38 protein-coding genes and 1 tRNA gene are annotated in these 45302 nt (G+C 35.0%); 11 read left to right on the forward strand and 28 right to left on the reverse strand.

What is annotated here, in order from left to right; genetic code table 11:
• Nucleotides 1-478 (forward strand): DUF4835 family protein (locus J0M08_10445; GenBank protein MBN8703476.1); only part of this gene is annotated, 478 nt, incomplete at its 5' end.
• A 1-nt stretch (nucleotide 479) separates the two neighbouring features.
• Here J0M08_10445 and J0M08_10450 read toward each other — a convergent pair.
• The 4 genes from J0M08_10450 to gyrA all read right to left on the reverse strand — a co-directional run bounded on the left by J0M08_10450 (nucleotide 480) and on the right by gyrA (nucleotide 8538).
• On the reverse strand, nucleotides 480-1748 hold the full coding sequence (locus J0M08_10450; protein ID MBN8703477.1) for a tetratricopeptide repeat protein: 1269 nt from the start codon (nucleotides 1746-1748) through the stop codon (nucleotides 480-482).
• Between the two features lie 44 nt (nucleotides 1749-1792).
• Nucleotides 1793-2956 (reverse strand): tetratricopeptide repeat protein, encoded by a 1164-nt coding sequence (locus J0M08_10455; GenBank protein MBN8703478.1) that lies wholly within the window; start codon nucleotides 2954-2956, stop codon nucleotides 1793-1795.
• A gap of 91 nt (nucleotides 2957-3047) precedes the next feature.
• Nucleotides 3048-5903, reverse strand: a complete 2856-nt coding sequence (locus tag J0M08_10460) for an insulinase family protein (GenBank protein ID MBN8703479.1) — start codon at nucleotides 5901-5903, stop codon at nucleotides 3048-3050.
• A gap of 94 nt (nucleotides 5904-5997) precedes the next feature.
• The gene (gyrA, locus tag J0M08_10465; protein MBN8703480.1) at nucleotides 5998-8538 is read right to left on the reverse strand and encodes a DNA gyrase subunit A; all 2541 of its coding nucleotides are present in this window, start codon (nucleotides 8536-8538) and stop codon (nucleotides 5998-6000) included.
• A gap of 226 nt (nucleotides 8539-8764) precedes the next feature.
• Between gyrA and J0M08_10470 the strand changes: the two genes are divergently transcribed.
• Nucleotides 8765-11299, forward strand: a complete 2535-nt coding sequence (locus J0M08_10470; protein MBN8703481.1) for an ATP-dependent Clp protease ATP-binding subunit — start codon at nucleotides 8765-8767, stop codon at nucleotides 11297-11299.
• 102 nt (nucleotides 11300-11401) lie between these two features.
• Here the strand turns inward: J0M08_10470 and J0M08_10475 are convergent.
• From J0M08_10475 to J0M08_10515, 9 genes are all read right to left on the reverse strand, one after another.
• Nucleotides 11402-11475, reverse strand: a tRNA-Pro gene (locus J0M08_10475).
• A gap of 52 nt (nucleotides 11476-11527) precedes the next feature.
• On the reverse strand, nucleotides 11528-12229 hold the full coding sequence (locus J0M08_10480; GenBank protein MBN8703482.1) for a queuosine precursor transporter: 702 nt from the start codon (nucleotides 12227-12229) through the stop codon (nucleotides 11528-11530).
• On the reverse strand, nucleotides 12222-13502 hold the full coding sequence (gene bioA, locus J0M08_10485) for an adenosylmethionine--8-amino-7-oxononanoate transaminase (protein ID MBN8703483.1): 1281 nt from the start codon (nucleotides 13500-13502) through the stop codon (nucleotides 12222-12224). Before bioA ends, J0M08_10480 begins: the two co-directional genes overlap by 8 nt.
• An 11-nt stretch (nucleotides 13503-13513) precedes the next feature.
• Nucleotides 13514-14134, reverse strand: coding sequence for a dethiobiotin synthase (gene bioD / locus J0M08_10490; GenBank protein MBN8703484.1), 621 nt, complete (start codon nucleotides 14132-14134; stop codon nucleotides 13514-13516).
• 1 nt (nucleotide 14135) lies between these two features.
• Nucleotides 14136-15278, reverse strand: a complete 1143-nt coding sequence (locus J0M08_10495; protein ID MBN8703485.1) for a pyridoxal phosphate-dependent aminotransferase family protein — start codon at nucleotides 15276-15278, stop codon at nucleotides 14136-14138.
• Between the two features lie 17 nt (nucleotides 15279-15295).
• Nucleotides 15296-16012, reverse strand: a complete 717-nt coding sequence (locus J0M08_10500; GenBank protein ID MBN8703486.1) for a hypothetical protein — start codon at nucleotides 16010-16012, stop codon at nucleotides 15296-15298.
• A 10-nt stretch (nucleotides 16013-16022) separates the two neighbouring features.
• Nucleotides 16023-17009 carry a biotin synthase BioB gene (gene bioB, locus J0M08_10505; GenBank protein ID MBN8703487.1) on the reverse strand — a complete coding sequence of 329 codons (987 nt, stop codon included), beginning with the start codon at nucleotides 17007-17009 and terminating at the stop codon, nucleotides 16023-16025.
• Between the two features lie 66 nt (nucleotides 17010-17075).
• The gene (locus J0M08_10510; protein MBN8703488.1) at nucleotides 17076-17510 is read right to left on the reverse strand and encodes an AAA family ATPase; all 435 of its coding nucleotides are present in this window, start codon (nucleotides 17508-17510) and stop codon (nucleotides 17076-17078) included.
• A gap of 19 nt (nucleotides 17511-17529) precedes the next feature.
• Nucleotides 17530-18339, reverse strand: a complete 810-nt coding sequence (locus J0M08_10515; GenBank protein ID MBN8703489.1) for a response regulator transcription factor — start codon at nucleotides 18337-18339, stop codon at nucleotides 17530-17532.
• A gap of 115 nt (nucleotides 18340-18454) precedes the next feature.
• On the opposite strand from J0M08_10515, the gene J0M08_10520 reads away from it, so the two are divergent.
• The 7 genes from J0M08_10520 (at nucleotide 18455) to J0M08_10550 (ending at nucleotide 23806) form a co-directional block, all read left to right on the forward strand.
• Nucleotides 18455-19330, forward strand: a complete 876-nt coding sequence (locus J0M08_10520) for a hypothetical protein (protein ID MBN8703490.1) — start codon at nucleotides 18455-18457, stop codon at nucleotides 19328-19330.
• A gap of 35 nt (nucleotides 19331-19365) precedes the next feature.
• Nucleotides 19366-19848: a hypothetical protein gene (locus J0M08_10525; protein MBN8703491.1), complete on the forward strand. Its 483-nt coding sequence runs from the start codon at nucleotides 19366-19368 to the stop codon at nucleotides 19846-19848.
• 14 nt (nucleotides 19849-19862) lie between these two features.
• Nucleotides 19863-21806, forward strand: a complete 1944-nt coding sequence (thrS, locus tag J0M08_10530; protein ID MBN8703492.1) for a threonine--tRNA ligase — start codon at nucleotides 19863-19865, stop codon at nucleotides 21804-21806.
• Between the two features lie 123 nt (nucleotides 21807-21929).
• Nucleotides 21930-22421: a translation initiation factor IF-3 gene (infC, locus tag J0M08_10535; protein ID MBN8703493.1), complete on the forward strand. Its 492-nt coding sequence runs from the start codon at nucleotides 21930-21932 to the stop codon at nucleotides 22419-22421.
• A 37-nt stretch (nucleotides 22422-22458) separates the two neighbouring features.
• Nucleotides 22459-22653 (forward strand): 50S ribosomal protein L35, encoded by a 195-nt coding sequence (rpmI, locus tag J0M08_10540; GenBank protein ID MBN8703494.1) that lies wholly within the window; start codon nucleotides 22459-22461, stop codon nucleotides 22651-22653.
• 82 nt (nucleotides 22654-22735) lie between these two features.
• Nucleotides 22736-23080, forward strand: coding sequence for a 50S ribosomal protein L20 (gene rplT / locus J0M08_10545; protein MBN8703495.1), 345 nt, complete (start codon nucleotides 22736-22738; stop codon nucleotides 23078-23080).
• 105 nt (nucleotides 23081-23185) lie between these two features.
• Nucleotides 23186-23806: a hypothetical protein gene (locus J0M08_10550; GenBank protein MBN8703496.1), complete on the forward strand. Its 621-nt coding sequence runs from the start codon at nucleotides 23186-23188 to the stop codon at nucleotides 23804-23806.
• A gap of 186 nt (nucleotides 23807-23992) precedes the next feature.
• Here the strand turns inward: J0M08_10550 and J0M08_10555 are convergent, their stop codons facing one another.
• The 3 genes from J0M08_10555 to J0M08_10565 all read right to left on the reverse strand — a co-directional run bounded on the left by J0M08_10555 (nucleotide 23993) and on the right by J0M08_10565 (nucleotide 26845).
• Nucleotides 23993-24580, reverse strand: coding sequence for a DUF4294 domain-containing protein (locus J0M08_10555; GenBank protein MBN8703497.1), 588 nt, complete (start codon nucleotides 24578-24580; stop codon nucleotides 23993-23995).
• Nucleotides 24581-24644: 64 nt separating this feature from the next.
• Nucleotides 24645-26129, reverse strand: coding sequence for an acetyl-CoA carboxylase biotin carboxylase subunit (accC, locus tag J0M08_10560; GenBank protein ID MBN8703498.1), 1485 nt, complete (start codon nucleotides 26127-26129; stop codon nucleotides 24645-24647).
• Nucleotides 26130-26239: 110 nt separating this feature from the next.
• Entirely contained in the window at nucleotides 26240-26845 is a 606-nt protein-coding gene (locus J0M08_10565; GenBank protein ID MBN8703499.1) for a sigma-70 family RNA polymerase sigma factor, read from the reverse strand.
• Nucleotides 26846-27019: 174 nt separating this feature from the next.
• Between J0M08_10565 and uvrA the strand changes: the two genes are divergently transcribed.
• Nucleotides 27020-29872: an excinuclease ABC subunit UvrA gene (gene uvrA, locus J0M08_10570; GenBank protein MBN8703500.1), complete on the forward strand. Its 2853-nt coding sequence runs from the start codon at nucleotides 27020-27022 to the stop codon at nucleotides 29870-29872.
• A complete protein-coding gene (locus J0M08_10575; GenBank protein ID MBN8703501.1) occupies nucleotides 29859-32045 on the forward strand; it encodes a tetratricopeptide repeat protein in 2187 nt (728 codons plus the stop codon). Before uvrA ends, J0M08_10575 begins: the two co-directional genes overlap by 14 nt.
• Nucleotides 32046-32102: 57 nt before the next feature.
• On the opposite strand, the gene J0M08_10580 is transcribed toward J0M08_10575, so the two are convergent.
• From J0M08_10580 to J0M08_10635, 12 genes are all read right to left on the reverse strand, one after another.
• Nucleotides 32103-33917: a T9SS type A sorting domain-containing protein gene (locus tag J0M08_10580; GenBank protein MBN8703502.1), complete on the reverse strand. Its 1815-nt coding sequence runs from the start codon at nucleotides 33915-33917 to the stop codon at nucleotides 32103-32105.
• A 62-nt stretch (nucleotides 33918-33979) separates the two neighbouring features.
• The gene (locus tag J0M08_10585) at nucleotides 33980-34738 is read right to left on the reverse strand and encodes a hypothetical protein (GenBank protein MBN8703503.1); all 759 of its coding nucleotides are present in this window, start codon (nucleotides 34736-34738) and stop codon (nucleotides 33980-33982) included.
• Nucleotides 34725-36554, reverse strand: a complete 1830-nt coding sequence (locus J0M08_10590) for a protein BatD (protein ID MBN8703504.1) — start codon at nucleotides 36552-36554, stop codon at nucleotides 34725-34727. Before J0M08_10590 ends, J0M08_10585 begins: the two co-directional genes overlap by 14 nt.
• An 82-nt stretch (nucleotides 36555-36636) precedes the next feature.
• On the reverse strand, nucleotides 36637-37317 hold the full coding sequence (locus J0M08_10595) for a tetratricopeptide repeat protein (GenBank protein ID MBN8703505.1): 681 nt from the start codon (nucleotides 37315-37317) through the stop codon (nucleotides 36637-36639).
• A 37-nt stretch (nucleotides 37318-37354) separates the two neighbouring features.
• Nucleotides 37355-38407: a VWA domain-containing protein gene (locus J0M08_10600; GenBank protein MBN8703506.1), complete on the reverse strand. Its 1053-nt coding sequence runs from the start codon at nucleotides 38405-38407 to the stop codon at nucleotides 37355-37357.
• 3 nt (nucleotides 38408-38410) lie between these two features.
• The gene (locus J0M08_10605; protein ID MBN8703507.1) at nucleotides 38411-39400 is read right to left on the reverse strand and encodes a VWA domain-containing protein; all 990 of its coding nucleotides are present in this window, start codon (nucleotides 39398-39400) and stop codon (nucleotides 38411-38413) included.
• 41 nt (nucleotides 39401-39441) lie between these two features.
• A complete protein-coding gene (locus tag J0M08_10610; GenBank protein ID MBN8703508.1) occupies nucleotides 39442-40464 on the reverse strand; it encodes a cell wall anchor protein in 1023 nt (340 codons plus the stop codon).
• A gap of 15 nt (nucleotides 40465-40479) precedes the next feature.
• Entirely contained in the window at nucleotides 40480-41349 is an 870-nt protein-coding gene (locus tag J0M08_10615; GenBank protein MBN8703509.1) for a DUF58 domain-containing protein, read from the reverse strand.
• Nucleotides 41350-41395: 46 nt separating this feature from the next.
• Nucleotides 41396-42382, reverse strand: coding sequence for an AAA family ATPase (locus tag J0M08_10620; protein ID MBN8703510.1), 987 nt, complete (start codon nucleotides 42380-42382; stop codon nucleotides 41396-41398).
• Between the two features lie 151 nt (nucleotides 42383-42533).
• Nucleotides 42534-43013 carry a hypothetical protein gene (locus tag J0M08_10625; protein ID MBN8703511.1) on the reverse strand — a complete coding sequence of 160 codons (480 nt, stop codon included), beginning with the start codon at nucleotides 43011-43013 and terminating at the stop codon, nucleotides 42534-42536.
• A gap of 67 nt (nucleotides 43014-43080) precedes the next feature.
• Nucleotides 43081-45111, reverse strand: a complete 2031-nt coding sequence (locus J0M08_10630; GenBank protein ID MBN8703512.1) for a tetratricopeptide repeat protein — start codon at nucleotides 45109-45111, stop codon at nucleotides 43081-43083.
• Nucleotides 45108-45302, reverse strand: a 195-nt coding sequence (locus J0M08_10635; GenBank protein ID MBN8703513.1) for a hypothetical protein, incomplete at its 5' end; no start/stop codon positions are given. The genes J0M08_10630 and J0M08_10635, both read right to left, overlap by 4 nt.

Consider the following 45302-nt stretch of genomic DNA (forward strand, 5'->3'; position numbering starts at 1 on the left):
TTATTACGCCTATATTATTATAGCAATGGATTACGACTCTTTTTCATTAAGTGGCGGCACACCTTATCTTGTAAAAGCACAAAAGGTAGTAGCCAATGCTCAAAATGCTACAGAAAAAGGTTGGAAAAGCTTTGATGGCAACAAAAACAGATACTGGTTGGTAGAAAATTTATTGGATAAATTATATTACCCAATACGAGAATTTACTTATAAATACCACCGACTGGGCTTGGATGTAATGAGTAACAATCCTCCGCAAGGAAGGTCTGTAATGATGGAAAGTTTAGAAGGATTGAAGGCAATACACAAACTACGTCCGCTTTCTTTTAATATGCAAGTGCTATTCTATGCTAAAGTAGATGAATTGGTAAATGTATTTAAACAAGCCGACCCTGCAGATAGAACAAAGGTATCTGCATTATTAATGGATATAAATCCGGGGAATAGCAATAAGTATCAGAAAATATTACAACCGTAGATTAATTGGTTGTACCCATCAACTTATTTATTCTATCTAATTTATCTTTTTGTGAGGTACGTGTATATAGCTGTTTTAAAGCAAATAGCGTATTGTTGTCTTTCCCGTTAATCTCCAAAGCACTTTCTAAATAAGGAATTGCTTTTGCAAATTCTTCATCTGCCTTTTTATTCTGAACTGCAAATTTTGCGTGATCCATTATGTTATCAGCATTTTTACTAATACTTACCCCTACATTGTTATAAAGAATTCCTAAGTTGTAAAGCGCATCAAAAAATTTAGGATTTAGTTCAATTGCTTTTTTATAATTAGACTCTGCTTTGCTAAATAATTCTTGGTAGTTTGCAGGCTTAGGAGCATCTTCGCCTTTTGCATCCTTGGGGTTTGCTAAATTGTCGTAAATATTGCCCAATACAAGATACAAGTTGGCATCTGTAGGATTATTCTTTATTGCTTTATCTAAATTGTCAGATGCTTCCTTGTTTTTTCCAACTCGTAAAAAATAATTGGTTTCTGTAATTAATAAATTGGGGTCATTCGGATAAGCTTGTCTCCCTTTTGTCATGGCGCTAACAGCAGAAGCTGTATCTTTTAAATTGTAACACGCGGTAATCAAAGCTGAATAGGTATTCGCCTTGCCAAACTTCATATCAATTAATTTCTCATACAAAGATTTAGCCTTCGAAAAATTCCCCAATTTTTCTGAAACAATAGCAGCGTTGTTTGAATTTACGGTATCCACCTTCCCCATGATAGTATTACATTCAAATGCTGTTTCAAACATTTTTAGAGCATCTTCAAGTGCTTTATTATTGTATGCTGTGATGCCTTTGTTTTCGAAATGAATAGCACACTCTTTTTGTTTTTGAGCAACTTCGTCTTTGTACTGTTTTTTCGCATCTAACTCTATGCATTTTTTATACGATTCGTATGCAGTTATTAACTCCAATGAATTTGTGTTTTGATATGCAATAAGTGCTTTTTTTGAATTATCGGGCTCTGCTTTTTGTTTAGCAAGTTCATTTCTATAATTGTTATCAAAAATAGCATGGTATATTTTACCTCTGTACAACCAAGTTTTAGCATCATCTTTGGTTTCCGCATCAAGTATAGCAGGCTCGATGGTTTCTTTTGCTTTTAGCAAGGAAGGCTCTTCTTGAAAATCCTGAAAATCCTTTAAATACTTCCATGCCGAAATAACATTTTTGTTTTGACTATTTAAAGAAGAATATAGAATTAAGAAGCAAGATACAAGACGAAAAGTTTTCATAAAGGAAAGACTTAGCACATTTATAAATTAATGAACTTCACAAATTATTTTTTTTCTTTTTCTTTTAGTTGGTTATACTTTTCAGTATCACCTGTACTCACGTACATTTTTTTTAATGCCTGAATAGTTGATTTGTCGGTTGGGAAAGCCTCCACAGCCTTTTCTAAATAAGGAATTGCCTTTTTAAATTCTGTATCACGTTTTGATTCGTAATCTTTAAATTTAGCTGTTTGATCCGGAGGTAACGCATTGGCTTTGTTGTTCCAATCAACACCCTTTGCGTAATACATAACACCTAAATTATAGTTAGCATCTCCATAATCCGGACGAATTTCTATTGCTTTTTTATAGGCTGCTTCTGCTTTTTCCATTTCTTTCTTTTTATCATAAACAGAACCAACAATAAAATGCAAAATTTCGTTGTCAGGATTTATTTCAATAGCCTTATTTGTTTTTTCTAACAAAGCATCCGTTTTTCGTTGGGCAATATAAATTGCTAACTCTGCATTAATCAAGTTTACATTGTCATCAAACACCATACGCCCCTTCTCTAGATAAGACAAGCCTTTAATAGTATCTCTCTTAAGCAAAAAAAGTTGGCTCATGTCTATGTAGATATTCGGATCTTTATAGCCATTATCAATCAGCTTTTGCAAATTAGCCTCAGCAGTGGCATAGTCTTTAGTTTGAAGTGCGGCCAAGTACAAATTATATGTAATTCCATCTTTTGTAATATTTCGTTGTGCCAATCCATTGTCCTTATCAAACTCAAACGCTTGATTTAGCAAATAAAAATACCGTACAGCCTTATCGTATTCTTTGTTTGCGATTGCTTGCATCCCTTTATTACTAAGGCGTGCAGCACTGGCCATAAAATCTGGAATTACCTCTTTTTCATATACTTTGTCTTTATCTAGCTTTAAGCAAGTTAGAAAAGCTTCGAATGCTTTTTCCTTTGAATCGGGATCTAAATTTTTGTATTTGTCCTTATCATCGTCAATTTTTAAATAGATTTTACCACGATACAACCATGTTTTGGTCATATTCTTTGTTTCTTCATGCACAGAAGCTGCATCTATAGCCGCTTTAGCTCTATCCAGCTCTTTCAAGTTAAGTGCACTATAGGCTGTATTTAAATTATTTTTTTGAGCAAACAACGAAACGGTCATTGCCAAAACTACCAGCGGTATTAATACTATTTTTCTCATATAGATATTTTTAGGACAAAGTATTTTGTATTAAGTACAATGAAAGCGATTTAACATTTCTTGTTCATTGTACCTAATACATTGTACAGTCTTATTCAAACTTCATATTACTAACAGTTACCTTGGTTTTACCCAAATCAACTTTATCCAATTGCTTTTTCACATATTCCTTATCCCCAACAATTACAATGGCCATATTATTTGGCTTAACGAATTTCTTAACCTGTTGTGCCATATCCTCACGTGTCATTTTATTTAAAATTTCCATCTGAGTTTTAGTGTAATCTTTTGGTAGATTATAATTAGCGATGTTTAATAAAAAGCGAGCCTTTTGACCTGAAGTTTCGTATTTAATAGATTGCCCATTGAAATAGGCATTTTTTGTAAATGAAACCTCTTCTTCTGTAGGACCATTGTTTACATAGTTATTCAATTCTTTATTAATTTCCACTAATGCATCTCCAGTATTAAATCTTTTTATACTTGCGTTAATGGCAAACTCACCGATATGTTTTGTCGCACCAAATCCACCATAAATACCATAGGTATAGCCTTTCGCCTCGCGTAAATTCAGATTTAATCTACTGTTCAACATTCCGCCACCAAAAGCAAATGTAGATACTGTATTCTTAAAATAATCTCCAGTTGCATCATAAGGTAATGAGTAATGCCCCATTGCAAAAACGGATTGTTTAGCAAATGGCTTATCCACAATATATACTTGTGATTCTTTCAATACAGGTAAATCCACAGTTGGTTGTACTTTTACTTCTTTAGCCTTCCACTTATTTAAAAACTCTAGCTTCGGAAGTATTTCGGCTTCTGTTATATCACCTACTATTACTAGGTTAGAGACAGAAGGGGAATAATACGAGTTGTAATATTCTTTTACATCAGCAAATTCTAATCCGGAAATACTTTTTGCTGTAGCATGTGAACCATAAATACTGTTGCCATACACAATATTATCAAATGCTTTTTGAGCCATTTGATTAGGATCGTCATTCTGAGATCTCAATGATTGTTTAAATTGCTTTCGAATACGCTTAAACTCTTTTTCATCGAAAACAGTGTTGAACAATCTTTCCTCCAATAATACCAATGATGCATCTAGATTTTTTTTCAAACAAAACAAAGAAACATAGGTTTTCTCTTTGTCAGCAGAAACAGAAACATAACTGCCTAATTTCTCCAATTCTTTTACAAAATCATCCGATTTGTATTTCACGGTAGATCCCTCGCTTATCACCGCGGATGTGAGTGCAGCCAATCCTATTTTTTTTGAATCTTTTAACACCAAATCTCCACCATCAATTTCAATTACTATTTCTACAGTAGGAGTTTCGCTGTATTTTGTTCCAGTCATTTTCAAACCATTAGTCAGTGTTTTTTGATAAAAATCAGGAACAGGAGGTGTTTTAGAAGCTGATGGAGTAGGAACTTTATACCAATCGAACTTTTCTGTTGCGGGTTCATATTTCAAATTAGCATATTCCTTTGAATCATCTACCGTAACATTTAAATAAGGATTTACACTTTTAATAGTATCTTTTTTATCGGTATAGTTAGGATACACATTAATTACGGCCGCCCCAGCACCTTTTATATATTTATTAAATACACGTGTAATATCATCTTTGGTTACATTTTTATATCTATCCAATTCATCCTGTAAATTATAGCCTTTAGAAGCTAAGCGCTCCCAATCAATTAATATTTGAGCTTTATCTTCAATATCCTGAATAGATGCTATAATACCCGTTTCCTTTTTTGCTTTAGATCGTTGTAATGCCTCGTCTGTTATCCCTGTTTTTTCAAACTCCTCAAAAGTCTCCTTCAATAAGGATTCGTTATCATTAAATAGTTTGTCCAAGTTTGGATTTAGTAAATCATCGGGAGCATAGCAATCAACCTCCACTTGAAAAAAACCTGCTAACTCTAAATTTTCAGCAACGACACTTACAGATAAAGCCTTTTCAGATTTAACAAATTTTTTGTACATAATAGAAGCTTCTCCTCCACCCATCATGTCTGCCAACAAATTCAACGCTGGCTCGTCTTTATGATATTGTGGTACAGTAGGTAATGCCCTAATAGTAATAGGCAAATAAACATTATCTCTGTAGCTAGCATATTTATTTGTTGGTAGTATAGGAGAATTGGGTTTCATTTTGGTTACCGGAGGGCATTGTTTAAAATTACCAAAATACTTTTCTGCCCAAGCAACTACCTGCTTGGTATCTACATCTCCGGCAACAGTTAGTATTGCATTATTTGGACCATACCAACGCAAAAAGAAATTGCGAACATCTTCTACTTGTACTCTGTTTAAATCCTCGATGTAACCTATAGGCAACCAACTATAAGGATGCTTGTACGGAAAAAGATTTTGAAATAACATTTCTGCCACTAATCCATAAGGTCTATTATCACCTTGCCCCTTTTCGTTTTTCACTGCATCTCGTTGTATTTCAAATTTTCTAGATGTTAACGAATCTAAAAAATACCCCATTCTATCTGCCTCCAACCACATAGCAGCTTCGACATTGTTACTAGGTAAAACCTCAAAGTAATGCGTTCTATCAAAATTAGTATTGCCGTTCATCTGACCTCCGGCATCCACTATAATTTTTTCATGCTGTTCATCTTTCACATGTTTAGAGCCCTGAAATAACATGTGCTCGAACAAGTGCGCAAAACCCGTTTTACCAATAGTTTCGCGGTTAGATCCAACTTTGTAAGTTACCGCCACATAAGCTTTAGGATCAGAATGATCTTCATTTACAATGATGGTTAATCCGTTGGATAGTTTGTACTTTTCGTACGGAATAATTAAACCATCTGCTTTTGCTTCGGCTTTTTCAATTAAGGTGGTTCCTGTGCCTTGAGCAAAAATATTTCCTGCTACTAAAGCAGTTACAGCAACTAGTTTTAGGGCTTTTTTCATATTATAATTTACTTGTTAATTTTTACTTTGTATCTCTATTATTCGAGGGGGAGGGTAAATGTAACTTCCATTTAGTAAAAGGAAGTTACAAAAACTATTCCAAATTATCTGTTTTAGGGGAATTATCCAAATCAACAGGTGTCTGAGGGGTATCTGTTGAGTCTAAACTTTCCTTTTCCGACTCCTCATCTACATCAATTTTAGCAACCGCAGCAATACTATCTTCCTCTTTTAGGTTAATCAATTTAACACCTTGTGAAACACGCCCAATTACACGTAAATCGGCTACTGCCAAACGAATAATGATACCCGATTTGGTAATAATCATTAAATCGTTTTTATCGGTAACATCTTTTATAGCAACCAATTCGCCTGTTTTCTCTGTAATATTGATGGTTTTAACACCTTTACCACCTCGGTTAGTTATTCTATATTCGTCAAGGTCGGAGCGTTTTCCAAATCCTTTTTCGGCAACAACCAATACATGTTTTGTTGGATCATCTACTGCTATCATTCCAATTACTTCATTGGTATTCCCGCCTTCATCGTCTAAATTAATTCCACGCACACCAGAAGCGTTTCGGCCCATTGGTCTTACGGTAGATTCATTAAAACGAACTACTTTACCTTGTTTAGAAGCCAACATAATTTCATTCTTACCATTTGTTAAAAGTGCTTCTAACAAAATATCTCCATCTCTTACAGTAATGGCATTTATACCATTTTGGCGAGGACGAGAATAAGCTTCTAATGTAGTTTTCTTAATGATTCCGTTTTTAGTACACATAATAATGTAATTATTATTTAGGTACTCTTCGTCAGAAAGATTTTTAACTTTTATGTACGCTTTAACCTTATCATCAGGAGCAAGGTTGATTAAGTTTTGTATTGCTCTACCCTTAGAACCTTTCGTGCCTTCCGGAATTTCAAACGCACGTAACCAATAACATTGCCCTTTCTCGGTAAAAAACATTAAATAATTGTGAGTAGATGCAACAAATAAATGCTCTAAGAAATCTTCGTCTCTAGTAGCACTGCCTTTAGAGCCCATTCCGCCTCTATTTTGGCGTCTATATTCGTTAAGTAAGGTGCGTTTTATGTAGCCCATGTGCGATATCGTAATCACAACTTCTTCATCGGCTATCATATCCTCCATGCTAAACTCCTCGGCATTTAAAACAATTTCTGTTTTACGCTCGTCTCCGTACTTTTCTTTTATCTCAATAAGTTCATCTTTTATAATTTGATAACGTAATGTTTCGTTTGCCAATACTTCTTTATAGTAAGAAATACGTTTCATTATTTCATCAAACTCTTCTTTTATCTTATCTCTTTCAAGCCCTGTTAATACACGCAAACGCATTTCCAAAATTGCTTTGGATTGAATTTCGCTAAGGCCAAAGTTTGTCATTAATCCATTTTGCGCATCCAGTGGAGTTGCCGATTCTCTGATTAATTTAATTACTTCGTCTAAGTGATCAAGCGCAATTAAATAGCCTTGTAATATGTGCGCACGTTTCTCTGCTTCGTTTAATTCGTATTGTGTTCTTCTTACTACAACTTCGTGTCTGTGCTGAACAAAGTAGGATATCATATCCTTTACATTCAGCATCATTGGTCTTCCTGCAACTAGCGCAATATTATTTACACTAAAGGATGTTTGAAGTTCGGTGTATTTAAATAAATTATTTAGTACTACGTTTGCAATAGCATCGCGTTTTAATTCATACACAATTCGCATACCTTCCCTATCCGATTCATCACGGATATCGGAGATACCTTCTATTTTCTTTTCATTTACCAAATCAGCTGTCTTTTTAATCATTTCAGCTTTATTGATTTGATAAGGAATTTCTGTTACAATAATTCGCTCTCTATCGTTGTGTGTTTCAATAACGGCACGCGCACGCATCATTACGCGACCACGACCTGTTTCCAACGCATCTTTCGCACCTTGCATTCCATATATTAGTCCGCCTGTAGGGAAGTCCGGCCCTTTGATATATTGCATTATTCCGGCAATATCAATATCTCTATTATCAATATACGCTATAGTTGCACCAACTACTTCGGTAAGATTGTGTGGAGGCATGTTGGTAGCCATACCCACTGCAATTCCGGACGAACCGTTAATTAATAAGTTGGGAATACGCGTTGGGAAAACAGTAGGCTCTTCTAACGAATCATCGAAATTAGGGCGGAAATCAACAGTATTCTTGTCGATATCGGCAATCATTTCTTCTGCTATTTTTTTAAATCTAGCTTCTGTGTAACGCATTGCTGCTGGACTATCACCATCTACTGATCCAAAATTTCCTTGACCATCAATCAACGGATAACGCAACGACCATTCTTGCGCCATACGCACCATTGCATCATACACAGAGCTATCTCCGTGTGGATGGTATTTACCCAAAACCTCACCGACAATTCTTGCTGATTTTTTATAAGGCCTGTTTGCAAGAACTCCTAAGTCCATCATACCATATAAAACTCTCCTGTGCACAGGTTTCAATCCATCTCGCACATCGGGCAGCGCACGAGATACAATTACCGACATAGAATAGTCTATGTAAGCGGTTTTCATTTGATCTTCAATATTAATTTGAACTATTTTTTCTCCCTCGTGTTGCATAGTATATACGTGTCTTTAGTTGAAGTTAAAATTGTTAGTAAAAAAGCTTCCGAAGATACAAAAAACCTACCTTAAAAGGGCATTTTAAGCCCCCCTTAATTATCAACATTATTAACAATGCTTGTTGATAAAAATATGGCGTAAAGAAGCTCTATTTCTTAGCATCTAGTATATTTATTGTATTGATAAATAACTATATTTAGGAATATTCTAAAAACCATCATATATGGAAGCTAAATTTTCACCAAGAGTTAAAGATGTTATTACATTTAGTCGCGAAGAGGCTTTACGACTTGGTCATGATTATATTGGAACAGAACACTTGCTACTAGGTATTATAAGAGAGGGAGAAGGCATGGCAATTCGCTTAATGAAAGCATTGCAAGTAAACATTCCGGAACTTAGAAAAACGGTAGAACAATCGATTGCTGTTACCACTAAGAAAAACACGAACATGGGTAACATCCCATTAATCAAGCAAGCTGAAAAGGCTTTAAAAATAACCTATTTGGAGGCTAAATTATTTAAGAGTCCTGTAATTGGAACAGAACATTTGTTGTTATCTATTTTAAAGGATGAAGATAATGTAGCAACAAAATCGTTACACAAATATGGTGTTGACTACGAAACTATTAAACAAGAACTAGAAAATATGACAATTGATCCTAAAGCAGAGTTTCCTGCTAATCCGGCTGATGACGATAATGATGATGATGCAGGTTCGTTCAGCGCAGGTGCTAAAAAAACAACCGACTCTAAATCTAAAACCCCGGTATTAGATAATTTTGGACGTGATTTAACAAAAGCGGCCGAAGAAGGCAAATTAGATCCTATTGTAGGAAGAGAAAAGGAGATAGAGCGTGTATCTCAAATTTTAAGCCGTAGAAAGAAAAACAATCCGATATTGATTGGAGAACCGGGTGTTGGAAAATCAGCAATTGCAGAAGGTTTGGCGTTGCGCATAATTCAAAAAAAGGTGTCGCGCGTATTGTTTGGAAAACGAGTAGTTACGCTAGATTTGGCTTCTTTAGTTGCCGGTACAAAATACCGCGGTCAGTTTGAAGAGCGAATGAAAGCCGTAATGAATGAGCTAGAAAAATCTCCTGATGTAATTTTGTTTATTGATGAAATACATACCATAATTGGAGCCGGTGGAGCATCGGGCTCTTTAGATGCGTCAAACATGTTTAAACCAGCGTTGGCGCGCGGAGAAATACAATGTATTGGAGCAACAACATTAGATGAGTACCGTCAATACATAGAAAAAGATGGTGCTTTAGAAAGACGTTTTCAAAAGGTAATGGTAGAGCCTACTACAGTAGATGAAACAATTCAGATTTTAAATAACATTAAGTCTAAATACGAAGATCATCATAGTGTAACTTATTCTGATGAGGCATTAAAAGCATGTGTTACGCTAACAGCTCGTTACATAACCGACAGACATTTGCCCGACAAGGCAATTGATGCTTTGGACGAAGCAGGATCTCGTGTACATATTACCAACATTAATGTTCCGAAGAACGTGTTGGAAATCGAGAAAAAAATTGAAGATATAAAGGAAGAAAAAAACAAGGTTGTTCGCAGTCAAAAATACGAAGAAGCTGCTCGATTAAGAGATACGGAAAGACAATTGCTAGAACAGCTGGAAGCCGCAAAAAAATCTTGGGAAGAAGAAAGCAAAACACACCGAGTACAAGTTACCGAAGATAATGTAGCAGAAGTAGTTGCTATGATGACTGGTGTGCCGGTGCAACGTATTGCACAAACAGAAGGCAATAAGTTAATGAAAATGTACGATGAGCTAAAAGGCAAGGTAATTGGGCAAGATGATGCAATTAAAAAAATTGTAAAAGCAATACAGCGCAATAGAGCGGGATTAAAAGATCCTAATAAACCTATTGGAACATTTGTGTTTCTAGGCCCTACAGGTGTTGGGAAAACACAGCTTGCAAAAATATTATCACGCTATATGTTTGATAACGATGATGCGTTAGTGCGAATTGACATGAGCGAATACATGGAAAAATTCGCTGTTTCTCGTTTAGTAGGTGCTCCTCCAGGATATGTTGGGTACGAAGAAGGTGGACAACTGACAGAAAAAGTGCGTAGAAGACCATACTCAGTTGTGTTGTTAGATGAGATAGAAAAAGCGCATCCGGATGTATTCAATTTATTGTTACAAGTTTTAGATGAGGGTCAATTAACCGATAGTTTGGGAAGAAAGATTGATTTTAAAAACACCGTTGTTATAATGACGTCTAATATTGGCTCTCGACAATTAAAAGATTTTGGACAAGGAGTAGGGTTTGGAACTAGTGCGAAAGTAAGCCAAGCAGACGATCATTCAAAAGGTGTTATAGAAGGTGCATTGCGCAAAGCATTTGCTCCGGAATTCCTAAACAGGATTGATGATGTTATTATGTTTAACTCATTGAGCCAGGAAGATATGACTAAGATTTTGGATGTAGAATTAGTTGGTCTAATAAACAGAATTGCACAAATGGGATTTACAGCTAAAATTAGCGAAGAAGCGAAAAAGTTTATTGTAGAAAAAGGCTATGACTCTCAATTTGGGGCACGTCCACTGAAACGGGCGATTCAAAAGCATTTAGAAGATCCATTGGCAGAAGAAATTATCAAATCTAACTTAACAGAAGGAGATTCTATTGAGGTTGATTTTGATAAAGAAACAAGTGAGTTGAAATTTAAAAATACAAAGCCAAAAACTCCAAAAAAGAATAAGAAGGAAGAGAACTAAATTTATGTTGGTTTACCGCTTATAAATATAGTGGTAAACCAATATTTTGGGCATAAAAAAAGAGAGCAATTAATAAATTGCTCTCTTTTTTTGTCTTTTTTGTCGGGGTGGCCAGATTCGAACTGACGACCTCCACATCCCAAATGTGGCGCGATACCGGGCTACGCTACACCCCGAACTTTTTAAGCGAGGCAAAGATGCAAAATTTTTATCAATAATAAAAAATATTTACTCTTTTACTTTATGATGAAGAACCTCTTCTGCAGTTTCTTTAAGCACAATTTGAGCTTCTTGCCCAAAATACTTATCAATTAGAGCATGACCGGCATAAATAAGTGGGGTTAAACCAATAGCTACTAGTAACTTAAAGGTATATCCTGTTAAAGCCACATTTATAAAAACCTCTGTAGTCATTTTCCCCGGCAACCAAAACGCAATTCCTACTACTAAAAAAGTATCTATAAATTGCGAAACCGCAGTAGAACCTGTTGTTCTGAGCCATATTAACTTCCCTCCTGTCTTGTTACGAAGTGTCCAAAAAATAAATACATCTATCATTTGACCTACTAAAAATGCAACAATACTTCCTACTATAATCCACATAGATTGACCAAAAACAGCTGTAAATTGTTCGTTAGTGACTAATGAAACTGAGGATGCATTGATATTAATTGCAAAGAATAAAACAACAAATGCATAGGCAATTAATCCGGCTGTAATCAAAGAAAGCGTTCTTACACCTTTTTTACCGTAGTATTCATTAATCAAATCTGTTGTTAAAAAAACTACGGGCCATGGTATAATACCAATACTCATTGTAAATGGACCTATTTGTATAAGCTTTGCACCAATTAGTTCTGCAACTACCGCATTTGTAATAAATATACCTGCAAGTATAAGGTAAACTATGTCCTTCTTGGTTTTAAACATCGGTAGTTAAAAAATCAATTATTGTAGAATAAATAAATTTAAGTTCTGCCTCTGTAATACAATACGGAGGTAAAATGTAAATCGTATTCCCCATAGGTCTCAACAGTATGCCTTTTTTTAAAAAATAAAAATATGCCTTATCTCGTATTTCATTAAAATAAGAATCCTTCCCTTTTCCGGCTATTTCGAATGCGGCAATTGTACCAATACTTCTAGGGTTGAGCACATTCGCATAATTCGAAATATCTATGACAAATTGCTGATGATTTTGTTCAATCATTTTAATTTTTTCGAATACATTGTTCTGCTCAAACAAATCAAGACTGGCAAGCGAAGCTGCGCAAGCAATTGGATTGGCAGTAAAAGAGTGCCCGTGAAAAAATGTTTTATATCTATCATTTATTTTAAACTCTTGATACAAAAACTCTTTGCAAGAAGTAACTCCTAAAGCCATCGTACCTCCTGTTATTCCTTTTGACAAACAAATTATATCCACTTCGCTTTTCAAATAGTTTGTTGCAAACATTTTTCCTAATCGACCAAAACCTGTCATCACTTCATCTGCAATGGTAACTATACCGTTCTCCTTACACAGTAAAATCAGTTCATTTAATTCTTCGGCATCATAGATTACCATACCTCCTGCACCCAACACCAATGGCTCAAAAACGAAGGCCGCTATTTCATGTTTATTCTCTGCTATAATTCTATTAAAAGTAAGAAGTATTTCTTTTTTATTTTCTTTAGTTGGAACAGGTATATGTATTACATCAAACAATAATTCCTCAAAAGGCTTAGAAAAGGCCCCGCGAGAACCAAGTGACATTACACCAAATGTGTCTCCATGATAAGAATTACTGAATGCAATTATTTTTTTTCTGGGTTCGTTTTTATTATACCAATATTGTAGGGCCATTTTCAAGGCTACTTCCACCGCGGTAGATCCGTTGTCTGAATAAAAAATTTTTGAGTGTCCACCAGGCAAAATCTTCAACAATCTCTCTGCTAACTCAATCGCAGGAAGATGAGTAAATCCGGCAAATATTACATGCTCTAAATTCAAAAGCTGCTCATGCACTTTTTCTGCGATATATGGATGTGAATGCCCATGAATATTGACCCACCAGGAGCTTATGGCATCAATTATTTTACGCCCTTTATCGTCATACAAATAAACACCCTCTGCCTTTACAATTGGCAAAGCAAGTGGATAAATAAAATGATTTGTATATGGATGCCAAATAACAGCAGCATCTCTTTCTGCTAAATTCATTGATAATATATTTAAATCAGTTCCTTCTCTAGTTGCGCTGCATACTGAGCTACTAACTCTTTCGTAAATTTAGTTTCCTTCTTAATTCGCCCCAAGCACTTGTATTTTGTGTGATTCAGAATGACCTCTTCAGAAAATTTATTTTCAGGACCATTGAATACAATGCCTAACACATTACAATTCCTTTGTTTAAGCAGCTCGTGTGAAAGCAATGTATGATTAATGCTTCCCAAATAAATACTCGACACCAAAATAACATCGGCTTGCAAATACGAAATTAGATCAACTACTAATTCTGTATCATTAATAGGAACCATAAGCCCGCCAGCTCCCTCAACTACAAGAGTATTTGATGTTTTGGGAGTCACGATATCACTAATTTTAATTTCTTTTTTTTCTAATGCAGCCGCTGCATGTGGAGACATGAAAGCCTTTAAAGAAATATACTCGGGATGAATAATGCTGTTACTATTGCTCAACAATCCTCGCACTACATCACTATCTTTGCCCTCTATATCGCCCGACTGTATTGGCTTCCAATAATCTGCATGGAGAGCCTCCGTCACAATGGCCGAAACAATTGTTTTACCAACATCTGTTCCAATTCCTGTTATAAAAATTCGTCTCGACATACTATTTCAATAAATACGATGTAAGTTGATTAGCTAATTTTTCAATTTCATTTGCAGTATTAAAACTGTGCAAACATATTCGTAAACGCTCCTTTCCTAATGCTACGGTTGGGCTCAAAACGGGCTTTATAGCAAATCCGTTCTCTTGCAAAGCTTTTGCAAACTGCTTTACTTGGTTATTTCCGGGAATATGAATAATCTTTATTGGAGTTGTATTTTTAGTGAAATTACTTGTTGGTAATTTATCTAGAAGAGCATTAAATAAATTTATGTTTTCATATAATTTGGAACGCTCTGAATTATGAGCTTTCAAATAATGATACGCTGCTATTATGGTACACAAACTGTGCAATGGCAACGCGGTAGTGTAAATAAAAGACCTTGAAAAATTAATCAAATATTTTTTCAGCAATTCACTTCCCACTACACATGCTCCATGGGCGCCTAAGGCTTTTCCAAAAGTGTGTACCCGAGCAATTACTTTTTTCTCTATACCTAATGCCACCACCAAACCTTCTCCATTCTCTCCAATGATGCCGGTAGCATGCGCTTCATCAACAAGTAAATTAGCACCAACTTGCTCACACAACAAAGCAATTTCCTTCAACGGAGCAACATCTCCATCCATAGAGTAAACAGATTCAACTACAACAAAAACATGTCCTTTTGATCTTTGAAGTTTGTCTTGTAAACTATCCAAATCATTGTGCTTAAAGGCAAACGATTTTGCTAAACTCAAACGAAGTCCATCTCTAATGGATGCATGAACTAACTCATCGTAAATAATTGTGTCGTCTTTCCCGGCAATGCAAGACAGCAACCCCAAATTAGCATCGTAGCCAGAATTGTAGATAAGTGCAGCTTCGGCATGATGATATGCTGCGATTTCAAGCTCCAGCTGCTCGCAAAACTCCGAATTACCCGACAATAAACGAGAACCTCCGGAGCCGTTTATTGTAAGCTCTGTAGATGTATTATAAAACTCAAAGGCTGAATTAGAAATTACTTTATTGCGTGCAAAACCTAAATAGTCATTTGATGTAAAATCTATAATTTCTTTAGATATAGATAACTTTCGCAAAGCATTTTCCGATTGTCTTTTTAAAAGCTTAGCTTGAAATGATTTGTTGGCAGAAAAGTCAATTAAATCCACACCATTACTTATTCTTTTGACACATCAATTCTAATGCCTGAAACAATATTATAGGATACAATATTGTGATTAATAGTACTTGGGGTTTCGTCTTTGTTATTTTTAAAATATTTAAACTCCACACATGGATTAACAAACAAATATACGTGAGGCAGCACCTTATAGTCTGCCAAAAGCCCTAAGTTTAAAAGAAAAGAACGAGCCATTGGTTCTTCTCCAAAAAAGTTAAATCGCTCTATGCCGTTATAATTAAAATAACCTAAACGAGATGTAGCACTAAATGAATACAGCTTATCTGAATCAAATTTAAAGGGGACTTCCAATGTAAAATAGATTTTATCAAATCTAAAACTTTCGTCAAAAATCAAATTAGATTCGGCCGCAGTAGGAGTAGAACTAAGTGCTAATTGGTCGATATAAAATTCTTCAAAACTAATTCCCAATCCCATTCTTACTTTCATTACAGGAAAAGACGCTTCGTAGTTGTAAAATTTCGTTGGATTCTTTGCTGTAAACTGAATTTCACCTGAGCGAATTACATTTCCACTCTTATCATAAATTACGGCATTCGTAAGAGTTGAATACCAACGAGCTGTACCAAAACCATAACTTGCAGCAACAAAATATTTTTTCTGCTTTCTAAAACTTCCTGCACCTTCTTCTTGCGAAAATAATACAGGCAAACAAAACAAGATTGCTAGAGCCGAAAATAGTACTTTTTTCAAATTAAAAATTTTAGAGTTGTTCAACGGAAACCTTTTGCTTTGCATCCTTAAATGCAGCTTTGGGTTTTAATCCAAGTATTGAAAACATTTCCATATCCTCGTTAAAATTAGGATTAGGAGTTGTAAGTAATTTATCTCCGGCAAAAATAGAATTAGCTCCGGCTAAAAAGCACAATGCTTGCCCCTCCAAACTCATTTGGGTGCGCCCTGCAGATAGCCTTACAGCTGTTTTAGGCATAGCAATACGAGTTGTGGCCACCATACGCACCATTTCCCAAATTGGGACCAACGGTTGTTTCTCAAGTGGAGTGCCTTCTACAGGAACCAACGCATTAATAGGAACCGACTCCGGCTGAGGACTTAATGATGTTAGTGTCAAAAGCATGTCAATTCTGTCTTCTACAGACTCTCCCATGCCAATAATACCTCCGGAACATACAGTAACTCCGGCTTTACGCACATTATTGATTGTACCCAATCTGTCTTCGTAAGTACGTGTTGAAATTATATTTGTATAATATTCTTTAGATGTATCTATATTATGATTGTAAGCATATAATCCAGCGTCAGCAAGCTTTTGAGCTTGAGATTCGTTTAACATGCCCAAGGTGCAACAAACCTCCATCTCTAGCGAGTTTACCGCTTTTACCATTTCTAACACATTATCAAAATCTCTGTTATCTCGCACTTCACGCCATGCAGCGCCCATGCACAATCTAGAGGCACCAGCTTCTTTAGCTTTTTTCGCGGCAGAAGAAACCTGCTCCACACTCATCAGCTTATGCACATTAACATCGGTGTGGTATCTAGCTGCTTGAGGGCAATAGCCGCAATCTTCCGGACATCCTCCGGTTTTAACAGAAAGTAACGAACTTACCTGAACTTCATTTGCATCATGATTTGCACGATGTACTGAAGCTGCTTTAAAAACTAAATCAAGTAATGGAAGATTGTAAATATCCAATAACTCTTGTTTCGTATATTTTATAGTCGACATATATTAATGTGGGTGTGTAACAAATATAACATTTTATGGAAATTAGTCAATAGCCCTAAAAAGGCTTTAAACACTAGGAAGTAAACAAACGTGGTATTTAGCAGCCATTTTTTGAAGTTGTTCCTCTCCTATTCCATGAATATTTTTTCCATTGTGCCTATTTTCAACGGTAACAACAAATAACGAATAATTAAATTCCATTGCTAATTTAAAGTATGGCTCCATTTCCCATTCCAATGTAAAAGTATTGTGTACAATGATTTTGGAGTGCTGCAGTTGCATACTTTCCTTCACACGAAGTTCACATTGCTTGTATGCCAAGTAATTTTTATCAAATTCAAAATGATAATTTCCAGTTTCCGAATCGGTAAAAAAATCATCTATTGATGCAATTGGATATTTGCCATTTTCGCTTAACACATTTGCTAATGTCGATTTCCCGCTACCAGGCAAGCCTCTAAGAATAATCAACGCCTTGTCCGACAACTTATCACCCAGCATAAAATAGAAAATATGGAAATTAAATAGTATTCATTCTACTTAAAAAATCAGGTAAAATCCTTCGCGCAACTGGTACTTGAAATTCGTCTGATAAAAATAGAATATTCCCCTCCTTTCGGCTAAACTCCTTCAAATGATGAGCTATATTAACAATAAACGAACGATGTGTTCTAAAAAACAAACGTTTATCCAAAATATCTTCGAAGCGTTTAATACTACCGCAGCTCAAATACTTACGTTTATTGGTTAGATAAATAGTTGTGTAATTTTCATCAGCTTCTAAAAAAATTATTTCCTCATTACGTGCCACCACAAAACCATCACTTGTAGGAATAGCAATACTTCCAGGAGTTCCAGATGTAACTAAACTATCCAACATTTTTTGAATTGAGTTGGTAGGTACTTCCTGCACATCATCTTCATTAGCAGCTACATCGCCCACAGGTTGTGGCTTAGCTACCGATTTAGACTTTACCACTTTGGCTACGGAATTTCGCAATTCTTCAATATCGATAGGCTTTTCCAAATAATCAATTGCATTTGCTTTAAATGCTTTTAATGCAAATTGATTGTGCGCTGTGGTAAAAACAACATCAAAATCACGTTTTGCGAGAGAACTTAAAAACATAAACCCATCCTCTCCGGGCATTTTTATATCTAGAAAAACTAATTCAGGTTTTGTTTCATCCACCAAGGCCTTAGCTTTATCTGCCGACTCCGCAATTCCGACAACCTCAATTTCCGGACAAAATTCTTCAAGCATCATTTTAAGATTGCTTCTTGCATTAAACTCATCATCTACAACAAGGGTTCTAATTTTTGGTGTCATATTCTGGTGTTTCTTTAAACTTAATTTTTTTTTAGGAAATAGTAAAATATATATGTATTACTTTTCATTTATATCTATTTTTTTCTAGATTAGTGGGTATTAACATAAAAAAGCTATGAACATAAAATCTATTTCGATTAGAACTGCATTAGTTGCAAGTGTACTTACAATTTACTCCTGTGGTGGTGGTGAACCTAAAGAATCTCCAGATACTGCTCCAACAACAGACTCTACCGAAGTACAAGCGGAAGTAGAATCAGAAGCACCAACCTATCCATTGCCATCTCCGCTTCAAATTGCATCTATTTTTAAAAAATCAGGATTGAAATATTTTGAAGGATTAACAAACCCGACATCAAATATTTCTAAATACTCATCAAACACAAGCAAATCAATCAACCTAGGTGTATATAGTGCAGATATGGCATATGCTGCATTAAACAAGCAAAATCAAGCCACTATTGATTATTTGAAAGCTTCTCGCCAATTGGCAGATCAAATGGGCATGGGCAGCATTTTCGAAACAAATAATCTATTTAAACGTTTTGAAAAAAATGTTTCTAACGAAGATTCGCTTGCTTCTATTATTGCCGAATTGCAAATGGAAACAGATATGTATTTAGAGGATAACGAACGCGAACATGTTTCGGCTATTGTATTTGCAGGCGCTTGGACAGAAAGCATGTACATAGGCTCAAAAGTATACGAAAAAAATAAAGATGCTAAAATTACTGCACGTATTGTTGAGCAAATGACTATATTAACAAACATTATTCATGTGTTAAAATCATATGAAGCAAAAGACAACACAATCACTTCTATTGTAACTGATTTGTCGTTAATTAAAGATACCTATGCAGGTTTAGAAAGTGTAAAAAAAGCACAAGCTAACGATAGCGAAGACGCACCAGCCATTGTATTAACTGAAGCGGAAGCAATGTTGGTTTCTAAACAAATTATTGAGGTTAGAACCAAATTTATAAACGGGTAATTATAATTTACACTTCAAAATAATATTCATACAAAATGAAAAAAATAATCTCTGCTCTTTTACTTACTACTATTTTAGTATTTGTATTCAACGTACATACAAATGCACAATGTAAGGCAAAACAAATAGCAAAAAGTTGCCGTGGTGCAATGAAACCTTATTATTACGATGGTTTTGCAGAAAGCGAAATTACTATTGGAAAAAAAGCGAAGAAACAAGAAATAGAATTTACTGCATTCGGAAAACAAAAATACAAATTGATTTTTTGCACATCCGGCTTTCCTGAAAATGTAAGTATTAACATTTACGACAAAGGAAAAACCAAACCAAACAGAACCAAAGTGTATAGCAACGAAAGCATTAATAAAGCGGAATGGGTTGTAGCACCTGCAAAAACAACAACATACTATATTGAGTACGATATTCCGGAAGGAACATCTGCTCCAAGAAAAGAATGTGTGATAATGCTTATAGGATTTGATGAAAAATCGGCCGTTGGTTATGGCGATGACGAGTAACAGCTTAAAAATTTATGGAAAGTACAATTAGTGTTACCTTGCCGGATGGCTCTGTAAGGCAATACCCAAAAGGAACGAGTGCCATGCAAATAGCATCGAGCATTAGTGAAGGGTTGGCTCGCAATGTGCTTGCAGCTAAAGTAAATAACGACATTTGGGATGCTAGTCGATCCATAGATACAGATTGCAATCTAAAACTAATTACCTGGGATGATCCAGACGGTAAATCTACCTTATGGCATTCCTCTGCCCACCTTATGGCAGAAGCTTTAGAGGCATTGTATCCCAATGTTAAATTTGGAATTGGACCCGCCATAGAAACCGGATTTTATTACGATGTAGATTTGGGCTCTCAAATTTTATCATCGGATGATTTCAAAAAAATTGAAGATAAAATGCTTCAATTAGCTCAACAAAAAAACAACTATGTTCGCAAAGAAGTTTCTAAAAAAGATGCAATAGCTTACTTTACAGAAAAAGGAGACGAGTATAAATTAGATTTATTAAAGGATTTAGAAGACGGTACCATTACATTTTACCAACAAGGTAATTTTGTTGATTTATGCCGTGGCCCTCACATTCCAAACACCAGCTTTATAAAAGCTGTGAAACTAATGAATTTGGCTGGTGCATACTGGAAAGGCGATGAAAAGAACAAACAACTAACCAGGATATACGGTGTTACTTTTACTAAACAAAAAGAATTAACCGATTATCTTTTATTGCTCGAAGAAGCAAAAAAACGCGACCACAGAAAACTTGGAAAAGAGTTAGAATTATTTACTTTTTCTGAAAAAGTTGGAATGGGTCTTCCGATGTGGCTTCCCAAAGGGGCAATGTTGAGAGAAAAATTAGTGCAGTTTCTTCAAAAAGCACAAGTTAAATCAGGATATCTTCCGGTAATTACACCTCATATTGGGAATAAAAATCTATATATAACATCAGGGCATTACGAAAAATACGGAAAAGACTCCTTTCAACCGATTAATACTCCACACGAAGGGGAGCAATTTTTCTTAAAACCGATGAACTGTCCGCATCATTGCGAAATTTACAAATCATCTCCAAAATCATACAAAGACTTACCGGTACGCTATTCCGAGTTTGGCACTGTTTATAGATACGAAATGGCGGGGGAATTACACGGATTAACCCGCGTAAGAGGCTTTACACAAGATGATGCCCACTTATTTTGCCGTCCGGATCAAGTAAAAGAAGAGTTTTGCAAAGTAATTGATTTAGTGCTTTATGTGTTTAAAGCACTGGATTTTACAGATTATACAGCCCAAATCTCATTGCGCGACCCTGAAAACAAAACTAAATACATTGGTTCAGACGAAAATTGGAAATTGGCAGAGCAAGCCATCATTGAATCTGCTGCCGAAAAAGGACTTAAAACAGTTGTTGAATTAGGAGAAGCTGCATTCTATGGCCCAAAATTGGATTTTATGGTTAAAGATGCGCTCGGAAGAAAATGGCAATTGGGAACAATACAAGTAGATTATAACTTACCTGAATGCTTTGAATTGGAATATACAGGTAGCGACAACCAAAAACACCGCCCTGTAATGATTCACAGAGCTCCATTTGGCTCGTTAGAACGATTTGTGGCAGTTTTGATAGAGCATTGTGCCGGAAATTTTCCGTTATGGCTAACACCGGACCAACTTTCAATACTTCCGATAAGTGATAAATTTAATAATTATGGCGAAAAAGTTTTAAATTATCTAAAAAATTCCGATATTCGCGCCCTATTTGATGATCGTTCTGAAAAAATTGGAAAGAAAATTAGAGAGTCGGAAATAAAGAAAATTCCAATGATGTTGGTTATAGGAGAGAAGGAAGAAACTAACAACGAAGTGGCTGTTAGGCTTCATGGAGGTAAGGATTTAGGAACCATGTCGTTAGAAAATTTTGTTAGTTTTTTCAAACAAGAAGAAAATAAAGTATTAAACTAAATATAGGAGGTTACCATAGCAACACAATTTAATGGTCCAAAACCGGGAGGAGGACCAAGACCATTTCAACCAAGAGGAGGATTTAATCCTTACAGAGGCCCTAAAAAAGAGGCAGCTCATCAAATAAATGAGCTTATTCGAGCAAAAACTGTTCGCGTAGTAGGAGAAGGCATAGAACCTGGAGTTTATCCAATTGAGCAAGCGTTAAAAATTGCTCAAGATGCAGGTTTAGATTTAGTAGAAATTTCAGGAACTGCGGTTCCTCCCGTATGTAAGGTAATTGATTATAAGAAATTTTTATACGAACAAAAAAAGAAGCAAAAAGAGTTAAAAGCTAAAGCTGCAAAGGTTGTTGTAAAAGAGATTCGCTTTGGACCGCATACAGATGAGCACGATTTCAATTTTAAAAAGAATCATGCTATCAAATTTTTACAAGAAGGCTCGAAAGTAAAAGCTTTTGTAATGTTTAGAGGAAGAACGATAATGTTTAAAGAGCAAGGCGAAATTTTATTGTTACGTTTTGCACAAGAGTTGGATGAGTACGGGAAACCAGAAAAACTTCCAGCATTAGAAGGTAAAAGGATGTTTATGCTGATAACACCTAAGAAGAAGTAAAATAAAATAAATTAGAAACAATATAATTTTTATACAAATGCCTAAGATGAAGACCAATTCCAGCGCAAAAAAAAGGTTTAAAGTAACCGGCTCTGGAAAAATTAAAAGAAAGCAAGCATTCAAAAGACATATTTTGACCAAAAAAGATACTAAAAGAAAAAGAAAATTAACGAAAGATGGATTAGTGCATGTATCTGACATGAACAGAGTAATGGACATGCTAGGAATGTAAATTTCAATAAATTAATTATAAACCCGACAATCAGCTCAATAAGTCTTAGAAATAAGCGCTGCTTGTCAAAAAACAAAAAGTTATGCCAAGATCGGTAAACGCGGTTGCATCAAGAGCAAGACGCAAAAAGGTACTAAAACAAACAAAAGGGTATTGGGGTTCACGTAAAAACGTTTGGACAATTGCAAAAAACGTTCGTGAAAAAGGTTTAACATATGCTTATCGCGATAGAAAAACCAAAAAACGTAATTTTAGAGCACTTTGGATTCAACGTATTAATGCTGGTGTAAGAGAATTCGGAATGTCTTATTCTGAGTTTATGGGTAAAATTCACACTAAAAATATTGATATAAACAGAAAGGTTTTAGCTGATTTAGCGCTAAACAATCCGGATGCTTTTAAAGCAATTGTAGAATCTGTAAAATAGAATTTACATCCAATAAAAGAAAAACCCACGCAAATGCGTGGGTTTTTCTTTTATACTAAATCCTACCATACTAAACCGCACACTTATTGCGTTAGCTTACTTACTATGCTACCTAAATCCCCCATACAATTATCAATTATACTGCACACTTGTCTGTTTTTTAGCGTAGTTGCGCAAACAAACACAACAAAAGAGCCTGCCAAACAATCTTCATCAACAGATTGCCCAACTTGGAATACGAAGAAAAAATCGAGCAAAGCAGATTACTTGGAATATTTGAGAAACAATCAAGGCAAAAAAAAGGAAACGGCTAAGCCAACCGATACCAAGATTGTAAAAAACGAAGAAAAAAATAGTAACGAAAAACCCACCACAGAAAACTCTACTTTTTATACTCGAAAACGATATACTAAAAACGAAACAACCAAAGAAACTATCCAGTTTGAAGGCGTTAAACAAGATGTATCAAAACGAGAAGATAAGAAATCGGAAAAATTAGTAGAACCTGTTTTAGAAAAAGAAGAAACTTCCATAAATACTTCTGTACAACCTGCTATTCAAAAAGAAGAAACAATTAGTCCAGAAAATAGTGCAAAGATTGATGCTCCAACTACTCCAGAAAAAAACAAAAAATCAAAAACTGAAAAAAAATTGACCAAATTATTTAGCAGGAAAAACAACAAGGCGCATAAGCCCAATTATAAAAAGTGTCCAAAGTTTTCGTAAGCACATATTGCTGTTGTTTTTTGAGCGAATTCCAACAGTTGGCTTGTTCGGAGCACTTCAAAATAAACTTGTACGAAAGATTGATAGTAGCGACTTCGATGTTGTACTTTATCGCCAATTAAGAAAGCAGGCCATTAGTTTTTCAAAAACTAATACTACCTAATTATACTTTAATTTGAAAAAAAATTATATCTCGCCACTCTCAATTAGATAAATAACATCCTCTATCATTTTGTCTTTCCCTTTGGGGTCGTATTCCGACTTTAAGGAAGAACCAAACAACGATGCAAGGGATTGCCACATAAATGCAGAAAAAGAACCTCGCAAATCTTTTACAAGCTCATACGATGTTTCTCCCGTTTGACGATCAATTAGTTTTATTAAAATTTTCCCTTGCGTTACGGTAAGTTTTTTAAGGTCGGCTGCAAACTGCTGTTTTAGCTCTTCTTCGGCAGTTTTCATGTAACGCTTGCGCTCTATTTCATTTTTCATGGTAGCCAACTTTGCATTGTACTCCTTTAGCTTAGCTTCCGCCATAATTGCATACGGATATACCTTTTTAACATCGCGTTTTAGCTTCCAATAAATTTCTTGTTGTTTTTTATTCTTAAATATTCTATCTCCAACAATTCTAACTTCGTTCAAGCTTATGTATGGCATGGTATCTCCGTCAACAATAACGGCTCTAACAGGAATCCCCTTTAAAGCATTAGTTTCCTGTGCCGATAGAAAACCGACAAAGAATAAACAAACAAAGGACAGAATATATTTCATTAACTACTTAAATGGCAAAATATGTGCCAATCCTAACACATTAAACGCAACAATTTAAAAAAAGTTACCGATTTTGCTTCCATTTCGAAACTTTTTTGGGTGTTGCTGCAACTGCCCCACCTGCGTTAACCAACTGACTGTCAGCATACAAAAACACAGACAATGCGGCTGCCAACTCATTAATTGCAATATTCTTCTTCTTAAAATTTTGCGGGTCGAAATATTTTTTCACAAAATGAGTATCGAAATTTCCGGATATAAATGCCTCATGATTCAATACGAATCGGCAAAAATCGAGTGTTGTTTCTACACCTGTTATTTCATAATCATCAATAGCTCGAATAGTTCTATCAATAGCTTCCTTGCGAGTTCCTGCATGACACACTAATTTTGCAATCATGGGGTCGTAATAAATTGAGATATCCATCCCCTCTTCAAATCCATCATCTACGCGAATCCCCGGCCCTTTAGGAATTCTGTAGGTTGCCAATTTCCCGATATCAGGTAAAAAATTATTAGCCGGATCTTCAGCATATACACGCACTTCAATGGCATGACCATTTATTTTCAAATCTTCTTGGGTAAACGAAAGCTTTTCGCCTCGAGCAACTCTAATTTGCTCCTTTACCAAATCTACTCCGGTTATCATCTCTGTTACCGGGTGCTCTACCTGTAACCGAGTATTCATTTCTAAAAAATAAAAATTTTTATTTTCATCCAGTAAAAACTCTACCGTACCAGCTCCTTCGTAATTACAAGCTTTGGCAACAGCAACAGCACACTCACCCATTTGCCTGCGCAATTCAGGGTTTAATACAGATGAAGGAGCTTCCTCCACCACTTTTTGATGTCTGCGCTGAACAGAACATTCGCGCTCAAACAAATAAACTACATTTCCGTGGCTATCGCCCAATACCTGAATTTCGATATGACGAGGGCCTGCTACATATTTCTCGATAAAAACAGAACCATCTCCAAAAGCAGATGTAGCTTCACTTACAGCCAACTTCATTTGCTCTTCAAACATCTCTACATTATCTACAATGCGCATCCCTTTACCACCACCACCGGCACTTGCTTTAATCAATATTGGAAATCCTATAGACGTTGCAATTTTCTTTGCGGCATTTACATCTGTTATAGCCTCTTCGGTACCAGGAACTAAGGGTATTTTATATTTCTTGGCAGCATTCTTTGCAGAAAGTTTATCGCCCATCATATCCATTGAGTAAGGAGATGGTCCAATAAATACAATGCCTGCATCTTTTACCTTTTGCGCAAACTCGGCATTTTCAGATAAAAAACCATAACCGGGATGAATACCTTCTACGCTCAACTCCTTAGCTACTTTTATAATCTTATCCATATTCAAATAAGATTGAGAAGAAGCCGGAGGACCAATACAAACGGCTTCATCAGCATACCTTACAAAAGGTGCATTTCTATCTGCTTCGGAAAATATTGCAACTGTAGAAATGCCCATTTCTTTGCAAGAGCGCATTACTCGCAATGCAATTTCGCCTCTATTGGCAACTAAAATTTTACGCATAGATTAAAAGTAAATGCAACGTTAAAAAGTACATGTTGCACTTACTAATGTACTAAAACAGGAAATAATTTGCGAATATATTTTTAGGGGATACTATAAATTTTTTCTCCTTACGCCTCTACACAAATATTACTTTCTTCCAACATCTTTTTCAGATTCAACAGTGCATAGCGCATACGCCCCAAAGCTGTATTTATACTTACATTGGTAGTTTCTGCAATTTCCTTGAAGCTCATATCGTAACTATGGCGCATCATGAGCACCTCTCGCTGCTCATCGGGCAACTGACTAATAAGCGTGCGGAGTCCTTTCTGAGTTTGCTTTCTTAGCACTTTATCTTCAATACTTTCATCGTACACTTTTATAGTATTAAAAATATCCACCTCTTCTCCATCTTCATTTACTGCTCCGGAAACAGTTGGCAGCTTTTTATCTTTTCGGTAAAAATCAATTATCAAATTATGTGCGATACGCATACTCCAATTAATAAACTTTCCCTCTTCGTTGTATTGTCCACGCTTTAGGGTGTTTATTATCTTAAAAAAAGTGTCTTGAAAAATATCCTCAGCCAATTCTCTTGAATTAACATGAGTATAGATATAGCTATAAATTTTTTTCTGATGACGAACAATTAAAGACTCGAGTGCTTCTTCACTTCCCGTTAAATATAAATTGATTAATTTCTCGTCAGAAATAAACTGTTTTGCAGTAGACATGTTTCCTCCTTTTTTAATTAGTTGTGTAATTAAGTTAAAAGAGTAACAGTTTATTCTATAGATAGTATTTTTTAGTTGTAAGACGTTGTAACCTACAAATAGTTACAATCAATTTTATCAAACATACACTATTTTTTTAGAAAAGGCAATAATTTGTAACTAATTTTGTGTTCTATGGGAAATAAGCCACTGACAATCAGTAAAAACTTGGAGAAAACCGATGAGAAAAAAAATATTTTCATCAAAGGCGCACGGGTTCATAATTTAAAAAATGTTGATGTTACTATTCCAAGAAATAAGTTTGTTGTAATTACAGGCGTATCGGGTTCCGGGAAATCGTCATTGGCTTTTGATACGTTATATGCAGAAGGGCAACGGAGATATGTAGAAAGTTTATCGGCATATGCTCGTCAATTTTTAGGAAGGATAGAAAAACCTGCGGTAGATTATATTAAAGGAATTTCTCCGGCAATAGCTATTGAACAAAAAGTTACTACACGCAATCCAAGATCGACCGTAGGAACAACAACCGAAATATATGATTACCTAAAATTACTTTTTGCCCGAGTTGGAAAAACATACAGTCCTGTATCGGGAAATATTGTGAAACGGCATACTGTGCAAGATGTAGTTGATGAAATTATTTCGAAACCGGATAACGCTAAAATTCAAATACTATCAAAAATAAGCATTGCAAAGAATAAAAACAGTGCAGAGCAACTACAACTATTGTTGCAACAGGGCTTTTCTAGAATTAAAATTAATGACGAAACCAAACGTTTGGATGAATTAGTGCAGGCAAAAATTTCCGCATCTGATTCCTTATATCTAATTATCGACCGAATAGTGCTAAGTAAAGATGATGACGATTTGATGAATAGAATTGCAGATTCTGTTCAGACAGCATTTTTTGAAGGAGAAGGAGAATGCACTATCGAATATTTAGATGAGAAAAAAAATAAACTAAAAATATTTTCGAACAAATTTGAATTGGATGGCATTACATTCGAAGAGCCGAATGTGCATTTTTTCAGCTTTAACAATCCAATTGGCGCTTGCAAACACTGCGAAGGATTTGGCAGTGTGATAGGCATTGATGAAAATTTAGTAATTCCGAATAAAAATTTATCGGTGTATGAAGATGCCATAGTTTGCTGGAGAGGCGAGCGAATGAGCGAATGGAAAAATGAATTACTTAAAGTAGCTCACAAGTTTGACTTTCCGGTGCATAAGCCCATAATAGAGCTATCAGAAAAAAATAAAAAACTTTTGTGGAGTGGCAATGAGTATTTTGGTGGGCTAAACAAATTCTTTAAACATCTAGAGGAACAAGCCTACAAAATACAGTATAGAGTAATGTTATCGCGCTACCGAGGCAAGACAATTTGCCCGGAATGCCAAGGAACAAGATTGCGAAAAGATGCTTCGTACGTCAAGGTATCAGGCAAATCAATTAGTGAATTAATATTACAACCTGCAGAAGAAAATCTGCTATTTTTTAAACACATTAAACTAAATGAAACTGAGAAGCAGATAGCGAAACGAATTGTAGTAGAAATAACCAATAGACTACAATTTTTAGTAGATGTTGGTCTCGGATATTTAACGTTAAATAGACTATCAAACACCTTATCTGGAGGAGAATCACAACGTATTAATTTAGCTACATCGCTTGGCAGCAGCCTAGTTGGCTCTATGTATATATTAGATGAACCTAGCATTGGGCTGCACTCTCGCGATACAGAAAGACTAATTGGCGTTTTAAAATCGCTAAAGAATATTGGCAATACTGTTATTGTGGTTGAACATGACGAAGAAATAATACGCGCATCGGATGTATTAATTGACATGGGACCATTAGCAGGCACACTTGGTGGAGAAGTTGTTTTTGCGGGAGACCACAACGATATTTTAACTGCGGAAAAAAGCCTAACAGCCGCATACTTAACAGGAAAAGAAAAAATTGATATCCCATCTACACGCAGAAAAGCTTCAAAATACATTGAGATACTTGGAGCAAGGGAAAATAATTTAAAAAATTTAAATGTTAAATTTCCTTTACAATCTTTTGTTGTAGTAACAGGAGTAAGTGGTTCTGGTAAATCATCGCTTATTAAAAAAGTTTTATATCCTGCTGTAAAAAAATTATTTGGTGGCTACAATGATCTATCCGGCACTTTTGATAATATTAAAGGCGACATAAACAGCATATCTACAATTGAATTTATAGATCAAAATCCAATTGGAAAATCATCTCGCTCCAATCCAGTAACATATGTAAAAGCATATGATGAAATACGTGCCTTATTTGCAGAGCAACCTTTGGCTAAAATGCGAGGATATAAGCCATCCCACTTTTCGTTTAATGTGGATGGTGGTAGATGCGAAACCTGTGAAGGCGAAGGAGAAGTAGAAATAGCCATGCAATTTATGGCAGACATTCATTTAACCTGCGAAGACTGTAACGGTAAAAGGTTTAAGCAAGATGTTTTAGAAATAAAATATAAAGAAAAAAACATTGCAGATATATTAGAACTTACAATCGATGAAGCAATAGATTTTTTCTCTACTGCAAATGAGAAAAACAATACAGACAAAAGGATTATATCAAAAATAAAGCCATTGCAAGATGTAGGCTTGGGGTATGTACATTTAGGACAAGCATCAAGCACCCTGAGCGGTGGAGAAGCGCAACGTATTAAGCTTGCCTCCTTCTTAGGAATGGGTCAAAGCACTACATCTCCTACTCTATTTGTTTTTGATGAGCCAACTACCGGATTGCATTTTCATGATATAAAAAAATTATTGTATTCGTTCAATGCCTTGATTGATCAAGGCCATTCCATACTAGTTATTGAACACAATATGGATATTATTAAATGTGCCGACTGGATAATAGACTTAGGTCCGGAAGGTGGCGACAAAGGTGGAAATATTATTTTTGAAGGCACACCGGAAGAGTTGATAAAAAATAAAATATCTTATACAGCCAAGTACTTAAAAGATAAAATGAATGGGATTAATTAATATGACTAAAAAAAACACCCCTATTTATTCCATTTTTAAATACTTGGGGCTTATTTTGTTTCTTCTATCGAACCAGCTTATTTCACAATCTAACGATGACAAAGAATCTGTATTCGAATTGGAGAAAAACACAACCGACACCTTGCAAATTGTAACGCTTACAGAAAAATGCAAGTCGATAATGCGCACAAATTCATATGCTGCACTTCAAATAGCCGATACTATATATCAGCTGTCCAATGCAGTAGGATATGTGTCGGGCATTAATAATGGCTTGTTTTTAAAAACATTTATTTATCACTTACTTGACGATAATAAAAAAGCATTTTCTGAATGGGAACGATTGAATTACTACCAAAGCAAGAATAATGTAAATCTAGCTTCTGTATGCAAGGCAAATATTTTAGGTGGCGATATTTTTTCGGAAATAGGTAATTACATACGTGCAATTGAATGTTTAACCAAGGCAGAAAAAATTGCGTCTGAAATAAATAATGATAATTTAAAATCCTCTGTTTACCTAAGCCTTGGAGGCATTTATCACGAAGTATTAAAAGATTTTGAGAAAGCTACTTTCTACTATAAACAGGCACTTGCATCTTCCTTTAAAACCAACAACAATGTAAATATTGCTGCCAGCTATAATAACATTGGCAACGTTTTAGTTGCTCAAAACAAAGTTGAAGATGCAATTGACTATTTTAAAAAAGGTCTTGCTCTTTATACTAAAGAAGACACTTCAACCATAAAAGCAGCACTACTATCTAATATTTCTGATGCCGATTATAGTTTTTTCAAAAATTACGAATCATCTATTCTATATGCGGAACAAGCACTTGTAATTTACCAAACGTTAAATGACAAAAAAGGCATAATCGATTCGAAAACAAGATTAGCACTATGCGCTATTGCTCAAAACGAAATCGGGAAAGCGGAAAGCTATTTACTGGAAGCCGAGCAATTATCGAATGAAATTGACTTTATGAAATCGCCCGAATTGTACCAAGCTATGCGCAAGTTATATGAAACAAAAGGAGACTTTACCAATGCTTATAAATACCTAAGCATCTATACACAAATTAAAGATTCACTAACCACACTAGATCAAATAAAAAAAATAAAAGACATCGAAAACAAAGCGCTCGAAACAAAAAGCCAAACAGAAATTGAAATACTAAAACGTGAAAGTTTATTAAATGAGCTTACTAAAAACAATGCGGAAACGGAGCGTAATTTTTTACTAATTGCATCTTTCTTATTCTTAATAATAGCTGCAATTGTTTACAATATGTATCATTTAAAGAAAATAAGTAACAACGCGTTAGAAGAGAAAAAAATTACTATTGAGAACCAGAAAAAAATTGTAGAAAATCAAAAAGAAGTAATTGAAATTGCGAAAGAAAAAATAGTTGATAGTATTACATACGCCAAAACCATACAGCAATCTATCTTACCGAGAATAAATTACATAAAAACATATTTGCCCGAAACCGCTATTTTTTTTCAACCAAAAGATCTAGTGAGTGGTGATTTTTACTGGTTTCATCACGAAAAAAACATATCCTTTATAGCCATCGCAGATTGTACTGGACATGGTGTTCCGGGAGCTCTTATGAGTATGATTGGGAACTCACTACTCAATAAAATCATAATTGAAAACAAAATTACGGAGCCAAACTTAATTTTAAGTGGCATGAACAAAAACATTTACGAAATATTGCAACAAGACAAAGGCGCGCAACAATCGCAAGATGGTATGGATATGGCATTGTGTACATACAATCACACTACTAAAGAATTAAATTATTCCGGGGCTAGGTCAAACATAATTTTAGTAAATCAAAAAGGGGTAAACATGCTTAAATCCACTACAAATGCGGTAGGCGGATTATCACTTAGAAATGAATTAGAACCGGAAAGAAATTACGATAAAAAAACTATTCAAATAACAGAACCAACCTTGCTTTTTATGTTTACAGATGGTTATGCAGACCAAATTGGAGGAGTTGAGCAAAAAAAGCTAGGGATTACAAAATTCAAAGACAATGTAAACGGAACTTTGTTTTTGCCAATTGAAAAAGTAGTAGATCAATTAGTTTACAACTTCAATAGCTGGAAATCGACTAACACTCAAATAGACGATGTACTTGTATTTTGTACACGACTTGGATAAAAAATAAAATCATTAGTCTTCAAAAATATTCGGCACGTAAAATCGAATTTAGTTTTACTAAAATCCAACCACGGCCTTAAATGACTTTATCTTTTCCGAATTACTTAGCACCACAAAATACAATCCGCTAGGAACATTGTTTAGAGACAACACAGAAGTTTTAGTTTCTAGAAAATCTTCTTCAGCAATTACTCTGCCAGACAAATCATATAAAGAAACTTTTCCTGAAAAAGACTTCACAAAATCAATGTATAAATTATTATTATCAACTCTGCTTACAAAATCACCAACGGCATCTATTAATTGAACAGAAGATGGGCCACAAGGAACGAGCAATCCTCTATCATAAAATCTACTGCAAAGTGTTACGAAATTTTGACCTCCATTCAAATTGCTATCTGCTTGAATACACAATCTGGCAGCATCACTCATAGTCATGTTAGAAGCGTAACCATACATGGATTCTAATACTATTTCATCTGTTTTGTTTCGTCCAATATCTCCCCATATTTCCATCAATGTGGATGACCAAATTTCCGCATCTGCATACAAATTAGAAATTAAATCTGTCGGATACTTTTTATTTGAAGTAGATTGCCTTCCACTCCAAAAAACATTATGACCATCCCAAGAAAAAACGTTGTCCCAATTAAATGAGTTCAAAAAACGTGAATAAGAAGACGCAAAATAATCTCCAATAGCTTCTTCAAGCGCAATACGCTCAGAGCCCCCTACTGTATTGGGAGCTGCACTGTGAGAAATTGCATGTCCATATTCGTGTATAATTACATCCGCATCTTCAGCATCATCTACACCTCCTTCTCCAAAAAATAATCTATTAGTTGGCCCAGGCAAAAATTTAGAATTGTCAGATCCATTCATAGCATGAGCATCGACTTCAATTGAATAATTTACCAAATTGGTAAAGCCTAAATTTTGAATGTGCTTTTGAAATTCACTAATATGGAAGAGTGTATTCACATCCTCAAATCCATTGTGCTTTCTAGTATAATTAAAAGAAGGATTTGACACTTCAAATGCAGGTGCTACAACTGGATTATCAAACTCAGTAATTTTTGCATACTGATTTCGCAAATAAAAAGTATCGCCCGAGTAATACACATTCAAAGGCATTACAACTCTTTGATTGTTCAGTGCCGCAGTATCGTTATCGTTGTTGTCAACATAAACACCACCGTAAGTTACACCCGCTGTGGTTAGCGGATCCGGCAAAAAAACAGATGCTGAAACCAAAGAATCTTGAGACGTTGTGGACAGCTTATAGTACAAACATAAATCTCTCTTATACAAAATAGTATTATTCTCATCCAAAATAATTTCAAACGAGTTGTTCAAAACATCAATATACTCTATTCGTATAGCAGCAACAAGTTGTGGCTCCTTATAAAAATAGACATTCTCCTGCGTTAGGTATTTAAGAGGAGGTAGTTTACTAATAAAGGTGTTTGTTGTTGCAATGGAAGGAAAATTCTTCTCTAAAGAAGAAAAAACAAATGAGTTATCAAATACCGATTGAACAATATTGTTATTATTGATAGAAACTTTGACTTGCGCTCTATATATTCTAGTGTTGTTCAAATACTGGTCAAATAGAAAATGCTTTGCTGTTTTACTCTGCACCATATTGGACAAACGTAATTCTGTAGAATAATTTCCATTTGAAGGTATTATAGTTGCTAAATATTGTTTAACATCATCTACATGTGATGAAATAATCTTCTTTGAGGGATAAAAAGATTTGCAAGTTTTAGTATCAATGCCATAATCGAATAAAGGACTTTGCTGTTTGGAGTTTTGCGAAAACACCAAAGTAGAGTACACAAAAAACAGAAGTAGATAGTTCTTTACCATATTAGCAGACTACTCCTAAATATAGCCATAAATGGGGAAAAAGTAAACCTTGAAATAGAAGTTTAAAACAAACCTACAGCAGACTGTGGAATCCAACCAACATCACCATTTGCCAACTTTACTTCCACCCATACTCCGTTAAAAGACTGAATTTTTACTTTGGTACCTTCGTGAAGAATAAACAGTTTTGTGCCATTTGAATTCGGAGAACCTTTTGCTGTAACACTTTGCTCCAACACAATTCCATTGTTTGTTTCACTCGATTTAAGATAGCTCGATTTAGCCATAAAAAACACCGGAATCATTGCACAAAGCAGCACGAGCGAAATAAAAAAGCTAATTCGCTTAAGAACAACTTTCTTTGCAATAAAATAAAGCGTAATAAAACAACAAAACAAAAAAAAGAGTGCAAGAAAAAAAACAGAAAATTGTTTTTCGTTCGACAAGCTATTTATACCATCATTTAGCAAATCGTTTATTAACAATTCCGGTACAGCATCAATCTTATCAACTATTTTCTGATTAGCTAACTTCAAATTAAATGCAATATCCTCATCTGTTCTGTTTAGCTTCTTTGCTTTTTCGTAGTTCAAAATCGCTAATCCTATTTTATTGATTTTAAAATACGCATTACCCAAATTAAAATACAGCTCAGATGACTCATAACCAGATGCAATTATTGACTCATATGAAACAATTGACTTTTCAAAATTAGTATTTGCATACTGTGTATTTGCAGAATCAAATAATACAGCTACAGATGCAGCATGCAGCTTAAAGCCTACAAGCAAAAACAAAAATAATATCTTACGCAATTTCATTTTCAATATTTGTAATAATTGTAACGGTATCTTCGTACACTTTTATTAAGTTTTGCTCGACTGCCGATGGAGCATAGCGAGCCATTTCACAGGTATTAAGCATTTGCAATAACGAACTTACCGACTCCTCTTTAACTTTCATTGAGTCCAATGTATTCTTTATAGAATCTTTAGACAAATTAGAAATTGGAATTGAGAATTTGTCACTTAAATATCCGTACAAGGCTTTAAATATTTCATCGCAAAATAAATCTCTCTTATTCTCCTTTACAAATTGATTTGCTACCGACAATCTTTTTTGAGCTATCTTATTTGCTTTACGACTCTTAAGTGCGACAACATTACTATTTGCTTTATCTTGCGACCGTTTTACCAAAATAAGCGCAAGTGCCAAAAATCCAGGGAAGGCAATTCCTGCATAAAACAAACCACTTCCGAAGAAAAATTCATTTTGCTTTCTCAAACTAGCTGAATTTGTTTTGATATACCTGATATCACTCCCCAACTGCTTTACGCTCTCCTTTGTAACACTTGTAATAACAACATTTTTTGTATCATCCTTATTATCTGATGGATCAACCTGTATAGAAAATTCAGGAGCAGGTAGTGTTACGTAGGACTTCTTTTCGGGATCGAAATATGAAAACGATAAAGCATCCAACTTAAAAGTGCCCTGCTCTCGTGCAATTAACAAATAGTCGAATGTTTTAGATCCAGCAACTCCCGAGGAAGAAACGCTTACATTGTCGGTTACTTTCGGATCATACTTCTCAAACTCTTGAGGAAAATTAACGGCCGGAGCATCTATCAATTTAAGATTACCTCTTCCAGAAATTGTATATACAAGATTAATAGCATCATTAACCTTCAACTTCTCTTTACTTAATTGAGTTTTCATAGTATAATTACCAACTGCTCCAGAAAAATCTTTTGGTTTATTCGCTTCCGGCAATGCACTAACGTCAATCTTTACAGGGCGGCTCTTTATCTTATACGAAACATCTTTGTATCCACCACCTCCAAAAAACTGATCGAAAATACTTTGAGGCGCATTACTACTTCTCTCTCTAACAATACAAGTAACTTCAACAGGTTCAATTTCAAGTGTACCGCTTCTTTGCGGAAACAAAAACACTTTTTTCAATTCTGCAACTTGATACATAGCACCATCAATATTTTCGGTAGTCAATTCAATTTGCCCTTTACTTACCACATCTTGAGACCAAAAACCATTGTAGGATGGCAATTCATAATCCTGAAATCCTCTTAAATTAAGGCGCGTATAAATTTTATGTGATACCATAATCTGCTCTCCTACATATACTTTGGTTTTACTTACGGTGGTTTTCGCAAACAAATTATCATTTGCCGTTTGTTGAGAAGATGAATTTGAATTTCGCTGATTACCTCCGCCAGTACCCGCATTACCTGAACCTTTCACAACTTCGATAACCATAGAATTAGATTCTACTTTCTTCCCATCGGCATTCACAGAGGCGGGTGCTATGGTATACTTACCCTCTTTTTTTGCAGCAATAATATAAGAAAACGAAATAGACTGAGACATATTTCCATTTACAAATTGCATACTCTGCGACTGATTAGGACCCGAATAAACATCAAACTCATTTAATGAAGGCGCCTTAAAACTACTAGCAGATGTATTAATTGCAAACGTAATTTGAAACTGCTCTCCAACAGCAACTACGGTCTTACTGGCACTAGCTGTAAATTTCTGTGCATAAATACTTGTACAAAGCACTATGTACAAAGTACAAAGTAACACAATGGTAATGTATCTATTTATCTGTTTCATTTTCCGTATTACACTTTTAGTAATTCGTATTAAGCTTCTTCAATTTCCATAATAAACGGTACATAGTTTCTAGTACGCGTATTTACCAGTCTTTATCAATATTCCTATCTCCCGCTCTCCCTTTTTGTTTTTTTAATTTTTCCTGTGTTTTCTTTTCATCGTTATTCAACGCTTCTAGCAAACGAGCTGCATCCTCTTTCGAAATTTTATTCTTCGCCTGTTGTTGCTGTTCTTCATTTTGTTTTTTCTCTTGCTCCTTTTGTTGATCCTGCTTATTTTGTTGGTCTTGTTTTTCTTGATTCTTGTTTTGGTCGTTATTTTTATTTTGTTGTTGTTGTTCCTTTTTTAGCATTTGTTGCGCATACGCCAAATTATATCTCGCATCTTGGTCTTCAGGATTATTTTTCAGTGCTTTCTTATAGGCATTTATACTTTCTTCGTACTTCTTGGTTTTCAAAAAAGAATTACCCAAATTATGGTAGGCCATTGCAAGGGAATCTTTAGGCATTTTCTTTGTAGTTACAACCTCAAACTGTTCCTGTGCTTCGGCATATTTACCTTGCTTATAATAGGCATCGCCTAAATTAAATAATGCTTTATAGTTGTCATTTTTTTTGGATAGTGCATCTTGGTACTTTTTTTCAGCCTCGTTATACTTTCCTTCATCATAATAACTATTGCCCTTACGCACCAAAGCTTTCTCTGTTTGGGCATTTAACAGACTTCCAATTAAAATAATAAATATGACTAGCAGGTATCTCATTCTTAATTCTTAATTCTTAATTCTTAATTCTTAATTCTTAATTCTTAATTTCTTTATTATTCTCACCAAAAAGATTCAACTTTTTAATCCATAAACTTTTACGTTCGCCAATAAGAAATTCAATTAGTAGTAATAGCAATGCAGGTAAAGCAAAATATTGAAACTTATCGTCATAATCTGTGTACATTTTACTCTCAAATTGCTTCTTATCCAACTCCCTCAATTGATTCAATAAAGAATTTAATCCCACATCGGAGTTAGTGGCTCTAACATAAGAACCATTTCCCGCTGCACTAATTTCTTGCAATGCAACCTCATTTAGTTTTGTGATAACGGTATTTCCATCTTTATCTTTTTTAAATCCAGTTTGAATATTGTTTTTATAAACCGGTATTGGAGTTCCGTTTACAGAGCCGATGCCAATCGTATGCACGATTATATTCTTTTCTACTGCGGTTTTGGCAGAAGCAATTGCATCGTCCTCGTGATTCTCGCCATCGGTCAATATAATCAATGCTCTATTTTTGCCAACATCATCACCAAAAGATTCAATAGCTAAATCAATTGCTGCACCAACAGCAGTACCTTGTGTAGGAACAATATCTGTATCTATATTTTGTAAAAACAATTTCGCAGCAGCGTAATCCGTAGTTATTGGAAGTTGAACAAATGCTTCTCCCGCAAAAACAATCAGACCTATCCTATCCCCCTCCAATTTATCTATCAATTTTTCAATAGCTTGTTTAGACCGAGTTAATCTGTTAGGCTGAATATCTTCCGCCTTCATACTGTTGGAGACATCTAAAGCAATTATAATATCTGCACCTTCTCTCTTTACCTCTTGCAAACGAGAACCAATTTGAGGATTCATCAAGACCAAGACTAACAAAATAAATGCTAACTGAGTTATAATAAACTTAAACAACGGTTTATTTTTTGATTTCAATGGCATTAATCTTTCTACAAGAGAAGGATCTCCCAAAAGTTTAATGAGTCTCTTTTTTTGAAATACGTACACAAGATATAGTACTACAAAAAGAATCAGTAGCAAAAATCCATAAGCAAAATAAGTATGTTCGAATCTAAACATGAGTTATGGCAATATCTTTAATAGTGTGTATTTTAAAAATAGTTCTAGTGCAAAAAACAAAGCTGCTGCAATTGCAAAAATTAAAAAACGTTCTTCCTTATTTGTAAAACTCTTTTCCTCAATTATTGTTTTCTCCATTTTGTCAATCTCGGCATACACCTGTTTTAACTTTTTCTTATCCGTTGCTCTAAAATATTTCCCTCCGGTCATTTGCGCTATTTTAGACAATCCATCGTCATCAATCTTAACATCTACATAATCAAATTGATACTGTCCGTTAGGATAAATTGCCACCGGAGAGAGCGCTTTTCCCATACTTCCTACTCCGATAGTATACACACGAACACCAAACGCTTTTGCAATCTCGGCTGCAGTCATTGGAGCTACCGCTCCCACATTATTTACGCCATCTGTCAATAAAATAACCACTTTACTTTTGGCTTTACTATCCTTTATTCTATTTACGGCATTCGCTAATCCAAGTCCTATTGCAGTGCCATCTGCAATCATTCCTGTTTTAACAGAGAAAAACAAATTCTTAATAACCGCATGATCTGTTGTTAATGGACATTGTGTAAATGATTCTCCACTAAAAATAACAAGACCAATTTTATCGGTCGGTCTATTATCAATAAATTCGATAGCTACTTCCTTAGAAGCTTCTAATCTATTTGGCTTAAAATCTTGCGCAAGCATACTTGCCGAAATATCCATTGCCAAAATTATATCAATACCTTCGGATGTCACATTCTTCCAACTAGAGCGAGACTGAGGACGAGCCAAAACAATAATTAACATCGCAATAGCCAACATTCTAAAAACAACCAACAAAGGCTGCAAATACTGTCGAAGAGAGGGTTTTAAACCATCGAAATTTGCAAGTGATGAAAAATTAAGAGAAGTCGAATTTTTTCTAATTTTAAAATTATACCACACCACCAACACAGGAATTACCAGCAGAAGCCATAAAGCTTCTTTGTTAGCAAATGTTATATCATTTATAAAATTAAACATGAAATGTTTTTCTAGTTTAGTTAATCTTTAGTTTCTATTGCTTCACTCTTTACTTCCTCTTCTCGTTTTGTGCCATTTACAAAATCAACAGCCAACTGCATAGACAATTCATTTTCATTAGGCAAAGGATTCTCTTTAGCAAATTTCACTAAATCGGCTAGCGTCAAAATTTGTTTTAAGCGTTGCTTGCTTTCTTCATCCATAACCATTGAACGCAGTTGAGCAAAAATTTCATCAGATGTTTGCTCCGGAGCATTAATTTTAAATCGTTGCTGCAAATACAACCTCAAAATATCGGATATAGCAGAATGGTATTGCTTGTATTTGCCCTGCTGCCACAATTTTTCATTATTAATTTGCTCTAATGCAGCTAACGCAGTTATATGTGGCGGCACTTTAGGGTCCGACTTAACGACAATGGTTGTCTTACGACTTTTCAAATAACGTTTTATTAAATAAATAACCAACGTTAGTAGTGCTAGTATACCAACCACCCATTTTACATAAGGAATTAACTCTCTAAAATCGAATGGTTCATCCATAGGAGGCTTAATGTCACGTATAGCTTGTGTTGTATCAACTTGCACATTATTCACCTCTAACAGCAGAGCCTCCGTTTCAAAAACCTTTGACGTGTCATTATTCAAGATAAATTTAAACGGGGGTATGGCATAATAGCCCGAATCAAAGGATGTAATAATTAAATTTTGAGATTGTTGCAACCAATAAGGATCGTCCTTATTTGGTATTGTTGTATCTATTTTGGTTTTATTTACAATTTCAATTTGTTTAATAATCGTATCATTCAATGCAGGCCACTGAATTGCAACATTACCTTTATCCGCTCTGTACTGAATAGTTACATGAACAACGGTCTGCTCTCCAATTAAAATACTATTGGTATCAAGTGTTGCCGACACTTTAACATCTTGAGCGGCAAATACGCCCGGCATAGCCAATAAAATAACTAGTAAAATATACCTACCCACAACTCTATAGGAATTGATATAATTAAAAACCATATGTATTTTACTGTTACTCATTCTTACTTATTTTATTTACCCTCTGCGTTTAAATAAATTCATCAATGGTTTTATATACGATTCTGTTGTATTAATTTCCGCACAATCTACTCCCGACTTCGCAAAAATTTCTTTTAGTTTATCTCTATTTCTCTTTGCATTCATCTCATACTGCAATCGAACAGCTCGGCTTGATGTATCAACCCAAATAGACTGTTCGGTCTCATTATCTTGCACTCGTATTAAACCAACATTGGGCAATTGGTGTTCTCTTTTGTCAGACACTTGCAACGCAACCAAATCATGTTTTTTATTTGCAATTTTTAGTGCGTCCGAAAAATTAGACGTATCAATAAAATCGGATATTAAAAACGTAATGCTTTTTTTCTTAATTACATTATTCAAATATTTCAGCGCGAGTTCTATGTTCGTTTTCTTACGTTGAGGTTCGAACTCAATTAAATCTCTTATAATTCTTAGAATATGAGATTTCCCTTTCTTTGGAGGAATAAATTTTTCAATCTTATCGCTAAAAAATATGATTCCTGTTTTATCATTGTTTTGAATAGCCGAAAATGCAATAACAGCGCACAATTCGGTTATCAATTCTTGTTTGAATTGATTTGAAGTTCCAAATAATCCCGAAGCACTAACATCTACCAACAACATAACGGTAAGCTCTCGTTCCTCTTCAAACACTTTTACAAACGGATGATTAAATCGAGCCGTTACATTCCAATCAATTGTTCTAATATCGTCTCCTGCCTGATACTCGCGCACCTCGCTAAAAGCCATCCCCCTACCTTTAAAGGCACTATGATACTCTCCCGAAAAAATTTGATTCGAGATACCTCGAGATTTAATCTCGATTTTACGCACCTTCTTTAAGAGTTCAACAGTTTCCACTATACAATTTTTAATGCCTCTTTATAATTCAACACTCACAAATCATCTACGGCACTTCAACCGCATTCAAAATTTCTGTAATTATATTTTCTGTTGTAATATTTTCTGCTTCTGCTTCGTAGGTCAATCCAATTCTGTGGCGCAACACATCTGTACATACCGCACGAACATCTTCCGGAATTACATAACCTCTGCGTTTTATAAATGCGTATGCTTTGGATGCCAATGCTAAGCTAATACTTGCACGTGGCGATGCTCCAAAATTTATTAATCCTTTAAATTTGCCTAATTTATAATCTTCCGGTGTTCTGGTAGAATACACTATATCTACAATGTAGCGTTCTATTTTTTCGTCCATATATACATCACGCACTACATTTCTAGCTTTCACAATATCTTCAGGTTGCAACACATGATTCAGCTTAGGAAATTCGGCTGCAATATTTTGGCGAATAATTTTTCGCTCATCTTCTTTGGAAGGATAAGAAATCACGACTTTAAGCATAAATCTATCTACTTGCGCTTCCGGCAATGGATAGGTACCTTCTTGCTCTACCGGATTTTGTGTTGCCAATACTAAGAATGGCTCAGGCAATTTAAAAGTTGTATCACCAATAGTTACTTGGCGCTCTTGCATCGCTTCTAGCAAAGCACTTTGAACTTTTGCAGGAGCACGATTAATTTCATCGGCCAAAATAAAATTCGAAAACAAAGGTCCTTTACGTACGGTAAATTCTTCTTTCTTTTGATTATAAATCATTGTACCAACCAAATCGGCAGGTAACAAATCCGGAGTAAACTGAATACGACTAAATGCAGCATTAATAGTAGATGCTAGTGATTTTATAGCCAACGTTTTTGCTAGTCCTGGAACTCCTTCCAACAAAATATGTCCATTTGAAAGCAATCCAATTAGCAATCTTTCCACCATGTATTTCTGACCAACAATAACCTTATCTAATTCAAGATTAAGAAGATCTACAAATGCACTATCACGCTGAATACGCTCGTTTAATTCTTTAATATCTGTCATAACTCGTGTATATTTTTATCTATACAAAAGTATATCAACAAGCAGTTGCTGAGCTCTTTATTACTGTTAAAAATTGTTAATGATTAAGCACTAAAAATGTTAGAATTAACAACAAAAAAGATTACAAAAAAATAAATGGAAAACCGGAGGATTAATAGGTAAAGTTTCCGCTGGCAAAATTACTTGCACCTACCTTTACATTCGAAAATTGGTAGTTGATTTCTCCGTTTGATTTCTTGGTAACTAGTACTTGACCGCTATCTGCAATAGAGTAATAATAAGCCCCGTTTAATTTTACAGAAACTACACATTTAGTAGTATCCGTCTGAAAAGAGCTTTGAACTTTATACGTTCCGGAATTAGGACCTTGAAAATTTGAAGTTGGAATAAAACCAAAAAAACTTAGTGCGCATCTATTAGCCGAATTTGCCATATCCGGTTGCACAAAAACCTGAAAAGTTGTTCCGAAAGACGATTTACCCATGTTAGCGGTAGTAAGATTATTGTAAGTTGTATTATCTATCGAGTAAAACATGGCAGATTGAGGCGTTTCGTCATTAGATGGTGCTGCGTCCTCTTTCTTTTTGCATGCAAATAATACAACAAGTGATATAAAAATTATCTTTTTCATTTTATTCGGTTATTAGATACAAATCAAAAGTAAAAAAGTCCTATACTTTTTACAAAAAAATTACACACTATACACGTACTCCAATAACACATACATCATCAACCTGCTCTAGATTGCCTTTCCACAGAACAAAGGCATCCTGCAATTTCTCCTTTTGCTCAACTACGGGTAAAGACGCAATGGAGACAAGAAGTTCTTTCAATTGCTTATACATAAATTTCTTTCCCTTAGGACCTCCGAATTGATCAGGCATTCCATCTGTTATGGTGTAAACCATATCGCCATCATTTAAATCAACAATGTGTTGGGTAAAGGAGTTTGCATCTCTATCGTGTCTGCCTACAGGCATTTTATCAGGAGCCAATTCTATCAATTTTTTTTCTGTTTCATTCTTCACTATCCAAACAGGATTATTAGCTGCTGCATAACAAAGCTTATGAACACGAAAATCGAAACGTAATAAACTACAATCCATCCCATCTTTTCCGCCTTCAGCACTTCCATCTTTTTTCAGTCGTTCAATAATTTTGGTTCTGGTGTAATTTAATATTTCAGCAGGCTGTGTTAGTTGTTTTTCTTCTACTGCTTTTTCCAAACATGTAATATTAAGAATACTCATAATAGCACCCGGCACTCCATGCCCAGTGCTATCGGCTGTAACAAGAACAAACTCTCCGCTCTGCAATTTCGAAGCCCAATAAAAATCTCCGCTTACCACATCTTTGGGCTGAAAAAAAACAAAATAGTCTTTCAAATTTTCTGAAAGCAATTGGTCTGTAGCTAAAAAGCTTCTTTGAATACGCTCTGCATAATTTATGCTATCGGTAATTTCCTTTTGCTTTTCATCAACAATGTGTTTTTGTTTTTCTACCAATTCTTTTTGTGCGGTAATTATTTTATTCTGTTTTTGGTTTTGTCTAAGACTTCTAAAAATTACCAAAGCCAAAACCAATACAAATACTAATCCCACAGAAACAGAACCAATAATAATGTTCTTCCTTTGTTTTTCTTCTTTAGCAAGCGCATCCTTTCTTTCTTGCTCTTGTTTTAAGTCTTGCTCTTTTTTCTCGAAAAAAAAACTCATTTCTGCACTTATGCTTTTTCGCATATTCTCTTCGTTGAGCAAACTATCTCTATATGCTACAAATTGCTTATGATTTTGATATGCAGCATGCCAACTACCAACAGTGCTATCTAAAACAGATAAACCATAATAACTAGCTTTTATCGCTTCTTTGTATCCAATTTTTTTAGAAAACGCAAGTGCATCTTGCATGTATTTTTTTGCCTCTGCATTTTTAGAAAGGCGCGTGTACACCAATCCAATACTAATATAAGAAAGTGCAACACCTTGCTTATCGCCTATTTTCTCTCTTATTTCCAGTGCTTTAAAATATTGGTCGAGCGCTTTGTTATAATATGCATTCTTTTCTCCGTTACCGGAAGAAGCCATTTCGCCTTTAGCATAATAGATGGTACCAATATTATTTATGTTTATAGAGGCCCAATTTATATTTCCGGTTTCTTCATTTATGCGCAGAGCCATAAAATAATGCTCGAGCGCCTTATCAAATTTTTTCTGCTCTTTATACACCTCTCCAATATTATTAAGCGAACCTGCAACTCCCTGCATATCGTTAATTTCCTTGCGTATTTGCAACGATTTAAAATAATTCTCTAAAGCTCCTTGGTAATTTTGTTGATTAAAGTAGATAAGCCCAATGCAATTATAGGAACGAGCAATTCCTTTTCTATACTTAATTTCTTCGTTTATTTTTAACGCAATAAATATTTGCTCTAATGCTTTAGGGTACTCGCCCTGTTTCCAATATATAAGGGCACTATGAATAAAAGCAGTTGCTTTACCTTTTTTAAAATTTATTTTTTCGGCAAGCGTTTTTCCTTGAACTACATAATCCATTGCTTGTTTGTAATCGCCACGCTGCCAAAGCTTGTCTGACAAAACATTTAATGTATTTACCTTGAACGTGTCTTCTTTTGCAGCATTTAGAACAACCACAAGCGAATCTATTTCTCGCTTTTGAGCTATAGAAACAAAACTGATAACTAAAAAAAGTACTGTCGCAAATTTTTTCACTCGTTACCCTCTTTCAATTTTTTCCAATTCTCTTGATTCAACCTCTCGTCCGCATTTGGATTATAATCTGCTTTATTTGTTCCAATGTACTCGCCATTCGTATTCATCCAATATTGATTAGAACCGCTATTTACCTTGTATTGCTGACCATCGGCATCGCTCACATTTGTTTGCTCTGTTATGGCATCAAT

This window comes from Bacteroidota bacterium (assembly GCA_017303975.1).
Classification (GTDB): Bacteria; Bacteroidota; Bacteroidia; order JAFLBG01; family JAFLBG01; genus JAFLBG01.

Excerpts from the sequence above, each read along its gene's own strand:
- rpmI (MBN8703494.1), top strand. The coding sequence starts at position 22,459 with ATGCCTAAGATGAAGACCAATTCCAGCGCAAAAAAAAGGTTTAAAGTA.
- J0M08_10470 (MBN8703481.1), top strand. The coding sequence starts at position 8,765 with ATGGAAGCTAAATTTTCACCAAGAGTTAAAGATGTTATTACATTTAGT.
- J0M08_10575 (MBN8703501.1), top strand. The coding sequence starts at position 29,859 with ATGGGATTAATTAATATGACTAAAAAAAACACCCCTATTTATTCCATT.
- bioA (MBN8703483.1), bottom strand. The coding sequence starts at position 13,502 with ATGAATTTAGCAGAAAGAGATGCTGCTGTTATTTGGCATCCATATACA.
- J0M08_10480 (MBN8703482.1), bottom strand. The coding sequence starts at position 12,229 with ATGTTTAAAACCAAGAAGGACATAGTTTACCTTATACTTGCAGGTATA.
- J0M08_10620 (MBN8703510.1), bottom strand. The coding sequence starts at position 42,382 with ATGACAGATATTAAAGAATTAAACGAGCGTATTCAGCGTGATAGTGCA.
- J0M08_10515 (MBN8703489.1), bottom strand. The coding sequence starts at position 18,339 with ATGACACCAAAAATTAGAACCCTTGTTGTAGATGATGAGTTTAATGCA.
- J0M08_10555 (MBN8703497.1), bottom strand. The coding sequence starts at position 24,580 with ATGAAATATATTCTGTCCTTTGTTTGTTTATTCTTTGTCGGTTTTCTA.
- bioD (MBN8703484.1), bottom strand. The coding sequence starts at position 14,134 with ATGTCGAGACGAATTTTTATAACAGGAATTGGAACAGATGTTGGTAAA.
- J0M08_10550 (MBN8703496.1), top strand. The coding sequence starts at position 23,186 with ATGCTACCTAAATCCCCCATACAATTATCAATTATACTGCACACTTGT.
- J0M08_10510 (MBN8703488.1), bottom strand. The coding sequence starts at position 17,510 with ATGCTGGGTGATAAGTTGTCGGACAAGGCGTTGATTATTCTTAGAGGC.
- bioB (MBN8703487.1), bottom strand. The coding sequence starts at position 17,009 with ATGTCGACTATAAAATATACGAAACAAGAGTTATTGGATATTTACAAT.
- J0M08_10580 (MBN8703502.1), bottom strand. The coding sequence starts at position 33,917 with ATGGTAAAGAACTATCTACTTCTGTTTTTTGTGTACTCTACTTTGGTG.
- J0M08_10460 (MBN8703479.1), bottom strand. The coding sequence starts at position 5,903 with ATGAAAAAAGCCCTAAAACTAGTTGCTGTAACTGCTTTAGTAGCAGGA.
- J0M08_10565 (MBN8703499.1), bottom strand. The coding sequence starts at position 26,845 with ATGTCTACTGCAAAACAGTTTATTTCTGACGAGAAATTAATCAATTTA.
- thrS (MBN8703492.1), top strand. The coding sequence starts at position 19,863 with ATGGAAAGTACAATTAGTGTTACCTTGCCGGATGGCTCTGTAAGGCAA.
- J0M08_10595 (MBN8703505.1), bottom strand. The coding sequence starts at position 37,317 with ATGAGATACCTGCTAGTCATATTTATTATTTTAATTGGAAGTCTGTTA.
- rplT (MBN8703495.1), top strand. The coding sequence starts at position 22,736 with ATGCCAAGATCGGTAAACGCGGTTGCATCAAGAGCAAGACGCAAAAAG.
- J0M08_10455 (MBN8703478.1), bottom strand. The coding sequence starts at position 2,956 with ATGAGAAAAATAGTATTAATACCGCTGGTAGTTTTGGCAATGACCGTT.
- uvrA (MBN8703500.1), top strand. The coding sequence starts at position 27,020 with ATGGGAAATAAGCCACTGACAATCAGTAAAAACTTGGAGAAAACCGAT.
- J0M08_10525 (MBN8703491.1), top strand. The coding sequence starts at position 19,366 with ATGAAAAAAATAATCTCTGCTCTTTTACTTACTACTATTTTAGTATTT.
- J0M08_10600 (MBN8703506.1), bottom strand. The coding sequence starts at position 38,407 with ATGTTTAGATTCGAACATACTTATTTTGCTTATGGATTTTTGCTACTG.
- J0M08_10450 (MBN8703477.1), bottom strand. The coding sequence starts at position 1,748 with ATGAAAACTTTTCGTCTTGTATCTTGCTTCTTAATTCTATATTCTTCT.
- accC (MBN8703498.1), bottom strand. The coding sequence starts at position 26,129 with ATGCGTAAAATTTTAGTTGCCAATAGAGGCGAAATTGCATTGCGAGTA.
- J0M08_10590 (MBN8703504.1), bottom strand. The coding sequence starts at position 36,554 with ATGAAACAGATAAATAGATACATTACCATTGTGTTACTTTGTACTTTG.
- J0M08_10585 (MBN8703503.1), bottom strand. The coding sequence starts at position 34,738 with ATGAAATTGCGTAAGATATTATTTTTGTTTTTGCTTGTAGGCTTTAAG.
- J0M08_10625 (MBN8703511.1), bottom strand. The coding sequence starts at position 43,013 with ATGAAAAAGATAATTTTTATATCACTTGTTGTATTATTTGCATGCAAA.
- J0M08_10520 (MBN8703490.1), top strand. The coding sequence starts at position 18,455 with ATGAACATAAAATCTATTTCGATTAGAACTGCATTAGTTGCAAGTGTA.
- gyrA (MBN8703480.1), bottom strand. The coding sequence starts at position 8,538 with ATGCAACACGAGGGAGAAAAAATAGTTCAAATTAATATTGAAGATCAA.
- J0M08_10610 (MBN8703508.1), bottom strand. The coding sequence starts at position 40,464 with ATGAGTAACAGTAAAATACATATGGTTTTTAATTATATCAATTCCTAT.